Consider the following 56,960-nt stretch of genomic DNA (forward strand, 5'->3'; position numbering starts at 1 on the left):
GGCTGCGGAGCGATTGGCCCGAATTGGTTGCAATCGCGCACGCCATCCCAGCGCGGTGCCGGGCGTGGGGCGCGGAAGCGGTTGTCGCCGGCCGTAGAGGCGCCGAAGGGAATGCCGCGCCACGTCCGCACCGGCCCGGCGCTAATGGGGCGATCTACTCGCAGGTCTTCCTCGATTACTCCGCGCACCCAGCCGGAGGTCGTGCGCACCGTGAGTTCATCCGCGTAGGCATTCTGTGCCCGCTCGTGGGCCTTACGGGCGCGCTCGTGTGCGCGCATGGCCCGCAAGCGCGCGGCAGCGGTGGACTCTTCGGAATAAAAGTCCCCAGTGTCACGTTGATCTTCCTGCGGGTAAGGCATACTCCCTACCTTAGGTAGATTGCACGCCGGCCGCGATCCGAATCGCACATGGCCGCCCCCTTCTTTCAAGGCCAGGGCTATGCTAGGTAAAAAATCAATTAATACTACTGCCCCAACAAATTAAGGATTGGTGTGGGAGAAGGCATGTCCATATTTAAAAAGTCCGCCCCAGATGACGCAGCTACTGACACATATGACATCGATCCAGAGCACAGCGGCCGATTTACCAAGGCTCTGCTGAACTCTTTGGACCGCGCCGTATCCGTGCAATCTGGTGTTATTTCCAAATACGTCAAGAACCTAAAGAAGCATCACCCGGATGCAACTGACCAAGAGTTGCAGGGCTTTATTAACAAGCACTTCATCAATATCACTACCGGCACGGGCGCGGCCGCTGGTGCCTCCGCATCCGTGCCCGGCATCGGGCTATTTACGGGTGCTGCCACCATTGGTGCGGAATCCGTGGTCTTTCTTGAAGCCGCTGCGTGGTACATCCTGGCGTCCGCGTACCTGCGCGGCGACGATATCTCCTCGCCCGAGCGCCGCCGCGCCCTGGTGCTGGTGGTACTGACTGGCTCGAAGGGTTCCGCGGTGGTTGATACTTTCGTGGGGGACCTCGGCACGGTCACGGGGGCGCGTTCCGTAGCCTCCCTCTCCCGCTTTTCCGGTCCCACGCTATCTGGCATCAATGGCCGCCTGACCAAGGTATTTACCAAGCAAATCACCAAGCGCATGAAGTGGGCATGGGTGGGCAAGCTCATGCCTATGGGCATCGGCGCGGTCATTGGCACGAAGGCCAATCGCAAGCTGGCCAATCAGGTCATCGAACACGCCCGCCACCAGCTCTCCCCTCTTTCCCACACTGAGGCGGGTACCCAATGATCGTTTAGAGCGAATTCAGTACCCCTGACATAGTGAAGGTGAGGGATTGGCCCGTATCATATAGGCAGACACTTTGGCGGGTGATAAATGCGCTCGTACAAAGTCCGGACTAAAGTCGAATAAACGACCATTTTAAAGCAGAGAAATGAGGCGAAAACCTGCCGTGAGCACATCGAGCATCTTCGGCCCGAATGCGTGGCTGATAGACGAGCAGTTCCAGCAGTACTCCAAGGATCCTAGCTCCGTAGACAAGGAGTGGCGCGACTATTTCGAAGCAAACGGCGCGCCCAAGGCGCAGCCAGAAGCTGAGGCTCCATCTAAAGCATCTAAGCCACAGCCACAGAAGGCAAAGGCAGAGTCCACGTCCTCGGCCAAGAAGACCGAAGGCACTACCACCGCCCGCAAGCAAGAGGCCCGCGATACCAACGTGAAAGAGTCTGTATCTAAGGCCAAGGAAAAGTCCGCGAAGGCGAAGCATTCTGCGGGCAAGAATGCGCAGTCTCCGCTGAATGACCTAGAAGATTATAAGGGCGGCGACGAGCGCCAGCTCAAGGGCATGTTTAAGGCGATTGCTAAGAACATGGAAGAATCCCTCGAGATTCCTACCGCTACCACCGTGCGCGATATGCCGGTCAAGCTCATGTGGGAAAACCGCTCCATGATCAATGACCACCTGAAGCGCACCCGCGGTGGCAAGATCTCCTTTACCCACATTATTGGCTACGCCATGGTCAAGGCCGTGCAGCTGCACCCTGGCATGAACGTGCGCTACGAGGAAAAGGACGGCAAGCCTTTCGTCGTCCAGCCTGAGCACATCAACCTGGGCCTGGCCATCGACCTCCCGCAGAAGGATGGCTCCCGCGCCCTCGTGGTCGCCGCCATCAAGGAGTGCGAGACCAAGTCTTTCGCCGAGTTCATTGAGGCTTACGAGGACATCGTTACCCGTTCCCGTAAGAATAAGCTCACCATGGATGACTTCTCTGGGGTCACCATTAACCTGACCAACCCGGGTGGCATCGGCACCCGCCACTCCATTGCTCGCCTGACCAAGGGCGCAGGCTCCATTATCGGCGTTGGTTCCATGGATTACCCGGCAGAATTCGCCGGCGCTTCCGCTGACCGCTTGGCTGACTTGGGCGTCGGCCGCCTGGTCACCTTGACCTCCACCTATGACCACCGCGTTATCCAGGGTGCAGAGTCCGGCGAGTTCCTGCGCACCATCGGCAAGCTCATTGTTGATGACGCCTTCTGGGACGAGCTCTTCGAGTCCATGGGCGTTCCTTATGAGCCCTTCCGCTGGGCACAGGACATCCCCAACTCTGGCGTGGACAAGAACACCCGCGTCATGCAGCTCATCGAGTCCTACCGCTCCCGCGGGCACTTGCTTGCCGATGTCAACCCCCTCGGCTGGTCCCAGCCCGGCCTGCCTAGCCCGGATCACCGCGACCTCGACATCGCTACGCACGGCCTGACCATCTGGGACTTGGACCGCGTCTTCAACGTCGGCGGCTTCGGCGGCAAGGAACAGATGACCTTGCGCGAGGTGCTTTCCCGCCTGCGCGCTGCTTATACCCTGAAGGTCGGCTCCGAATACACCCACATCCTGGACCGCGACGAGCGCAGCTGGATGCAGGACCGCCTCGAGGCCGGCATGCCAAAGCCGACCAATGCCGAGCAGAAGTACATCCTGCAGAAGGTCAACGCCGCCGAGGCATTCGAGAACTTCCTGCAGACCAAGTACGTGGGCCAGAAGCGCTTCTCCCTCGAGGGCTCTGAAACCCTTATCCCGCTTTTGGATTCCATCATCGATACCGCTGCGGGCCAGGGCCTCGACGAGGTTGTCATGGGCATGCCGCACCGCGGCCGTCTGAATGTGCTGTTCAATATCGTGGGCAAGCCGCTGGCAGATATCTTCGGCGAGTTCGACGGCAACTACAAGGGCGGCCAGCTCGGCGGCTCTGGTGACGTGAAGTACCACTTGGGCTCCGAGGGCGAGCACCTGCAGATGTTCGGCGATGGTGAAATCAAGGTCACCCTTGCAGCCAACCCGTCCCACCTCGAGGCTGTGGACCCAGTCATGGAGGGCATCGCCCGCGCCAAGCAAGACATCTTGGACAAGGGCAAGGACGGCTACTCCGTCGTTCCCGTCATGCTCCACGGCGATGCATCCTTCACCGGCCTCGGCGTCGTACAGGAGACCATCAACCTGTCCCAGCTGCGCGGCTTTACCAACGGCGGTACCATCCACATCGTGGTCAACAACCAGGTGGGCTTTACCACCACCCCGGATTCCGGCCGTTCCACCCACTACGTCACCGACTTGGCCAAGGGCTTTGACTGCCCGGTCTTCCACGTCAACGGTGATGACCCAGAGGCCGTTGTCTGGGTTGGCCAGATGGCCGCAGAATACCGCCGCCAGTTTGGCAAGGACGTCTTCATTGACCTCGTGGTCTACCGTCTGCGCGGCCACAACGAGGCCGATGACCCATCCATGACCCAGCCGCAGCTGTACTCGGTCATTGAGAACCACGAGCCTGTGCGCGAGCACTACACCAACGAGCTCATCGGCCGTGGCGACCTGTCTGCCGAGGACGCCGAGGCAGCGGCACGCGACTTCCACGACCAGATGGAGTCAGTATTCACCGAGCACAAGGAAGCCGAAAAGGCCGGCCCCAAGGAACAGACCGGTATTACCTCCTCGCAGGATCTCACCCGCGGCCTGGATACCTCCATCACCGCTGAAGAGATGGTCGAGCTTGGCGATGCCTACGGCAACCCACCCGAGGACTTCGAGTACCACAAGCGCGTGGCCAAGGTGGCCAAGGACCGTGCGAAGTCTGTTCGCGAAGGCGGCATCGACTGGGGCTGGGGCGAGCTGCTCGCCTTCGGTTCCTTGGCTAACCAGGGCAAGGTCGTGCGCCTGGCCGGTGAGGATTCCCGCCGCGGTACCTTCACCCAGCGCCACGCCGTGACCTTCGATCACCGCAATAGCAACGAGTACAACCCGCTCAACTCCCTGGCTGTGTCCAAGGACAACGGCGGTAAGTTCATGGTCTACAACTCCGCGCTTACCGAGTTCGCCGGCATGGGCTTCGAATACGGCTACACCGTGGGTAACCCCGACGCCCTCGTGGCGTGGGAGGCTCAGTTCGGTGACTTCGCCAACGGTGCCCAGACCATCATCGATGAGTACCTCTCTTCCGGTGAGGCCAAGTGGGGCCAGCTGTCAAGCCTGGTTCTCCTCCTGCCGCACGGCTACGAAGGCCAGGGCCCGGACCACTCCTCCGCCCGCATCGAGCGCTATCTGCAGCTGTGTGCGGAAGGTTCCATGACCGTGGCTCAGCCGTCCACCCCGGCTAACCACTTCCACTTGCTGCGCCGCCAGGCTTTGGGTGAAATGAAGCGCCCGCTGGTCGTCTTCACCCCGAAGTCCATGCTGCGCAACAAGGCCGCTACCTCCTCCGTTGAGGAGTTCACCGAGGTCAAGAAGTTCCGCTCTGTTATCAATGACCCCCACTTCGTGGACGTCAATAACAAGAAGGTCGGCGATACGGACAAGGTTAAGACCATCATGCTGGTCTCCGGCAAGCTCTACTGGGACTTGGAGAAGAAGCGCGAGGCTGACGGCCGCGATGACATCGCCATCGTCCGCGTGGAAATGCTCCACCCGATTCCGTTCAACCGCCTGAGCGAGGCATTCGAGATGTACCCGAACGCCACCCAGGTCCGGTTCGTACAGGACGAGCCCGCCAACCAAGGCCCATGGCCGTTCTACAACGAGCACCTGCGCAACCTCATTCCGGATATGCCGGAAATGGTCCGCGTTTCCCGCCGCGCCCAGTCCTCTACGGCTACGGGTAACGCCAAGGTGCACCAGATTGAGCAGAAGAACTTGCTTGAAGAGGCCTTTGACGTTTAATCGCTTTTAATCGCCGAAGCCGCACCTAGCGCAGTACAGCGCTGAATGCCCCAGTGAGGTTATTTCCTCACTGGGGCATTTTCATGCTTAATGCTATTTCATGGACGCTGTTGCCTTCGCCTCGCTAGGTTCGCTTCCAGCCAGCCGCCTACCCGCCCTTCGCGCTCACCGGCGAGGTGGAGGGGCATCGGCAAGCACCGCCCGTGAGCGTCAAGGGGCGCGGTGCAGCTATCGCAGAAATGGTGCGACGATTAGATTTACCAGTTCGCCTACCCCACCCTTCGCGATCACGAAGAGGCCGAACGCACGCTAAAGCGCGCCTGCCGGTGAGCGCGAAGGGCGGGCGGTGGGTAGAACGGACCGCACCAAAAGCTTAAGAACTGCTCAGATCCGAGCCGCCGGAGGAGCCGGAATCGCTTTCTTCATTGACAATGTCCATTCCGGAAGCTTCCATCCATTCGTGGACGACCTTCTTCAGCTCTTCGCCATCCTCTAGCGCCTCCACCATGTCAGAGATATCTTTTTGCGTGATGAATTTGGTGACCGCGGCGACGGATTTTTCCTCTTCGCGGTCAAAGAGGCTATCGCTATAGATGACCACGAAGTTTTCTGGCAGCTCTGGTTGCGCATCCTCACAACCGTGAGCACCGGAGGGCTCGACTGTGGCAAGTTGAGTGGGCAAGGTAGACATGAGTGCAATATGGGTGCGTGCTAGGAAGTCCTCCCCACCCGGCTCACTGTCTTCTTCTGCCTTTTTATATTCCGCCGAGATATCGCGCGCCTCACTGGGATTAAAATGGCTTAAAAAGCTGCCGGTGCAGCCGACGTAAAAGTTGCCTTCTGGGTTCAGGGAACTGCCCTTGCCTCCATGTGTTTTGAAGGTTTCTTCTTTCTTCAGCTCGGCTATGCGTCCTTCCTCCAAGAGCGACTGCCGGAATACCTCGCCTAAGATGAGCTGATCTGTTTCTGCAGGGTCAACGACGATCTGCACCTGTTCCGGTTCGGATTGTGCCGCAGCGGGGCTGGTCTCGACCTTGTCGGAGCAGCCAGCAAGCAGCGCAGCGCCTACCACCGCGGTAACAGTAGCGCGGGCATATCGACGGGCGGGGCTGCGCTTCACTGAGGGTGCTCCTTCTAATTTTTCTAGTTCACCGATACAAACGGATGGATTTAAACGTCCCACAGAGTCTACCGTGCAGGCGTGTTTACCTGAGGTAGCGCCGTGACTAAGATGGCAAGAGTTATGTCTAGCTCTATTACCGAATCAGCCGTACGCGAGGCTCTTTCCCACGTACAGGATCCAGAAATCGGCCGCCCCATCACCGAACTCAATATGGTGAAATCGGTCGATATCGAAGGAAACGACGTCACCGTTGGCATTTATCTGACCATCGCGGGCTGCCCCATGAAGTCCACCATCGAGACCAATACCCGTGCCGCGGTCGAGGATATCGACGGCGTTGGCAAGGTCACCGTGACCATGGACGCGATGAGCGATGAGCAACGCCGCGAGCTGAAGCAAAAGCTACGCGGCGGCAAGGCCGAACCCGAGATTCCCTTTGCGAAGCCCGATTCGACGACCCGCGTATTTGCGGTGGCGTCGGGTAAGGGTGGCGTCGGCAAGTCCTCGATGACCGTCAACCTTGCCGCAGCGCTGGTGGATAAGGGCCTGAAGGTCGGCATTGTCGATGCCGATATTTACGGCCACTCCGTGCCCAGCCTGCTCGGCTCAACCGACGGCCCCACCGTGCTTGATGATGAAATGCTGCTGCCCCCCATCTCCCACGGCATTAAGCACATCTCGATTGGGCAGTTCGTGGAGGGTAACGCGCCCGTCGTCTGGCGCGGGCCCATGCTCCACCGCGCGCTGCAGCAGTTCTTGGCGGACGTATTCTGGGGCGACCTCGATGTCCTCCTCCTCGACCTGCCTCCGGGTACCGGCGATGTAGCGCTGTCCGTTGCGCAGCTCATCCCGAATGCGGAGCTGCTCATCGTCACCACGCCGCAGGCCGCTGCAGCAGAGGTAGCCGAGCGCGCCGGTTCCATCTCCCAACAAACGCGCCAGCGCGTGGCCGGCGTGATTGAGAACATGAGCGCCATGGTCATGCCGGATGGCTCCACCATGGATGTCTTTGGTGAAGGCGGCGGCCAGATCGTCGCAGACCGCCTCGGCGTCATCCTGGGCCACGAGGTGCCGCTGCTGGCGTCCGTACCGCTGGATCCGTCACTGCGCTCGAATAGCGACGCCGGCACACCCATCGTGCTCGAAGCACCCGACTCCCCTGCCGCAAAGGAAATCAGGGCAGTTGCTGATAAGCTCGCCATCCGCTCCGATTCCCTCGTGGGCAAGAGCCTCAACTTGGGCGTGAACTAAGAGCGCGTTGTATTAGGTAACGTCGCTCCACTCAGAGCCGCCGCCGGTGGAATCTTCCCCACCGCGCTGCGGCTTTTGTTGTTGCTGGGGCGGCTGCTGGGTGGTTTCGGTGGTATCGCCATATACCTCGGCATAGTTAAAGGTGGGCCGGGCGGGGCCATTGTTGTCCTGCGCGCGCTGTTCGGGTTCTTTCGGCGCGGTGCCGGATTTAATGTCTTCGGCCATCTTCTGGGGATTGAAGTCGTCCCAGGCGGAATCGTCGCCATCGAAAAGCGCCTTGGTAATAGCACCCTTCGGGCCTAACCGCGTCCACTGTGCAGCTTGGTTGAGCGGGCCACGGATATCGTCGAATTCCGCGGAGATGGACCCCATCTCGCCGTTGAGCTCGGCCTTCGCATTATTGATGGCCTTGCGGGCGGCGTAGATGGCCGCGCGCACGTCCTTGATGACTTCCGGCATGCGCTCCGGGCCGATGATGACGATGCCGAGGAGGACAATGACAATAATCTCGGGCCAGCCAATGGAAGAAAACACGGTTAAATCCTCGCCCTCCGTTTAGTTCTGTCCGCGCTGATTGTGTTTAATCGCGCGTACCACCGTCTCGACTTTATCCAGGAAATCCTGCTCCGGCCGGTGCGCCGGGGTCGACGCATCGGGGCCCGGGGCCACGCCTTCCGTAGCCATTCCCGCCAGCTTGGCCAATAAGGACTGCGGGGCCTTCACCGCGGAATCATCGCTGCAGTGACGCACCCACTCAGAGGCATGGCGCTGGTGGTGCACGTCGGCGCGGCATTCCGCGCAGTGGACCAGGTGGATGCGCACGCGGTGCATGGCTTTGGGCTCCATCTCCCCGTCCACGAAGGCAACGACGGCCTCTGGGCCGAGGTGGCCGATGGAATCGCTGCGCCGCGCCCGCGCCTTTGCCTTATCCCGGGCCTTCGCCTGCGCGGGGGTAAAGTCGCCCCGCACGCTGAGCCTGGAGAGGGTGCGGCGTCCGCGCAGTGAGTCCATCGACACCCCTCCTCACGTTCATGCCACAGCCGGATTACTCACACTTAATCCCCCCTGCCACGCGGCAGGGGAGCTAACGATTCGATTCTAGCGCGTGCGCAACAAGATGCGCGCTTCCGCATTGGTCTGTGCCTCTTTTTCCAGCGCCGCACGCAGTTGGGAGCGGCCGCGGTGGATGCGTGAGCGCACCGTGCCCATCTTCACGCCGAGGGTTTCGGCGATTTCGTCATAGCTCATGCCTTCGATATCACACAGAACCACGGCGACACGGAAATCCGGCGCCAGGCTATCCAGCGCGGACTGCAGCACGGGATCCAGGTTGGCCACGGTATAGGCCTGCTCCGGGGTCATATCCGTACCCGGAACGCGCTCATAATCCTCAGGTAGGGACTCCATGCGGATCTTGGAGCGGTGGCGCACCATATCCAAAAAGAGGTTCGTGGTGATGCGGTGCAGCCAGCCGCCAAAGGTACCCGGTTGGTACTTATCCAAAGAGCGGAAGACACGCATAAAGGTCTCTTGGGTGAGATCCTCGGCATCCTGCTGGTCACCGGATAAACGGTAGGCCAAGCGGTACACGCCATCGGCGTGCTCTGCCACCAATTCGGCCCACGAAGGCATCGTGGCTTCCCCAGCATCGAACGCCGCGGTACCGGTCAACTCCACGTTCGCATCGGTGGAGGCAACGGACTCGGCATCGCGCTTCGTTTCTGTCATGGGTGTCATTTTTCTATACTCAGCGCGGAAACTCCAGCTGCTGCGCTGATAATATCCTGTGAGTCCGTCACATACTTCCCACAGACCACAATTTCGCTGGCTAGGCGCGTTTTTGCCACCCTTTCGCGCAACTTTACCTATTGTCTTAATCGTGACTACTACCGCATATGACGCACTGCGCTCCTATATCGATTCCACCAGTGAGCCTTCGGCGGCTCTCCGCGGCGCCCGCGACCACGCCGAGGAATACGGCCTGCCCGTCCCGGATGAATCCACCGGTCAGCTTCTCACCACGCTGACGGCAACCTCCTCCGGTGTGGTAGACCGCCCCCAGGCCGTGGCGATTACCCCTGCCGCCTCCGTCGTCGGTCTCTACCTGTTCGCGGGCATGCCAGACAACGGCATCCTCACGTGCATCGACCCTGAGGCCGAGCACCAGCGCAGCGCCAAGGCCGCCTTCCGCGAGGCAGGCTACGCCCCCACCCGCGGCCGCTTTCTCCCCTCGCGCCCCCTCGACGTGCTCGGGCGCCTGGCCACCGAGGCCTACCAGGTCATTTACGCGGACGTCGCCGCCCTCGACCTCCCCGCCCTCATCAAGGCGGCCTGGCCCCTGCTGCACCAGCACGGCACGCTCGTGCTTGCCAATGCGCTTCTCGATGGCACCGTCGCCGACACCTCCCGCACCGACCGCGATACCGCCGCCGCGCGCGAGGCCGATGAATACCTCCGCGAACTCGAAGGCGCCACCGTGACCCGGCTCCCACTGGGTTCGGGGCTGACATTGGTAACGAAGCTTTAAAGGGGGCATCGGCAAGCGAGGGCCCTGCACGCGCTAAAAGATATCCGTATTCTGGGTGTACATGACAGCCGGACACTGCCCCATAAAGTCCTCGCCCGCGCACGGCGGCGAAACCACCGCGTGGCAGGTCAACGAGTTTCCTCCCTGGCGTGGCTGCCACCCCAACCCAAGCTTGAACCCGCACCTAATTTAAGAGAGGAATGCCGTGACGACTCACCGCCCCGAACTCCACTTCATCCCCGATGCCGGCATCCTAGATGCACCCGCCGGTGTCCTTCGCGATGGCGATACGTGGCACATGTTCTATCAATATCGCCCCACTTCCGATGCCCCCGCCCGCTGGGGACACACCTATTCGGAGGAAGCGCCGTTTAACTGGCTGGACTGCGATGATGTCCTCGCACCCGTCGGCGGTGAGCTCGCCCTCCGCGCGGGTTCCGTGGCCCAGGGTGAGGACGCTACCAACCTCTATTTCACCTCCGTGACCGCGACCGGCACCTCCATTCGCCTCGCGCGCTTTTCCTGCATCGACGATGTCTGCGAGGTGTCCGATGACTCCTCGGCCCTCGACCCCAACGTCGTTCGCTTCGGCGAGGTGGCCGGCAATACCACCGACCACACTCGGTTCCGCTCGCCCTCCGTCGTGCCCGATTGGGCCACCGATGACCGCGAAGACGGCCACAAGGGCTGGCTCATGTTGGCGCTTTCTGGCCGCACCGAAACCCCGCAGCCGGTCATTCTAGAAAGCCATGACGGCATCTCATGGTCCCTGCGCGGCAGCCTTACCTTTGAGGGCGACCCTGGCTTCCTGGACGGCGAAGTGCCTGCCAATTCCCCTATTCCCCCAGTGGTTTCCCCGCGCATCGTGCGCCTGCGCGATGAAGTCGACGAAGAGATCTACGACGTACTCTTTGTCACCCTCGAGCGCGACGGCCGCGATGTTTCCGGCTACCTCGTGGGTCAGCTGGAAGACACCACCTTCACGGTGGTTTCCGGATTCCGCCGCGTGGACTTCGGCCACGATTTCTCCCGCCCGCGCAATACGAATGCCACCGCAGGCACGATCCCTGAAGAAAACCGCTACGAGCGCGCCGTCATCCTCGGCCTTCTCAACGGCAATGGCCGCGGCGACGACGCCACCCAACACGCCTCTTGGGATGCCGAAGGCTGGTCGAATGCCCTCTCCCTGCCGCGCCAGGTCACGCTCGAGGGCGGCGTCTTGTACCAGGCACCGGCCACCGGCCTGCCCGAGGCGGTCAAGCTTTCGGATTACGCGCGCTCCTGGACCGGCGTCATGGAGGTTCCCACCGGCTCCAGCGTCACCATCACCCTTCTCGATGGCAACGGCGACCCCGCCGCCACCATCTGCCACTCCGGCGAGGAAATCAGCCTCGATCGTTCCATGAACAAGGCCTTCGACCACTTCTTCGCTGATTCCGCTCCCGCCACAGCCACGCTTGCCGATGGCGACTCCGACACCCTCACCATCATCCAAGACGGCTCCACGGTAGAGGTATTCGTCGACGGCGGCCTCATCGCCATGGCCTCCCGCGTCTATTTCGACGGCGGCTGCTCCGGCATGGATGTCGAAACCACCGGCGACGCAGTCATCGAACAAGACTGGCAACGCTCCGGCTCCAAGCTCTAATACTGCAGCCCTCCTACCCGGCCACCCGCCTCTCGGCCCCCGCCTTTCTGCCCAAGCCTGTCGCCACGCGCCTTTCGGCCCCGCCCTTCGCGCTCACCGGCGAGGCGTCGCGACATCGGCAAGCAGCTCCCCGTGAGCGCCAAGGGAGGCAACGGTGACTGGCCTATTCCACCCCCGCCCTTCGCGCTCACCGGCGAGCGACTCCGGCTATCAGAATGTGCTTGCCGTGAGCGCGAAGGGCGGGTATTCCTTCCATCTGACCCAGGACCGACCGCACGGGTCAAAAGATGCCGTCCTTAGCCGCATTCTGCATCCTCGTTTTCCGTCAGCCACCGCCCTGCCGATGCCACCAGCCCTTCGCGCTCACGGGCAAGGTGGAGGGGCATCGGCAAGCTGTTCCTCGTGAGCGCCAAGGGAGGGTACGGTGACTGGCCGATTCCACACCCGTCCTTCGCGCTCACCGGAAGCGAAAAAAGAACCGCCCCGCGCGCTGCTGGTGAGCGCGAAGGGCGGTACAGGTTGCCGCGAGGCAGGTGTGCGATTAGGAAACGGCGCGGAGGCGGTCCAGACGGGCGCGGGCGGTGACCGTCAGCGTGGGAGGAAGGGCGGCCATGCGCTCGGCGAGCTCGTCGGCGCTGATGTGGCGAGCGGACGGGCTCATTCCTACCTGTGCGGCGATGGCCGCTTTGTCCAACTGGATGGGGAAGGAAATATCAACCGGATCGGCGGCTTGCTCGAGGTGGCCTTCCGCCTGCTCATACATGCGCTCGACCTTGCCCTCTTCCACGCCAAGGATGCCGAGGGGTTCGCGCAGCTCATCGAGGTGCCCGGCGCCTGGGGTCAGGACGATGACCTGGCCGCCGGGGGCGAGGACGCGCTGGAACTCGGCTGGGTTGCGCGGTGCGAAGACGACGGAAATGGCGTCGATGGATTCATCGCGGATGGGAAGTTGCTGCCAGACATCGGCAACCACGGCGCCCACGCGCGGGTGGCACTTGGCCAGGTGCTTGGCTGCGTGCGGGGAAATATCGAGTCCGACGCCGCGCGCGCCGTCGATGGAATCAAGCGTGTGGGCTAGATAGTAGCCGGTTCCGGCGCCGACCTCGAGGAGCGAAGCGGGCGTAGATGCAGACAGCGAACTAGCGTCGAGCGCGTCTTGCACCGCGCCGGTCACAGACTCGACAAAGGGCGCGAAATGGCCGGTGGCTAGGTACGCTTCGCGGGCGTTGACCATGTCCATGTCATCGCCCTTGTGCTTGAGGCCAGCACCGGCCACTAAGGTCACATACCCTTGCTTGGCCACATCAAAGGAATGGCCGGACTCCGAAACGAGGCGGGAAAAATCATCGGCGCCGGAAAGCGCCGTGCCGTCGTTTGGATCGGCCAGAATATCGACGATATGAGAAAGCATGTATCCAGACTAGCTAGAAACCTCGGTCAACAAAGAACCGAGCTCCGCGGCCTCTTCTTTGTTCAGCTCGATAACGATGCGCCCGCCGCCGTCAGAAGGGATGCGCATGACGATCTTGCGGGATTCCACCACCGCTTCCATTTCGCCGCCAGTGGTACGTGGCTTCATTGCTGCCATAGTAGGGCTCCTTAACTATCTTCGTTTCTATCCAGCTTAGTCCCTTTTTGCCCGCTTTTCCGCGCAGCCGCTAATTCTTGCTCAAGTTGCGCGAGCAGATCATCGACCTGATCCTGGCGGTACCCGCGCGGGACGACCTCGAATTGCACGTCCTCAAAACGGCCCTGAGCTGCGGCGGCGCGGTTATTTTCCAGCACCTTCTGCGGCTCATCGGGCGGGTCCATCACGGTCCCGGGCCCAAATATCGAGCCCCACAGCCACGTTCCGATCACAATGAACGCAATGAGCACCACGATGAGCACAATCCAGGACAGCATGGCTTAAATCCTACCTAGCAGCGGCGGGCGCTGAGCAATTGGCGCTCCCACCCCGGCGCGCGAGAGCAGCGTGCGCGCCACGATATCCGCCATCGGTGCCAGCTCATGAAGCGGCCGGTTGCGGTGGACTCGTGTGCCTAGGTCGACTTCTGTCAGCCCGCCGCGCTTGCCGATGTCCACCAGCAGCCCCGCTTCCACCCCATAACCTTCCACAAAAGGCACCTCTAGCGCGGCTGTGCGGCGGATCGCGTACTCGCCGCCCAAGGGCTGATCGATGTGGGCTAGCTCTGGGAAGAACTGCCGGATGAGTGGCTTTGCGGTGAGTTCGGTCACGCGCCCGCCGCCGGTGGGTTGGCCGTTGAGGCTGCGGCGATAGCGGGCCTTGACCATGTTTACGCGGGGATCCTCAAAGGGCGCCGCGAGTGCTGTGACCATGCCGGGCGCAGCGGATTCTAGGTCGGCGTCGATAAAGACGATGATGTCCCCGCGCGCGGCGGCGACCCCGCGCCAGAGGGATTCGCCCTTGCCGGGGCGCGGCGGTTCGGGCAGGATATCGCGCCAGTTGCGCACATCGGCGCCGGCTGCGCGCGCGACTGCGGCGGTGTCGTCGGTGGAGTCGGCGTCGATGACGAGCACTTCGAGGGGGTCACCGGCAAGGCAGGCGCGGATAACGCCGGCCACGGTGGATTCCTCGTTGAGCGCAGGGATGATGACGGAAACGCTCATGCGAGCCCGCGGGTGGTGTCAAGGGGCGCGGCCGTGCCCTGGATGGCGGCAGTCATGCGGATGGCGTCGACAGTCTCAGCAACCTCGTGGACGCGGAAGGCGGCCACCCCGTGCGCTGCGGCCCAGGCTGTGGCGGCGAGCGTTCCGGCAACGCGGTCTCCTACCCCGCGCGCGAGGGTCTCACCCACGAAGTCCTTATTGGATAGCGCCATAAGCACGGGCCAGCCGGTGTCGACGATCTCGTCGATGCGCCGCAAGAGTTCAAGGCCGTGATAGGTGTTTTTGCCAAAGTCGTGCGTGGGATCGATGAAGGTGAGCTCTTCCGGGCAGCCAAGCCCCGCGGCTTTTTCCGCCAAGGCGGTGGTCTCAGCAATGACGTCAGCGACGACATCATCAAAGTGCACGCGGTGCGGGCGGGTGCGCGGGGTAATCCCGCCGGTATGCGAGCACACGTAGCCCACACGGTAGTGGCCGGCGACCTCGATAAGCTGCGGATCCCACCCGGCCCAGGTGTCATTGACCAGCCCCGCCCCGGCGGCGATGGCGGCCTCGGCGACCTCGCTGCGCCAAGTGTCGACGGAAATAAGTACCTCCGGGTGGCGCTCGTGCACGCGGGCGATGGTGGGCACGACGCGGTCGATTTCTTCCGCGCTATCCACTTCCTCGCCCGGTCCGGCCTTGACTCCGCCGATATCGATGATGGAGGCTCCCGCCACAATGGCCTCATCGCAGCGCTTGAGGGCGGGGTCCATGTCAAAGGTGGCCCCCTTGTCATAAAAGGAATCCGGGGTGCGATTGACTATCGCCATCACGCGCGCGAGGCTCAACGCGGCTCCCTAATGCGTTTATCGCTCATCACCTTGTGACGCTCGATGATATGGGCGACGGCCTCATCGGGGTCATCGGTAAGCAGGAAAAGGCCTTGGTCGTCTTCGTTGATATACCCACCGGCGGCGAGGGTATTTTTAATCCATTCCAGCAGGCCAGACCAGTACTCTGTACCCATGAGCACGATGGGATAGTTAGTGACCTTACCGGTTTGAACCATGCAGAGAACCTCGAAGAACTCATCCATGGTGCCCATGCCGCCGGGCAGGCAGACGAAGGCCTGGGAGTACTTCAAGAACATGGTCTTGCGGGCGAAGAAGTAGCGGAAGTTCAGGCCCAAGTCCACGTACTTATTGAGGCCCTGCTCGTGCGGCAATTCGATGCCGAGTCCCACCGAGAGGCCATCGCCCTCGTGCGCACCCTTATTCGCCGCCTCCATGATGCCGGGGCCGCCGCCGGTGATGACGGCGTAGGCGCATTCAGCGAGCTTGCGGCCGAGTTCTTCGGCCATCTGATAGCTCGCATCCTCAGGCTTGGTGCGCGCGGAGCCAAAAACCGTCACTGCCTTGGGCAGCTTAGCCAGCGCATCAAAGCCGGCGACGAATTCGCCTTGGATGCGCAGCACGCGCCACGGATCGGCGTGCTGCCACTCGTGGTCCGCGCCGGATTCCAGCAGGCGCTGGTCAAAGGTGGAGCCTTGTTCTCCCTCGCTGCGCAGCAAGAGCGGGCCGCGCAGGGTACGCATGTGGTCAGGGGTCATTTTTATCCCTTTAAGTAATTAAGCAGTGCGGTAGAAACTTCAGTGATTTGCGCCGTGGGCACCTGCTCGTCCTTCTTATGCGCAAAGCCAGGATCGCCGGCACCGAAATTTACGGCGGGAATGCCTATCTCAGCAAAGCGCGAGACATCGGTCCAGCCGAACTTGGCGCGGACGTTGCCGCCGACGGCATCGACAAGCGCGCGTGCCGCAGGCTGCCCCAGGCCAGGCAGGGCGGCACCGGCGATGTCATCGATCTCTATGGTGACGTCCTCATGCTTGCCGATGACCCCCTTCATGTACTCCAACGCCTCCTCCGTACTGCGGTCCGGGGCGAAGCGGAAGTTGACGAACATCCATGCCTCGTCCGGCAAGGTATTGGTGGCCACGCCGGCCTCCAGGTGGACGATGTTCAGGCCCTCGCGGTAGGTGCAGCCATCGATGGTGACCTCGCGCGGCTCGTAGTCCGCAATGCGGGTCATGACGGGGGCGAGCTTGTGCGCGGCGTTGGAGCCGAGCCACGCGCGGGCCGAGTGCGCGCGGGTGCCATGCGCCGTCACGCGCAGACGAATCGTGCCTTGGCAACCGGCCTCGACCATGGCGCCGGAGGGCTCACCGAGGAGCGCAAAATCGCCCTGCAACCACTCGGGGTGATCCTTTTGCAAGTGGCCCAGCCCATTAAATTCAGTGGATACCTCTTCGCCCTCATAAGCAATGACGGTCAAATCATGCTGGAGTTCTTCCGATTCATGCAGGTGAGCAAAGGCGTTGAGGTATACTGCCATGCCGGATTTCATGTCCACGGTGCCGCAGCCGAACATGATCTCGCCACCATCTTCGGCGGTGTCCATGCGATGCGGTACGTTATCTGCCAATGGAACGGTATCGATGTGGCCTGCAAGAATCACGCGGGAATCCATCCCGCGGTTCGTGCGCGCACACACGGTATTGCCAAAGCGGGCGACCTCCACGTCTAGACCACGCAGGGCTTCTTCCACCGCATCCGCGATGGCCTCCTCGTGGTGGGAGGGGCTTGGGATATCGACGAGCGCCTTGGTCACTTCAATGGGGTCGGCATATAGATCTAAAGTCACAAGCCGCCATGGTAGCGCCCCGCTGGGTCCGTTGCATTGTGTAATGTTCACTTCACTGTAAAAAATAACCTCTCACAAGGTGGTAATTATGGCCGAAGCCACACAATTGAAATCGCGACACCTCACCATGATGGGCCTTGGCTCCGCGGTGGGTGCCGGTCTCTTCTTGGGCGTCGGATTGGGAATCCAAATCTCCGGCACCTCGGTGCTCATTTCTTATGCCGTCGCCGGCGTCCTCATCGCGCTCATCATGTGGATGCTCGGGGAAATCGCTGCGGCCCGCCCTTCCCTGGGTTCTTTTTCCACCTACGCCGGCCAGGCCTTCGGCCACTGGGCGCGCTTTACGATGGGCTGGATCTACTGGTTCATGCTCATCATGGTCATGGGCGCCGAAATCACCGGCGCCGCCGCGATCATCGGCAGCTGGTTCGATATCGCCCCGTGGATTCCCGCGCTCATCGCGGTGGCCTTCTTCGCCGTGGTGAACTTCGCCGCAGTGCGCGGTTTCGGTGAATTCGAGTTCTGGTTTGCCATCATCAAGGTCGCCGTCATCATCGCCTTCCTCGTTGTCGGCATCCTCATGGCACTCGGCATCCTGCCCGGCATGGATCTCTCCCGCGCTGGAACCAACTTCACCGATAACTTCCTGCCCAATGGCATGCCCGGCTTCGCAGCGGGCCTGCTGGCCGTGGCCTTCGCCTTCGGTGGAATCGAGCTGGTGACCATCGCCGCCGCCGAGTCCGAGGATCCAGCCCGCAACGTGGCAACCGCGGTGCGCGCCATCATCGTGCGCATCATGATCTTCTACATCGGCTCCATCGTGGTCATCACCATGGCCTTGCCGTTTAGCCAGATCCAAGATGCCGACGCCGCCGCCAATTCACCGTTCACCTTGGTGCTCGAGGCCGCCAAGATTCCTTTCGCCGCCGGCTTCATGGAGGCCATCATCGCGCTGGCCCTCCTGTCCGCCTTCAACGCGCAGATCTACGCCACCTCTCGCCTGGTCTTCGACATGGCCAAGGACCACTGCGCGCCAAAGTTCTTCCTCAAGACCAACCACTCCGGCTCCCCCATCAACGCCGTCATCTTGTCCATGATCTTCGCCTTCGCCTCGGTGGGCCTCCAGTTCTGGAACCCGCCGGGACTGCTGGCCTTCCTCTTCAACGCCGTCGGCGGCTGCCTCTTGGTGGTGTGGACCTTCATCGTCGCCTCCTTCCTCAAGCTGCACCCGCAGTTGAAGGCGAACGGCGAGCTCACGGACATCCGCGTGCCCGGCTACCCCTGGCTACCGTGGGCGACCGCCACCGCGCTGGCCGCGCTGACCATCTTCATGCTCTTTGACCCCTCCGCCCGCAACCAAGTCATCGCCGTCATCATCCTCTTTGCCGCGCTCGTCGCCTTGTCCTTCGTGGTTCCCGCGGACAAGCGCGAACAAGTTCGGCAGTAATTGCTAAGCTAGCCACCATGACTTCTGCATCCGCACGTGGCCTGGCAACCATTACCCACGACGGCACCGTCTTGGACGTTTGGTTCCCAGCAGTTCATACCGATAAGCAAGTAGAGACCACCGGCACGACGCGTCTGGAGGAGACTCCGCAGCAGTTCTCCGCCCTCGTCGGCCCCGATGAAGAGCGCGGCGTGGCTCGCGTGGCGGTGGAAACCACCATCGCTGACCTCGACGAGGCACCTACCGATACCTACAACGCCTACCTGCGCCTCCATCTGCTCTCCCACCGTGAGGTAAAACCGCACGGCCTCAACATGGACGGCATCTTCCGCCACCTCAACAACGTGGTCTGGACCAACTACGGCCCCTGCGCCGTCTCCGATTTCCAGATGGTGCGCGGCCGCCTCGCCTCCCGCGGCCCCGTCGTGGTCTACTCCGTGGATAAGTTCCCCCGCATGGTGGACTACGTTGTCCCCTCCGGTGTGCGCATCGGTGATGCCGATCGCGTCCGCTTGGGCGCCCACCTGGCAGAGGGCACCACGGTCATGCACGAGGGCTTCGTCAATTTCAACGCCGGCACCCTGGGCGCTTCCATGGTGGAAGGCCGCATTTCCGCGGGCGTCGTCGTGGGCGATGGCTCCGATATTGGCGGCGGCGCCTCCATCATGGGCACCCTGTCCGGCGGCGGCAAGGAAGTTATTTCCATCGGCGAGCGCTGCCTGCTCGGCGCTAACTCGGGCATCGGCATTTCGCTTGGCGATGACGCCGTTGTCGAAGCCGGCCTCTACGTCACCGCCGGTACCAAGGTCGCCGTCTTTGGCAAGGTGGCCGAGGCCCTGGGCGTCAGCAATGGCGAGGCAGTTAAGGGCTCCCAGCTCTCCGGCGCCTCCGGCCTGCTGCTGCGCCGCAATTCCGTCTCCGGTGCTGTCGAAGCCGTGGAGTGGAATGCCGAGGCCGTCGCACTGAACGAGGACCTCCACAAGAACTAACGCCACCCCAATTCCGGCGCCCCGCGGCCGAGAAATACCATGGAGAAGTGTCTGATAACTCTTCTACCCTTGGTTCTGGCCTGAAGGTCCGCCACCTGACCATGATGGGGCTTGGCTCTACCATTGGCGCCGGTCTCTTCCTCGGCACGGGCGTAGGCATTTCCGCCGCCGGCCCAGCGGTAATCATCGCCTACGCGATCGCCGGATTCCTCGCCATCCTCGTGATGCAAATGCTTGGGGAGATGGGAACGGTCATCCCCGCCTCCGGCTCCTTTTCCGAATACGCCGAACACGGCATCGGCCGCTGGGCAGGTTTTACCCAAGGGTGGATTTACTGGTGCGCCACTGTCGCCGTCCTCGGCGCCGAAATCACCGGCGCCGCAGGTTTCATCGGCTCGTGGTTCGACGTGCCGCCCTGGATACCCGCCGCCATCTGCGTCGCCGTCTTCGGCCTCGTCAACCTGCTGCGCGTGCGCACCTTCGGCGAATTTGAGTACTGGTTCGCTCTCATCAAGGTCGTCGTCATCATCGCCTTCCTCATCATCGGCGCCCTCCTCATCTTCGGCCTCCTGCCGGGCCACACTTTCGTGGGCACATCCGTCTTCCTTGCCGATGGCTTCATGCCCAACGGCCTCGGCGGCGTCGCCGCCGGCCTGCTCGCCGTAGCCTTCGCTTTCGGCGGCATCGAGGTCGTCGCCATCGCGTCCGCCGAATCCGAAGATCCCGAAAAATCCCTGGTCAACGCCGTGCGCTCCACCATCTTGCGGATCTCCGTGTTCTACCTGGGCTCCGTCCTGGTCATCACGTTCCTGCTTCCCTATTCCAGCCTGGACGCCGCCTCCACCGCCGCCGAATCGCCGTTCACCATGGTCCTCGACCGCGCCGGCATTCCCGGTGCCGCCGGCATCATGGAGGTCATCATCGTCCTCGCGCTGCTATCCGCTTTCAACGCGCAAATCTTCGCCTCCTCCCGCATGATGCACTCGCTCGCCTCCCGCGGCGAGGCCCCGCGCATCTTCGCCGCCACCAATACCGAGGGTGTGCCCACCACCGCCATCGCCCTATCCGTCACACTTTCCGTGCTCATGGTCGTCCTCAACTACGCCGATACCGGCTGGTTGCTCACCTTCATGCTCAACGCCGCCGGCGCCTCCCTGCTCATCGTGTGGGTCTTCATCGCCGTCAGCCAGCTGCGCCTACGCCGCCAACTCGAGGCCCTGCATCCACTCCCCATCCGCATGTGGGCCTTCCCCTATCTCACTTGGTTCGCCCTTGCCCTCTTCGCGGCCATCGCGGTGCTCATGCTTACCGATGCCACCGCCCGCACCCAACTCCTCTCCGCCGCCGCCATGTTCGCGGTGCTCGCCATCGCGGGTGTGCTCAATTCCAAGGCTCGCGGCATCGACCCGACCTCCACGCTCCCTCTGACCTAGCGGCCACTCCCTGCCTCCGGCCCTCACGCCCTACACCTCACATCCAGCCCACCGTGCCTGCCGCCCCATTACCCCGCCCTTCGCGCTCACCAGCACTGGGCGGGGTACGGCGTTTTCACCTCCCGGTGAGCGCGACGGGTGTGGGGCCGACCTCCGCGCTCACGGGGAGGCGAAATGGGCATCGGAAAGCGGAAGCGGTGAGCGTGAAGGGGGCTGGCCGGCACACTCACTCCTCGCGCTCACCAGGGGCCGCTTAAGGGCACAGACCTGGCCGCCGGTGAGCGCTAAGGGAGGGTGGAAGGAGGTTATCCACAGAGCGGCGAGGAAAAGAGAGCGCGAGACCTCAAAATAGGCGGGTTATCCACAGGCTGTCGGACCCCGTCTGGACGAGGAGGCGGCCGCTTTTTAAATTGAAGCCATGGGGGCATGGACGACTGCGCAGTTGCGCGAGCAGGGGCTGGGCAAGGACGCGATTCGGCGGCGAGTGCGCGCGGGCAAGCTGTACCGCGTGCACCGGGGGATTTATACCGACGAGTGGTCGCCGTTGGCGGTGGCGAAGGCGCTGGTGCATGGGCTGAGCCGTATCCATTTTACGGGGAAGACCGCGCAGGAGATTCACCTTGACCGGCCGCTGACCTTTCCACTGGAAGCGGAGGGGCCGCGGACGCTGCGTGGCAAGAATTTCCGCGTCTCGCATTCCCGGCTCAAGGCAACGAGCCTGGTCAAGGGGCTGCCGGTGGTGCAGGTTCTGTGGGCTGCTCGCAAGATTGCTAGGGCCTGTGGCCCGCTGCTGGAAGAGTTTTACCGCGGTGAAAAGGGGCCCGGCCGGCTGGAGCGGGACCGCAAACGAATGGGCCGGACACCGCGCGCGTTGAAGGAGACGATGCGGCTCTCGGCCATCGGCGCGGATAGCCCACCGGAGCGCAAGGTGAGCCGTGCCCTGCGCACCGAAGGCATTTTCCCTGTTCATAACGCCCACGTGTGCGGATACCGCTTCGATCTTTTAATGGGCAAGCTCATCGTGGAGATCGACGGCTGGACCTACCACAGCCACAGCCTCGCGTTTCAGGCAGACCGCTCCAAACAGAACGCCGCGACCGCGCATGGGTACACGGTTTTGCGCTTTACTGCCGATGACGTCAGGCACCACCTTGACCAAGTCATCCTGCTTATCAAAGCCACCCGTGACCTGCTCAAAGGCCGCAAGCCACAGCTTCCCATGTCCGCCACCCAGCCATATTGGCGCTGGCATCTATGCGTCTAACCCTTGCCATAATGTCAAGTTTACTTTATATTAAGTCATGTAAACACGACAAGAGAGGTGATGATGTGGCCGGACAACCCAACATGGTCCGCAAGTGGCGGCGCTGGCGCGAATGGTCGCAAGGCGAACTAGCAGAGCGCGTCGGCGTCTCCCGGCAAACTATCGCAAATATCGAACGCGGCAACTACTCCCCGTCCGTGCACCTCGCATTGGACATCTGCCACGAACTAGATAAAACAGTCGAAGAAATCTTTGGAGCTGAACAACATGTTTAACGCCATCGCCAACATATCCCTCAACCACATCGAGCGCGCCTCCACCGACGAGTTCGAACGCGACATCCTCACCAAGGCCTCCGCCATCACCCTTACCCAAGCACCTTCCTCGAGCTCATCGTCGCCGCCATCCTCGCCTGGTCCCTCCCCGGCCACCTCAGCCTCCTCGCACTCCTCGCCATTGTCCCCTCCATCGCCGGCACGTCCCTCAGCGCCGCCTGGATGCGCAGGCACATCGCCACCCCAACGGTCCGCTCCAATTGGACCTTAACCGCCCTCTACCTCATCCCGATGTTCCTCTGCTTCTCCGGCATCGCCTACCACACCTACGCGCTTTCCGATGCCCCCGCTGCTCCCTACCTCATCGGCGCCACCGTAGGTACCTTCACGGTCATCCTCATCTCCCCTGCGCTCCGACGGAAGCAAAACCGCCGCGACCAGTCCCGCCTCGACGCCACCCTCGAGGACTAGTACCTCACCTCCACCACCCGCCTTCAGGCACACCCCACCACCCGCCCTTCGCGCTCACCGCGGACGGCGGGTGGCGTTCGTTTACTACTCCCCGTGAGCGCGAAGGGGTCCCAGCGACAACGGCGCCCCGCCTCCCCGCCCTTGCCGCTCACCGGGAGGAAGTTTCGCCGCCGGCAACCATTGCCGGTGAGCGCGAAAGGCGCAGCCTCCTTTGCCGCTCACCGAGCAGGCATGGCGTCGATGAAAACTATCCCAGCGTGAGCGCGAAGGGATGGGTGTCGCACATACACTTGCTTGGCGACGTCCCTCCCCGCCCTTGCCGCTCACCGGCGGCATAAAAAGACCCCAGCAGCCCACGCTGGTGAGCGCGAAGGGCGGGGCCGGGGTGGCGAAACGAGCCGGGCTAGGCCGAGCTAGGAGCGGGTAGTTAAACCGGCGCTACCTCGTCGACGACGACGGGTTTATTCGGCTTGGAGCGGAACGTCCAGAGCTTGTTGATAATGAAGTTGATGGGCATCGCAACGACAATGGAAATGGCCTGCGCCCAATAGGACTTGGTGCGCAATCCGGTGGAGTTATCGAAGACATCGGTTGGTAGGCCCACGGGCGAGTTCGGATTCATGAGCAGCGTCAGGATGACCTGGCTAACGATAAACGCCCCGATTCCAGCCAAAAGGAACGGGAAGAAACCGCGAATCCAGGACACCTTGGACACGGTCCGGAAGGTCCACATGCGGTTGAGCTGGTAGTTCCAGGTATTGGCTACGAGGAAGGAGATGGTGGCAAAGACGTGGTACCAGCGGATATGGAATGCAGAACCGAAGAGGTTCATGAAGGGGTCCTCGGCAAAAATATCCGCCGCGCCAAAGAGCTTCTGCGCGAGAAAATAAACGAAGAGGTTGACCGCGGTTCCCGAGCCGCCGACAAGACCGAACTTAAGGAATTGCCCAAAATTGGACGCAAAGCGCGCAACGCTGAGGTCTGCCATGGGCCGCCTTTCTTGCCGGAGATTAGTAATTACCTGATTGTAGTTCCTAAGCCACGCGAACTGAAAAACTGACGCTCCGAATGTGATGAAGGATCTATAAAAGATATAGTTTCGTGCAGCAAGTAAAGCGGGCGGGAGAAGTCATAGAGGTCGAGCGGGCGCGGCGCGGGATATGTGTCATCGCCGATGAGCGGATGCCCAAGATAATTCAGCAACACCCGCAGCTGGTGCGTATGCCCGGTCCGCGGCCACATGGTTACCTCCCGCCCCGCAGCGCGCACATACGTCGAGGTAGGCGTGCCATTATCGGCCACGAGCACCTGCCTGCTGCCCCGCGGCTTGTGCATAGGCAGCCTGATTTCCTCATCACAGAAAAGCGGCTGCTTGACGATGCCCCTATACCTCTTCACCGCCCTCCCTCCCAGGAAAATGCGCTGGTAGGCGGCCCGCGTGGCGGGATTGCGCGAGCAGATGACAAGGCCGGCGGTCAGGCGGTCGAGGCGGTGAAGCGGCACGATATCGTCTTCGCCGAAGTCTACGCGCAGGCGGGTTTGCAGGGTTTCGCGCTGCAAGCGGCCATTCGTAGTGGTGGGAAGAAAGTGTGGTTTATCGGCAACAATGATGTCTTCATCCGCGTGGACTACGCAGTAGTCAAAGGGAATCGGCTCCTCCGGCGGGACGGAGGGGTGGTACCACGCGGGAACGGGCCTGGGAAGAGCCGCACCGGCGGGAAGAAGCGTTCCCTCTGGAAAGGGCGAATCGCCCGCGCGGGCGGCCCAGTACTCGCCCTCGCGCGGAACGCGTTCGTGCAAGACCACCTTGCGGGGAGAAATCCCCTCCCGGGCAGGCGGGCGAAACGCGCGAGGCGAGTTAGGCACTGGCGAGGCGTTGGACGGCGGCGCGCACCCGCTCGTCGGTACCGTTTAAGCCGATGCGCACGTGTTGTGCACCCGAGGGGCCGTAAAAATCGCCAGGTGCGGCCAGGATACCCAGGGAAGCCAACCAGTCGATGGTCTCGCGGCAGTCTTCGCCGCGGGTGGCCCAGAGGTACAGGCCGGCATCGGAGTGGTCGATGGTAAAGCCCGCCTTGATAAGCGCCTGCATCAATTCGGCGCGGCGCGCGGCGTAGCGCTGGCGCTGGAGGGCTTCGGTGCGGTCATCGTCAAGCGCGGCCACCATCGCCGCCTGAATCGGGCCTGGCACGATGAGCCCGGCGTGCTTGCGCAGCTCCAGGAGCTCCGCGATGAGATCGTTATCGCCGGCGAAGAATCCGGCGCGGTAGGAGGCCATATTCGCGGACTTGGACAGCGAATGCATGGCGATAAGGTCGGTATTATCGCCGTCGGTCACGCGCGGATCCAGGATGGATACCGGCGGGTTGTCGTCGTTCCAGCCCAAGCCCATGTAGCACTCGTCGGAGGCGATGATGGCACCCGTCGAGCGGGCCCAGGCCACGATGCGGCGCAGCTCCTCTACCCCAGCTACGCGGCCGGTGGGGTTGGACGGGGAATTGATGAATACCAGGGAGGCATCCTGAAAGTCGTCGTCAGCGCGCAGCGGAGTGGCCCCGGCGAGAAGGGCGCCGACCTCGTAGGTGGGATAGGCCACCGAGGGGAAGGCGACGGTCTCGCCGCGCATTCCCAACAGGGTGGGCAGCCACGCGATGGCCTCCTTCGTGCCCACTACGGGCAGGACGCGGTCCACGTCCATGCGGTACCGGCGGCGCAGGGCGGAGGCGATGGCTTCGCGCAGCTCAGGCGTGCCCTGTGTTTGCGGGTAGCCGGGGGCCTCGGCGGCAGAAGACAGCGCCAGCTGCACGCCGGGGGCGACCGGATCTACGGGGTTGCCCACCGAAAGGTCAACGATTCCATCTGGATGCGCCTGGGCCTTCTTTTTGGCGCCAGCCAGCGAGTTCCAGGGAAAATCCGGAAGCGATTGTCCTAGCGGTGTGCGGGCCATGATTTACTCCTGATTCTGTGGGGGCAGCGCGGCTACCATTGACGCATCGAAATCTTGCGGGCCGAGGGCTGCCGCTCCACCGGGAGAGCCCAAGTCATCGAAGAATGCTGCGTTGGCTTCGTTGTAATCGATCCACTCATCGGGAACGTCATCCTCGTAGAAGATGGCTTCTACCGGGCATGCGGGCTCGCAGGCGCCGCAGTCCACGCACTCATCTGGGTGGATGTAGAGCATGCGCTTGCCTTCGTAAATGCAATCGACGGGGCATTCCTCAACACAGCCGCGGTCCATTACATCAACGCAAGGTTGAGCGATTGTATAAGTCATGGAGAATCCTTGAATCTTCCTGATTTCATGGGTTTGGGGATGAAATATAGTATGTCACTTCTGCTTTAGGAAAGGCCAAACGCCGCCGCCGATTCCGGCCAAAAGCAGGAGCAAGCTGAGAATATTATTGCCCACGATGACATCACCGGTAATCGGAACCAGCAGCATAAGCGCGAAAAATCCCAGGCCCCAGACGATGGTGGGGATGGCCGCGATGTAAGTACGATCACTCCACAGCCGCGCGGTGCGGGTTAGCACCACATTGAAGGCAGCGGCGATGAGGATGGTGATGGGAAACGCGATGCTCGCGCCATTAGCCAGCGGAATCCGGGCGGTGAGGTAAATGACCTCCAGAAATAGCGATAGCAGGGAGCCGAGAGAAAGCCAGATAAGGCCGGTCACCTGCTCACCACGGCTAAAATCAGTGCGCATTACAGACCGCCTAAGAGCTCGCTTGCGGCCTCGCCCCGGCCGAGTTGGAAGTATTCGGCGCGCAGCAAGGGCATGAGCAATCTATTGGACAGGCAGTAGGCCCCGGGCACCGCGGCTGGGTCGTGGACAGCGGCGACGGCGGCCTCGGGGTTGGTGGCGGTGGTGCTGCCATCGGCCAGCCAGATTTGCGTGGCGTGGGCGCGCATGGCGGCGCGTTTGGCGTGGAGGGCGGCATCGTCAAGCGCGAAGGTCAGATCCGCACCGGCGGTGGTGAAATTATCCAGGTACGCGGCATCGGGTTTGCGCCAGCCCGCGGGCGCGTCGAGGGTCTCCAGGCCGGCGTAATTGGCGGCGCGGTCAAAAATCGCCCACCAAATGCGCGTGCTTGCCGATGCCGCCTTTTCCACCACCCTATGCACCGCAACGTGGTCCGGGTGGTTATAGCCGCCGTCTGGTCCATAGGTCAAGATGGCGTGTGGCTTGAGTACATCTAATTCCGCGCGGAGCAGATCTACCGCCTCATCCAAGCGATTGACCAGCGCTCGGGGGTTATCGTGAGACGGCGATCCCACCATGCCGGAATCGTGGAAGTGGCCGAATCCGCCCAGTTGGATGCCCTCCACTCCTAAAGCGGAGAGGGCGCAGGCCAATTCGCGGGCGCGGAAGCCACCGAGCTGATGGTACTCGGCCAGGCCTTGGTAAGGCGCACCGATGACCTCGCCGTCCTCGCCGAGGGTAAGGGTGATGACCGTGACCTGCGCACCGCGCGCGGCCAGGGTGGCGAGGGTGCCGCCGGTAAATAGCGTCTCATCATCAGGGTGCGCGTGCACTGCAACAACGCGGTAGCCCGCCAAGTCCTTAGTCCTCATCTATCCTCCATACTGGCGCTGTGACCAGCCCTTTATCCCAATCATCAATACTTTGGCCGGGGCCTACAATACCCTCCCCTAGCGCGTGCACACGCGTTTCATCTAAGAGCGGGACGTATAACACGTCCTGGGCATTGATCTCGCGGATTCGTCCCAGCGCGGTGGAAGGACTTATCTTTCCGGAGAGAATGTCCATGCGTGTTTCGGCGGCGTGGTCGGGGCAGAACCCGGAGAGGTCCCCGGCGAGCGGTTGGTCTTCGGCGCAAGTGAAGACATTCGCGGCCGACAGCGAGGTTAGGGTGATATCCTCCCAAGTCACCACCGCATCAACCTTGCCTTCAGGAAGCAGCTTAGTGGTAATGGTGGTGAGCCGGTCGGTGGTGACCTCAGCAGGGATGCCGTGGGCCTCGAGGACATCGTAAAGCGTATTTGCCGCAGCCAAAGCCGTGGGGCTGGTCGGATCGACGGCGAAGCGGATAGGCTTCTTGCTGGCGCGTTCGCGCAGGGCCGTCAGGTTTGCCTCCCCTGAGACCGGATTATGCCCGGCCTTCAGGTTGGACGCGCGGCCGGTGGCGAGCCGGGCGACCTGTTCGGTATCGATAAGCGAGGCCACCCCGCGCCGCGCGGCGGCGTCCTCCAAGGCGCCGTGCTCAGTGGACATGTGCAAGCGCAGCTGGCGCGGGCGGGTAACCGTCTTATCGCTCACATGTCCCAGCAGGCCGAGCGCTTCCTGCGAGGTCTGACCTGGGGTAAAGTCCGCGAACCCAATCTGGCCAGAGCGCAGCATATTGAGCGCCTGGGTACTATCGCGCACCTCGCGCAGCTGGACGACGTCGATATGAGCGGGATCGGCGCCCCAAAAGCGGTCATTGCGGTTGAGCGTGATGACCCCGCGGCTGCGGTCCACGCTATCGACCGAGAAGCGGCCGGCGGAGGCGGGGATGTCATTGGCCAGGACCGAATCAAAATCGGAATTTTGCAGCAGGTGCGAGGGAAGGAGCTGATTGAATAGCTGCTTCCAATCCTTAACCCGCTCTGCAAAATCTACCGTGACCACGCGCCCGCCATCGGATGTGGTCACCGCGGAAATGGCGCGGTAGCCCGCAGGGTCTTTAACGCCTGCGGTCGTGGTCATTTTCTTCCACAAGTAGCTGAAATCCGCGCCGGAAATCGGGGTGCCATCGGACCACTGCGCGGGAGAGGCAATAACGTAGCGCACTCGCTGGGCCACGCCCTCCGGCGCGGTGACCTCCGCGGCAGATTCCAGGACGTCCGTATCCATGCGTCCCCAGTGGAACGTTGAGGGCAAGACTAGCTCCGCAATCTGATCCACGAGCTCGGAGTTATTGGCCACCAGGTGCGGGTTGAGGCCGGCGCGCAGCGGATCGACACCGATGGAAATGGTGGGCCGCGACTTATCTTCCTCCGCGCGCGGCGGCTCATCGTCCGTCGCGGTCGTCGTTGATGCCGTTTCCTGGGCGGTAGATTCCTGGTCGTCCGAGTCTTCTACCACCGGCGGAGGGCCAGGATTGGCCGAACACCCGCTGACAAACGCGAGGCCGATGGCGGCAGTGGCAGCAAGTGCACGGGCCTTGAGACTATTTTTCATCGCAGACTACTTTAGTACCTTCTTCCCGCCACACGAAGATTCTGCGCGCTAAACTCGTACGAAATCACCATTGAAGGGATGTCCCCACCATGCTTATCTGCCAAGAAATGTTCCTCCTGCTTACCAAGGACAACGGTAAAAAGGAGGTGCTATCCAATAACGAGACCGCCCTGCGCGCCGGCCTTTTTAGCGATTTGCTCCTGTGCGAAGCAGTTGCCATAACTGCAAAGAATAAGGTGCACGCCACGGACAAAAAGCCAGAGCACCCGGTGCTTTCTTGGGCATGGGATAGCCTGCACGAGCACCGGACCAGCTCGGTCAAGACACTGCTGCAGGCGGGGTGGTTCTCCCCGCGCGAGAAGATTGCCCAGGATTTTCAGGACCGCGGCCAATTGGAGATTGAGGATGCCGCGTGGTGGCAGCTGGGCGGCGAGCGTTACATCATGACGGACACGGCGCTAGAAAATGAAGTGCGCGAGAGGCTCGCGGCGGTGCTTGACGGCACCCAAGCCCCTAGCGCCAAAGACGTGCTTATCTTGGATATTCTCCGCGAGATTAAAGGGGCCTATCCCCTGCTCAAGGAGGATGCGCCCGAAATGAAACGCCGGGAGATGCGCAAACGCATCAAAGAATTAAAGCAACAGGTGGAATACGACGATGCCGCCGCCTCTGCGGTAAAAACCATACTGCAGGAGACGACGGCGATTATCGCGGCGGCTGCGGCATCAACCGCAGCCACCACTTAGATCGAGGCGGATTACTTCTTCATCTGCTTAGCGCGGGAAGCGGCGCGCTTGCGGTCGGTGGCGGAAAGCTCCAGCTTGCGCACGCGCAGCACATCTGGGGCTACCTCGACGCACTCGTCGTTGCCACAGAATTCCAGTGCCTCTTCCAGCGAGAGCGTGTGGGCCTTGGCCAGGGTGACCGTGGCGTCTGCGGTGGCAGAGCGCATATTGGTCAGCTTCTTTTCCTTGGTGATGTTGATGTCAATATCCTCATCGCGGTTATTGGCACCCACGACCATGCCTTCGTAGGCCTCGGCGCCTGGCTCGACGAAGAAGTTGCCGCGGTCAGCCAGCTGCATCAGTGCGTACTGGGTGATCTGGCCAGTGCGGTCAGCTACCAAGGAGCCGGTGGCGCGGGACTTAATCTCGCCGGCCCAGACATCGATGCCATCGGAGATGGAGTTGGCGATGCCGGCACCGCGGGTCTCGGTCATGAACTGGGTACGGAAACCGATGAGGCCACGGGCGGGAACGCGGAAGATCATGCGCACCCAGTCGCCCTCGCGCACGTCCATGGACTGCATCTGGCCCTTGCGGGAAGCCAGCAGCTGGGTGATGGCACCCTGGTGCTCCGACGGGGAGTCGATGGTGAGGATCTCATAGGGCTCATAGGTCTTGCCATCGATCTGCTGGGTAACTACCTGCGGCTTACCGATGGTCAGCTCGAAGCCCTCGCGGCGCATGGACTCGATAAGCACGGACAGAGCCATCTCGCCGCGGCCCTGGACCTCCCAGGTATCTGGGCGCTCCGTGGGCAGCACGCGCAGGGAGACGTTACCGATAAGCTCCTGCTCCAAGCGGGCCTTGACCATGCGGGCGGTCAGCTTGGTGCCGCCGCCGCGGCCTGCCATCGGCGAGGTGTTCACACCGATGGTCATGGAGATGGCCGGCTCATCAACGGTGATGCGCGGCAGGGCCTCTGGGTTTTCCGGATCGGCGATGGTGTCACCAATCATGACATCGGAAATACCAGAGATGGCGACGATATCGCCGGCGATGGCCTCTTCGGCCGGCTGACGCTCGAAGCCGACCGTGCGCAGCAGCTCGGCAACCTTGACGGTCTTGGTGTGTTGGTTGCCCTCATCGTCGTAGTGAATCCAGGCCACCTGCTGGCCCTTCTTGATGCGGCCGGCGTAGATGCGCAGCAGCGCAATACGGCCGAGGAAGTCAGAGGCGTCAAGGTTGGTGACGTGCGCCTGCAGTGGGGCATCGACGGTAGCGGAGGGCTCGGGCAGGACGTTGTAGATGACATCGAAAAGCGCCTGCAGGTCCTCGCTATCGGGAACGTTGCCATCGCCCGGGTTCTCGGTGGAGGCAACGCCGGCGCGGCCGGAGGCGTACAGAACCGGGAGATCGAGCAACTCTTCAGCTGCTGCTGCGGCTTCCTCATCCTCGAGGCCAGCGGCGATTTCTAGCAGCAGGTCTTGGGACTCGGTGACAACCTCGTCGATGCGGGCATCGGGGCGGTCGGTCTTGTTCACACAGACGATGACCGGCAGCTTGGCCTCTAGCGCCTTGGTCAGGACGAAGCGGGTCTGTGGGAGGGGGCCCTCAGAGGCATCGACAAGCAGCACGACGCCGTCCACCATGGAAATGCCGCGCTCCACCTCGCCGCCGAAGTCGGCGTGGCCCGGGGTGTCGATGACGTTAATGATGAGGTCTGCGCCGTCTTTGCCCAGACCCTGGCGGCGGATGGCCGTGTTCTTGGCCAAAATGGTAATGCCGCGCTCGCGCTCCTGATCGTTGGAGTCCATGACGCGGTCCGTGTGCTCACCGTGTTCGCCAAAAGCACCGGACTGCTCCAGCATGCCGTTGACCAACGTGGTCTTGCCATGGTCAACGTGCGCGACAATGGCAACATTACGGAACTCGGTATTACTCACTAGTTGGGTTCTCCTTCGGAGGATCTACAAGCGCTGGTGCGCGAGAAATGTTCTTGAACGACGTCCTACGATACCCCCTAACAGGGCATAGTGCAGCATTGGGGAGCCAAGACGCGACCTATGCCACCCCGTAACGTCTCGCGTGCCTGAAACGACCTAGTACTTGACACTTCCCAGCGGATAACTATCGTTACTAGAGTTATTACTGTTACTGCTGCGACCAATGGGGCTATACTACTTTCCCCGCGAGACAATAAGGACCTGATACCGTGAGCCACGCCCAAACTTCTTGGCGCCTAAGCGGCCGCACCGGCTACATCGCCGCTGCCACCGCTGCGCTTATTGGCCTCGCCTCTCCCCTGGTAGCGCCCGCACAGGCCTTCGCCCCAGATCTTTCCTCACTGGCACAGCAGCACATGCCCGCCAGCCCCTTGGATGAGCTCGGCCGCCCTACCCCTGAAACCCAGGACCGCGTGCGCGCCTTTGCTGCGCAGCCGTGGATCCCCGAAGACGCCCGCAATACGATCTTGTCCGCCTTGGACTTCTTCGCCGGCACCGGCGACGGTGGTGGCGGTGTCCCCATGCCGCAGGGCGATAACCCGTACTTCCGGCAGTTTTATTGGCCCACCGTCTCCGCGAACTGCATCGGCGGCACCAACGCCGCCACCGGCTCTGGCATCGCGGTACCTGGCCCTACAGAAATTCCCGCCCCCGGCGCCGGCGAGGGCGAAACCGTCTTCCTCTTTACCGCCTTGGGCACCCCACCGGCAGCACCGGACCAAGGAGGCATGAACGTGCAGTGGTTTAATATCAATACCCTACAAAGCGGCATTACCCCGCTGCACAATAACGGCATCAACCAGGATGGGCCCACAACGCTGTCTGGCACGGCCCACACAGGCAAGGGCCTGGTCGTTGCCCTGGTCTCCGGTTCCGTTAATACCACCGAGGCGCGGTGCGATTTCGTCCCCACCGCCGCCTTCCTAGAGGTGAAGTAATGGCCGTTGATCTCCACCCAGTCAAGCAGGAGACCTTTAATACTGCGGCCTTCACCAATACCGATCCCAAGGGCTACCTGCGCCAAGTCGATACCTACACCGAAACCGAGTTTGGCCTGTATATGGCACGCGGTGCCGATCACCCGCGTTTTGGCTACCTCGAATCGTGGCTGCTGCCAAGCCTTAACCTGCGCGCGAATATCTTCCACTTCCGCCCCGGCGTCGAGGTTAAGCAGGACTTTTATATCGACGTCGCCGAAATCCAGCGCCAAGGCAATGAGTGGACCACCCGCGATCTCTACGTCGACTTGGTCACCACCACCGGCGAACCCATTACTGTCCTCGACATCGACGAGCTCTCCGCAGCGACGTCCGCTGGCCTCATTTCCGCCGAGGACGCCGAACTCGCCATCGACACCACTCTAAACGCGGTCGAGGGAATTACCCGCCACGGCGACGATGCAATGGCCTGGCTTGCCCACCACGGCATAGACTTGTCTTGGTCAGAAAACGTAACTTTAGCCCCCGAAGGATAAGCCATGGCCGGTGGCCTTTTTGCCCTGCTTGACGATGTCGCCTTAATAGCCCGCGCCGCCGCCTCCAGCGTCGACGATGTGGCCGCCTTAGGCGGCAAGACATCTATGAAGTCTCTCGGCGTCGTCGTCGATGATGCCGCAGTGACTCCACAATACGTCGAGGGCATAAAACCGCAGCGCGAGCTGCCGATGATCTGGCGTATCACCAAGGGTTCGCTCATCAACAAGCTCGTCATCATCTTGCCGATTGCGATGATCCTGTCTTGGATTGCGCCGTGGGCGCTCACGCCCATCTTGATGTGCGGCGGTACCTATTTATGCTTCGAAGGCGCGGAAAAAATCCTCTCCTTCTTCCACTCCTCCCCTAGCGAGGCCACCGATGCCGTCCAGAACAAGGGCCCAGAGGCCGAAGATAGCCTGGTGAAATCCGCCATCACCACCGACCTCATCCTGTCTGCTGAGATCATGGTGATTTCCTTAAATGAGGTCATCGATCAACCCTTCTGGCTGCGCCTCGGCGCGCTCATCGCCGTCGGTATCATCTTGACCCTAGGCGTCTACGGCGCCGTGGGATTGCTGGTCAAGATGGATGACATTGGCCTGGCCTTAACCCGGCGCCGCGATGGCAATTCCCTGCTAGGCAATACCTTGGTCAAGGGCATGCCCATCGTGTTGGACATCATCGGCATCATCGGTACAGCCGCCATGTTGTGGGTAGGCGGACATATCGTCACCTCGGGCCTCCACGAATTCGGAGTAGACCAGCCGCACGGGTTTATCGAGGCTGCCACTGAACATATCCACAATGGCGCGCTGAGCTGGCTGGCCGAAACCGGCCTGTCCATGGTGTGCGGGCTCATCCTCGGACTTGTCATCGCCAGCATCGTCATGGCCGTCAAAGCCTCGACCGGCTCACCGTCTGCCACCTCGGCAGCGCAGCACTAATTTACATAAACAGCATGAGCGATACCGCCATAATGGCCATACCGGCGATAAGGCCGTAGATGGCGTAGTGGTGTTCACCAGTTTCTTCCGCGGTGGGAAGCAGCTCATCGAGAGAGATAAACACCATGATGCCGGCCACGGCAGCAAAGCTAATGCCCATGGTGGCCGGCCCCAATACCGGTAAGAGCAGACCAAAGCCGATGAGTGCGCCCAGCGGTTCAGCCAGCCCGGAAAGCGTAGCCCACCAAAAGGCCTTCTTGCGCGAGCCGGTCGCCTCCCGCAGCGGCACCGCGACGGCGATGCCTTCCGGGATATTATGGATGGCAATCGCCACTGCCACCGGAACAGCAATCTCCTTAGACTCCAGGCCGGCTAAGAAGGTGGCAAAGCCCTCCGGGAAATTGTGCAAGCCCAGCGCTACCGCGGTAAATACGCCCGTCTTCATCAACCTGCCGCGCCGGGCATCTTCTTCCGTCGTGCCCGGTTCGTGCGGGTTGATCTCTTCTGGCACTATCCGGTCAATAATCGCGATGACCGCAACGCCAGCGAAGAAGGCTCCTACCGCGGCCCAGGTGCCGGGTTTTTCGCCGCCGAGGGCATCGCTAAGTTGCGCTATGCCCTCCGGCAGGATTTCCATGAAGGAGACATAGAGCATCACACCCGCCGAAAGCCCCAGGGCCGCGGCCATAAACGCGGGCCCTGGCTGGCGCTTTCCCACCGCCAATGCCCCGCCGATGGAGGTGGACAGGCCCGAGAGCAGGACCAGTCCAAAGGCGAAGGCGAACGTGGACAAGGTCATAGTCTGTGACTGTACCTGACAATAATTATCAAGCCTTAATGGGAAGGCGGGGTCTGTGCATCGTCTTCGCCGGAGCCGGATACGAACTCGCCATCGGCCACCGAAGGATCATCTTCCACGTAGCGGCCAGCTTCGTAGTCATAACCAATGGCATATCCTTCCTCATCAGTGCGCGCGTACCACTCCGTGACCTCTGCGGCGGTGGAATCAAACTCGCCGCCGGTGGCGTAATCGGAATCTCCCGTTGTGGGCTCGATAGACAGGGCAAAATTATCGCCGTAATCACGCACGCCGTGGATGACAGCATTGGAGACGGCCTGGTGCTCGTAATAGTGGCGGATCGAGGCCGGATCATGGCGCAGTTCTCTAATGAGGGCAATGCACATCAGCACGATGATGACGGCAAAAGGAAGCGCCGTAATGGTGATGAGGTTTTGCAGGCCTTGCAGCGCGTTTTTGCCGCCGGACATGAGAATGACCACGGCGATGCCCGCCATACAGAGCACCCAAAAGACAGTGACAGTGGGTTTCGGCTGCGGGTTGCCGCGCTGGGTGAGCTGGGAATTGACCAGCGAGGCCGAGTCCGCGGTGGTGATGAAAAATACCACTAGCATGACGATGACCAGCGGGGCCATCCAATTGGATCCGGGGAAATGGTCCAAGACGTTGAAGAAGATGTCTTCGGCCGCCGGCATGGAATCGATGGTGCCATCGGGGGCGATATCGCCATCGCGGCGCTGCAGCCAAATGGTGGTGCCGCCCAAGATGGTGAATGCGGCGATGATGATGGCAGAAGGAATAAACAGCACGCCAAGGACGAATTGGCGGATGGTGCGACCTCGGGAAATCTTGGCCACGAATACGCCAACGAACGGCGACCAGGATACCCACCACGCCCAGTAGAACGTGGTCCACGAGGATAGGAAGGAGACCATATCTTCGCCCTCGCCCATGTTGGCGGACAACATTTCGGGAGTGTTGTCGAGGTACTCAATAATGACCGCGGGCATCATATTGGCCAGGAGAGCAGTCGGTCCGATGACGAAGAAGAAGATCGCGATACCCAGCGCCAATGCCAGGTTGATATTGGATAGCCACCGCACGCCCTTAGCCACACCAGACACGGCGGAAAAGATGGTGCCGATGGACAGCACGACAATGATGACCAAGGCTGCGGTATTGCCAGTGGTAGACCAACCGCTGACGATTTCCACTCCGCGGCCGATCTGTAGCGCGCCAATTCCCAAAGTCGCCGCAGTGCCAAAGAGCGTGGCGATGATCGCCAGGCCATCGATAATGCGCGCCGGTGCGGAATCGGTGGAGCGGTTGCCAAAAAGCGGCATCAAGATGGAGCTCATGAGGGGTACGCGACCGCGGCGGAAGGACACATAGGCCACGCACAGCCCGACGATGGCGTAGATGGCCCACGCGTTAAGGCCCCAGTGCATGGCCGATTGGGCGAGCGCGCCGAGCACCGCTTCATCGCTGGCGGCTTCATAGGCGCCTGGGCGCGGTGAGAGATAATGAGTGAGCGGTTCGTAGGGTCCGAAGAAGATAAGCCCGATGCCGATGCCCGCACCAAAGAGCATGGCGGCCCAGCTAATCGTGGAAAACTCCGGCTTTTCACCATCCACGCCGAGTGGGATTTTCCCGTATTTGGAAAAGGCGAGGATCAACAGCAGGAACATCAGGAAGGTGGCCAGTGCAGTAAAGATCCAGCCTAGGTTGCGCATGACCCAATCCAGGGCGGTGGAGGAGGTATTAAAAACCTGTTCGGGAGCGAGCACGCCCCATATTACGAAGGCGATAACGAGTCCACCGACGACGCCCAGGATGGTCTTATCCACGCTGTATTTAACCTTCTGGTCCTCAATGGACACGCCAGGAACCAAGGCAGGGTGAATATTGTGCGGGTAGATGATGTCGTGCAGTATGCGTTGTGCGCCGCGCACGCGCTTTTGACTTTCTTCCGTATTATTAACGTTCTCCAGCCCACTGGTGGTTCCGTTATCGGGCCGAGGCGATGAATTAGATGACAAAGCCCTACTCCTATTTCATTATTCACTATTCAACTTGTGGGAATTATTAACACGTTAACGAACAATGCCGAAAACCACCGGCTAAGCAATGTTTTACCCCCACATGCGTAAAATGAAACCCGTACGTTACGCCCCGCTTTGAAGCTTTGGAGTTACTGTCTTCCTATGGTGCCTTACCCGCTTGCTACCAGCTACTTCGGCGTCGAACACGTCGCTATATTGGAACATGTTATCTCCGGCACGGTGCTCAGCATCCCCGGTATGGGTAGTCAGCCCGCGCTTATCGATGTCTCTCTAGAGCCCGATACCTACTCCAACGGCTGGCGGGTGCGTTCGGAGTTTGGCTTCATCGGGTTTCTCGATGAGGTAGAGGCAGCCGAATACCCGGACCTGCACCGGTTGAAGGCATCGCAAGCCACCCCGCAGACAGTAGCCACGGTCGGCATTGTTGACGGCGAACTCGAGGTTGCCGTCTCCCTCGGGCTGTGGCCGTGGATGGTGCCGGTCAATGACCAGCCGGCCGAATCGGCGTTGCTCGCCGGCGGCCACGGTGCAGTCGTTGATACTGCGGCGGGCGACCTGACCGAGTCGCAGCTATCTCACTTTGAAACGCAGCAGTTCTTTGTCACACTCAAAGTCATCGATGATGCCGTCGTGGCCGCCTGCGGCGATACTGTGCTCGGCCCGTGCGGCGCGTTGAGCCAGTTGCCTGGCCTGCGCACCGCGTATGCGGCGGCGCAAGAAGCCGGTACCACGATGGCCGCCCGTGCGTATAGCGCCGGTGGGATGATCGCGGTCGATATCCCCGCAGCGGATTCCCCAGATAGCGAATTATTCTCCCCGGCGGTGCCACCCCTGCGGGTGCCGTCTGGCCGCACCGCGCTTCCTGGTGCCACTACGTCCCACCGGGCCACCCCAGCTCCGCCCGAGGAGTGGGAGTTCGCGCTGGAGTCCGCTGACATCGCCGGCGATCTTCCCACAGGCACGCGGCGCCCGGTCAGTCCCAATACCGACGCGGCCACGGCAACCACAGGTTCTGCAGAAGCCCCGCCCGCGACGCCCAGCGCTACCTCGGAGAACGGCGCTGCCGCAGAGGACAGTGCTGCCCCAGAGGACGGCGCCACGGTAGGCATAGACAAAGAAGAAAAGGCATCTCCCACCCCGCCGGCGCCTCGTGCTCGCGACAACGATGAGGCCGCAGCACCACCCGCTAGCAGTGGCTTGGCCGACTTGGTCTCATCCATGCCGGGCTCACAAAACCTGAGCTGGCGCGCACTTCCCGTCGCGGAGGAACCGGGCCGCTTTTCTTCCGAATCCGCCCGCGTGCGTGCCCGGCGCGTGGCGCGCGAGCAGTCCCGCCCGCGCGGCGGAAATCACCGCAAATAGATCGGACACGTTTGCTTAGCGCAGTGTGCGCTTGCCGCCTTCGCCGCGGCGGGTAATGCCGTGGGCATCGAGGTATTCCAGCAGCGGGATGGCCACCCGGCGGGTGGTCCCTAGCGCTTGGCGGGCGGCGGACAGGGTGAAGGGCTGCTCGAGTTGTGAGAGGTGCTCCCGTGCCTTGCCCGGCGCGTCCGGTAAGAGGATGATCCCGTCTTTCAGGCGTAATAGGCGCCCGGCCCGCTCGGCGGCGGCCAGTTCTTTCTCGCTCAGTCCCAGCTCTTTAAGATCGTATGCCTCCGGTGCGGCAAAGGGTTCAGTTTCTAACCTGCGCTCCAATTTAGCCACGCCAGGCTCGGCGGCGCCAAGATCCACGGTGTGGCCCGGCAGGCGGATAAGGCCTTCGGATTCTTCCGCGTGGGCAGCGGCCACCGCTAGGCGCAGCAGCCCCTCTTCCTTAAGTCCCAAGGCATCGAGTGCCGCCTTGCGCGGCATGCCCGGTGCGAGCGGATTGGCCGCGGCGTGCTCCTGCAGCGCGGTAGTCAGCGCTTCTTTCCAGCGCGTTACCTGGCGGGCGGCAATCCACCACTGTTGAAAGTTAATGATGCCCGACGGCGTGGCATCGGTGTCATAACCATCGAGTTCCAGGTCCGCGCGCCGGGCATAGCCCACACGCTGCAGGTAGGAGGAAGGATTGCGGAAAGAGGTGTGCTCCGCCAATGCCTCGGCACGCTTGCGGGCGGCACCGCGGCGATATAGCTCCGGCGGGCGCACGTCGATGACCTCCACGCCGGCGCTGACATGGCGGCCACCGGGGCTGCGGACGACAAGGCGATCCAGGATGACCAGCGGCATAGCGCGCGATAGGCGCAGGCGGGCAAAATCCGCTGATAGCGGCCGCAGGTGCGCTTCTACTCCGGCGGTACCGCAGTGGACCACGAGGTTATCGGGCAGTTCATCAAGTGCGGTGCCAAAGGTGCGGTGGACGTCTACGGTATCGATAGCGCGCCACGCACCTGGGCTAAGCAGCAGGTCACCGCGGTGGATATCGGCGGCATCAACCCCGCGCAGGTTAACTGCGGCACGTGTTACGGGGCCCAAGGATTCCTGCGCGGTATTTTCGCTGTGCAAGCCGCGGATCTCCACGCGGTTGTCCCCTGCCGCGGTGGAAAGCACCAAGGTATCGCCGGTGCGCAGCGTGCCAGCACTCAGCGTCCCGGTCACCACGGTTCCCGCGCCCTTGACGCTAAAGGCGCGGTCGATCCACAGGCGCACCGGGGCGTCTGTGTCGGGTGCGGGCACTTGGGCCACCAGTTCATCCAGCGCCGCGCCCAGTTCCGCCAGGCCTTCGCCGGTGTGGGAGGAGACGGGGATAATGGGGGCATCGGCAAGCGGCGTGGCAGAAAACTGCGTGCGCACTTGAGCGGCGACCTCCGCGCGGCGCTTTTCATCGGCGCGGTCGCTGCGGGTCAGGGCGATAATCCCGTGCTCGATACCCAGCGCGTGCAGCGCATCGCGGTGGTCGGTGGATTGGGCCTGCCAGCCCTCGTCCGCGGCAACCACGAAGAGCACCACGGAGGCCGGGCCTACACCGGCGAGCATATTGCCAAAGAACTTTTCGTGGCCGGGGACATCGACAAACGCCACGTCCGCACCAGAGGGCAGCGCCGTCCACACAAAGCCCAGGTCAATAGTGAGCCCGCGGCGCTTTTCTTCGGCCCACCTATCCGGATCCATATCCGTTAAGGCGCGCACCAGGCTGGATTTGCCGTGATCCACGTGGCCGGCGGTCGCGATAACGTACATCTACATCACCGCCCGGATGGCCGCGATGAGAACCTCATCCTGGGTCTCGGGCACGCAGCGCACGTCGATGAGGCAGCGGCCCTGGTGCTGGCGCGCCACCACCGGCGGGGTGTGCTGGCGCAGCTTTGGTGCCAGTTCCTCCGGCAGGGATACCGCAACGCCGGGCAGCGGGTACTCGGGGGCTCCTCCCCCGCCCACGCGGCCTGCGTGGTCGACAACCTCGCCGCCCACCGCCGCGGCGATGGCCTCGGTGCGCGCGCGGTGGCACGCCGGGTCAAGGTGGAGCGCCTGCTGCACCGCATTGGCAGGCGTTGTGATCGCTGCTTCCAAGGCATTGAGCCGCAGCTTATCGATGCGCACCGCCCGCGCCAACGGGTGCTTCTTCACCGCCGCAATCGCGCCCTTAGTGCCCAACAGGATCCCGGCCTGCGGCCCGCCCAACAGCTTATCGCCCGAGGCGATGACAATATCCGCCCCGGCCTTGAGCTGCGCGTGAATATCGGGCTCGTCTGGCAGGACCGGATCATGGGTGAGCAAGCCTGAGCCGAGATCCACGATAAGGTTCGTGTCTTGTTTCTTCGCCAGCTGCGCCAACTCGCCCACGCCCACAGAGGAGCTAAAACCTTCAATCCGAAAATTGGACGGGTGCACCTTCAAAATCGCGCCGGTCTCCTCCCCCAGCGCGCGTTCATAATCGTTAAGGTGCGTCCGGTTGGTCGCGCCTACCTCCCGCAGGCGCGTCGCGGTGGATTCAATCAGCTCCGGTAGGCGGAACCCCGCGCCGATTTCAATGAGCTCGCCGCGCGAGATGATGATCTCCTTGCCCGGGGCCAACGCGGCCGTGGCCAGCAATAGGGCCGCCGCACCGTTATTGACCACCAGTGCATCCTCCGCGCCGGGGCAGGCCGCCAATAGGGCCTGGGTGGCACCGGCGCCGCGCCGGGACGAGCGCCGCCCGGTGTCTAAGTCCATTTCCACGTCGGTATATCCGGCCGCGTCCTGCAGCGCGGCTATCGCAGCCTCTGGCAGCGGGGCGCGGCCCAAGTTTGTATGGATGATGACGCCGGTGGCGTTGATGACCGGCTGCAAGGAATGGGTGCTGTGGTCAGCCAGCCTTCGCGCTATTTCTTCTTCTACGCCGGTAACGGGCACCTCCCCGCGCCGGGCGGCGGACAGCACTCCTTTAATCGTTGCGCGGACGGCGTGTTCTGCGATTATCTCCCGCGCGCTTTCTACTGCGGGGAGCCGCAAAAGCTCATCCATGCGGGGTAAATTCCGGCGGGGATCACGGGCATTATTCGCGGGGCGACCAGCGTGATGGCTCGGCACTCGTTTTCCTCCTTGCGCGCGTATGGCGGAGACGGACAGGAATCGAACCTGCCAGACCGAGATGCTCGGCCTCACCGGTTTTGAAGACCGGGGCGCCCACCAGGACACGTACGCCTCCGCCTGGCTACTTTACAGATCCCCCGCGCAGCCCACCGCCGCCGCCCCACCACTTTCCGGCGGGTAAAATGACCAGCATGACCGAGCAGATTAATTTAACCTCTTTCGCCGCCGGTGGCGGCTGCGCCTGCAAGATTCCCGCCGGGGAATTGGAATCGGCGGTAGAAGGGCTCATCGGTAAGGCCGATCCCAATGTCCTGGTCGGCCTCGACGATGGCGATGATGCTGCAGCAGTCAAGATCGACAACGGCCTCGCCGTGATTTCCACCGCGGACTTTTTCACCCCCATGGTCAATGATCCCTATACCTGGGGCCAGATCGCCGCAGCCAATGCGCTATCCGATGTCTACGCTATGGGTGGCACCCCCATTACCGCCATCAACCTCGTGGGCTGGCCCAATGAAAAGCTTGGGTTGGACGTCCTGCGCGAGGTGCTGCGCGGCGGCATGGATAAAGCCACCGAGGCGGGCATTTCCATTACCGGCGGCCACTCTATTACCGCCCCAGAGCCGCTGTACGGCATGGCGGCGACGGGCATCGGCGATCCCGAAAAACTCATGCGCAACGATGCCGCGGAGGCCGGCCTGCCCATTACGCTGACCAAGCCCATCGGCGTGGGCATTTTGAATAATAAGCACAAGGCCACCGGCGAGGTATCCCAAGCAGCCATCGATTCCATGACCGCGCTCAACCGCCAGGCCGCCCAGGATGCGGTTGCCGCCGGTGCGCGCGCGGCCACCGATGTCACTGGCTTCGGGTTACTGGGCCACCTGTACAAGATGTGCCGCGCCTCCGGGGTGTCGGCCGAGCTGGACCTTTCCGCCGTGCCCACCGTGGACGGCGCCACCGATGCCCTCGCGGAAGGCTTTATCCCGGGCGGCTCCCGCCGCAACCTGGATTGGGTGCGCCCACACCTGCAGCCCTCCTCCCTTACGGAAGAAGAGCTAGTGCTGCTTGCCGATGCCCAAACTTCCGGCGGCCTCCTCATCATCGGCGAGGTCCCAGGCTACCCGGTCATCGGTCGCACTAACCCGCTTTCTAACGATGCCAACATCACCATTTCCTAAGATGAATCACCGCATTTTTAGCCTTCCCCTTGCCACCCTCGCCCTCGGCGCGGGCCTTGTCGCCTGCGCCGACGAGAGTACCAACCGCAGCTGCTCGCCCATCGAATTATCGGAACTGCGCACTTCCCTGCCAGACACCCTCATCGGCGCTAACCAGGATCCCGATTCCACCAGCGATGAGAATGACTCCTTCTCCGTGCTCTACGGCGGCGACTCGCCGGAGAAGGTTAGCGTACTGGGCACGAAATACGAGTCCGATAACGAGGCCGTATGCCCCGATGACCCAGATGCGGCGGCAGAGCGCTACTTGGAACTGGTCAATGAGGACATCGATAAGCAAAATGCCGCCCAAGGCCGCGCGGGAAATGAGTACAAACCATTCGATTTCACCGCAGCGGACCGGCATTTTTATTGCTCGGCCTGGGCGGTCGAGGATGCCATCTCGACCACCTGCGTGACCACGGTCCATGACGCGGCGGTCAACTACTATCTCCACCGCGATTCCGAGTCCTTAGAGGCGGAGCAATCGCGCATGCAGGAGATCGGCGAAGAGCTCGCCGATTCCTTTGCCAACCTCGACTAAGCCTGGCCAGCCCTCGCTAGCCTGCGCTGAGCACGTCGGTGGCAAGACCCTGCTCGCGCCGGCGCCGCTCCGCGCGGCGCTTTTGCGGGCCCATCGTGGTGGCCGGGTTCTTGACCGCTTCAAGGCCCGCGTTGAGCACGCCAAAGCGCGTGCACGCGGATCCGGCAAGCAATGATAGGCCCACGGCCACAGACACGGCGCGGGACTTCGCCGCCGCCACCGCACTGCCCACCCCGCCAGCGGCAATCAAGTATTCCGAGGCGCGCATGAGCTTTCCCGGCGTTCCGTGATGCAATTCCTCGCGCGGCTCCGGCTCCATATTGCTTTCAAGCACCTTCGTCGCCGCGATATCGCTGGCCGCAGCTGCCATTCCTAAGGCACGGGCGGGACCGGCGTGCTTTACCGGAGTGGTCACCATGGCCAGGCCAGAGGCTGCTGCCGAAGCCGAGGACACAAAGACATAGGGCAAGTGCCGCTTCATGTCATTCCACACTGGGTTGGACGTATTAGACAGCAATACCGCCGTATATCCGGCCAGTGGGCCACCGAGCACACCGGTTATCACTCCGGCCGGAGTCGCGGCCTTGCTCAGGCTCGCGCGCAGCCACTTCGGCAGCGGAAATCTCCGCTTGGTCGCGTTATCCACCTCTACCACGGCCGGAATGGCCGCCGCGGTGGAAAAGCCCGCGAGCAGCCACGATCCGAGCGACATCGGCGAGGTCACCTTGAAGACGCGGAACATATTCAACGCGCGCTCCGGCCGGCCCAGGTCCAAAATCAAAAAGACCGATCCTGCGGCCGCCGCGCCAAAGGCCGCTACCCGCGTGGTCCGGCGCAAAGGTGCGTTGCCTGCGGCCTGTGCACCGGTAGCCAAAAGGCCCGATCCGCCGGCTATACCGCCCAATAAGAAATATCCACCGATGGGCCACTCCCACGGCGGGGCCTTAACCACGGGCCTGCCGTAGTAGGAAGAAAACTCAAAGTCTTCTGCCATCCGCTCCTCTTTGGAGCCATCCTGCGCACCCGCGCCCGGGCGCTTGCGCTTCTTCTTGCGCTTTGGCCCGTCGAAATTACGGTAGCGATTCGGCCGCTCCGGTTGCGGTGGCCGGTACTCATCAAAACCGCTCATTTGCGCCCTCCAATCAAAAAGGAACCCGCCACGGCGAGTGCCATCCCACCGATGGCCTTGGCCGCGGTTTTATACATGTTCGGCAAATCCGCAGTGGGCACGCGCGGGTCCGGCGGCAGGCCATAGACCTCTGGCGAATCCAGCAATAAGAAGATAGAGCCGGTTCCGCCCACGCCATCATTGTCATTGGCGCCATAGAGCCGCGCCTCCGTTATGCCCTGTTCGTGCAGGACGCGCACGCGATCCTTCGCTGCGGCCAGCATGTCCTCATAGGTACCGAACTGGATGGAATCCGTCGGACACGTCTTGGAACAGGCCGGCTGCTCGCCCTGTTTCAGGCGGTCATAGCACATGGTGCACTTCTGGGCGACGCCCACATTCTTAATCGGCATTGCCTCGCCAGGCGTATGGTCTGTGCCTTGGGGCTTGCGCTGCTTGAGCTTTTTGAGCACGTTGATGCCGGCGTGCGAATTATCCTGATAATCCACCGTCGCGGTCTTATCGTATTTCAACGACACCCCGCCGTCATCGCGGCGTTCGATGACGCCGAAGGGGCATCCCGCCACGCAGGTTCCGCAGCCATTACACACATCATCTTGGACGACCACGGTGCCAAACTCGGTGCGGAAGAGAGCACCCGTTGGGCACACATCCAAACACCCAGCATGCGTGCAGTGCTTGCAGACGTCCGAGGACATCAACCACCGGAACGTATCCGTATCCGGCGGGGTGGTATCGACCTCGTCAGGCTTTCCACCGATGGTGGGCATGCCTAGGGAAATAAGCTGTTTTCCCTCTTCACGAGCCTTCTCGATACGGTCATTGTTTTGTTCCACAAAGGCTACGTGCCGCCACGTATTGGCGCCCAGGGCGCCGGTATTGTCATAGGAATTACCGGTGACGTCATATCCCTCTACCGGGTTGCGGTTCCATTCCTTACACGCCACCTCGCAGGCCTTGCAGCCGATGCACACAGACGTATCGGTGAAAAAGGCCATGCGGCGGTAGGAATCATAGCCGTGCTGGCCCGCGTCCTCGGTCAGTAGATTAGTCATTTACTTACCTTTTTCGCCTTCGCTTGCCGTCTCATCATCACTACTATCCGCGCCAAACTGACCATGCTTTTCGGGCTCGGGGTTATAGGTAAACGAGTCAGGAACCGACAACAAATCATTGCCGGAATCAACGCTCAACTGCGCCCGCTCCTGATACTGCTTGAGCAGCTTCAAGCGGCCTTCTCCCCTAGGCCTGCGGCCCGGCTGGATATCGCAGGCGCCGATCTTTGAGTTCTGAATGAACACATTCGGCTCGAGCGTAAGACCCAAGAGATCGTTGGCACCGTCACCGGCCACAGCGGTGGTCTCGGACTCGCCGTAGTGGAAGGGCAGGCCAATCTGGTGGAATTCTTCCCCATTGATCTTCAGCATCTGCATGCGATCGGTGACCAAGACCTGCGCCTCAATCACGCCGCGCGGCGAGATAATCGTCGCCCACTCGCCATTTTCCAAGCCGCGCTTTGCGGCCAAGTCCTTATCCACCTCGCAGAATAGGCCCGGCTGCAGCTCCGCCAGATAAGGCAGACGGCGCGACATCGCACCCGAGGTGTACATCTCCGTGAGGCGATAGGTAGAAAATACGAACGGAAAAACCTCCGCACCGGGCATGCCCGGTTCTGGACGCTGCAAGTTATCCGGGCGCTTGATGGTCAAGCGCGTCGGCGATTGCTGCTGCTTATACAGCACGTTGGTCACCGGAGACTCCTGCGGCTCGTAGTGGGTGGGCAAAGGGCCATCGGAAAGCCCGGAAGGCGCAAAGAGCCACCCGCGACCGTCCGCCTGCATGATGAAGGCGTCCGTGCCATCAAGGGCGTCCGGACCGACGGCATCGGCGGGAGCCTTGTACTCGGGCGACTTCGTCACTGGGAAGTCAGGGACGTCATCACCTACCCACCTGCCCTGGGCCTCGTCCCACCACACGTACTTCTTGCGCTCGGACCACGGGGTGCCATCCGGCTTGGCCGATGCCCGGTTGTACAAAATGCGGCGGTTAGCAGGCCATACCCAGCCCCACTCGGGCGCGACCTCGTTCTGCTCCGAACCCGGGACCTTGCGCGCGGACTGGTTAACGCCGTCCTTGTACACGCCGGTGTAGATCCAGCAGCCGCCGGAGGTCGTGCCGTCATTCTTCATCTCCACGAAGGTGGGCAAAAGCTCGCCCTTCTTTGGACCATCCAGGTAGTAGCCGTTGATCTCTTTGAGGACGTCCTCAGAGTTCGGCTCACCTTCCTCATCTTCCGCATAATCCCACGTCACCTTCTGAAGCGGGAGATCGCGCGGATCAGTGGAATCGCGCAGGCGTTCCTTCAGCTTCTTGCCCAGCTGGTAGAAGAACCACAGCTCGCTCTTGGCATCGCCTGGCGGCGGCGCCGCTTGGAAGCGCCACTGCAGCATGCGTTGGGTCTGGGTAAAGGTACCGGCCTTTTCCACGTGGGTGGCTGCGGGCATTAGGAAGACCTCGGTTTCGATGTCTTCGGTCTTCAACTCGCCGTTTTTAATCTCCGGTGCATCCTTCCAGAACGATGCGGTTTCGATTTCCTGGAAATCGCGCACCACTAGCCACTTCAGCGATGCCAAACCGCGACGTTGCATGCCACCATTGGACTGCGCCACCGCCGGATTCTGGCCAAAGACGAAGTAGCCATCTACCTGCCCATTAAGCATGGCCTGCAGGGTTTCGTAGGTGGAATGCGCGCCGGAAATGCGCGGCATGAGGTCATAGCCCCAGTTATTTTCCTTGGTCGCCGCGTCTCCCCAGTAGGACTTCATCAAGGACACGGCGTAATTTTCGCCGATCTGCCAGAAGCCCTTTTGGGACTCATCCCGGATCTCATCCACGAATTCCGGCCACGTCTGCTTTTCCACGCTCGGCATGGGCAGGTAGCCGGGCAGGGAGTGGAAGAGCGTCGGGATGTCCGTGGATCCCTGAATGGAGGCATGCCCGCGCAGGGCCATGATTCCGGAGCCCGGACGGCCCACATTGCCCATCAAGAGCTGCAAAATGGCAGCGGTACGGATGAACTGCGCGCCCAAGGTGTGCTGGGTGAAGCCCAAGGCATAAGCGAAACACGTGGTGTGTTCCGGATCCGAATTCTGCGCAATGGAATCCGCCAGGTAGTAGAAGTCTTCCTGCGCGATGCCGCAGGTTTCTTCTACCAGCTCAGGGGTATAGCGCGCATAGTGGCGCTTGAGAATCTGGAAGACCGAATTCGGGTGCTCCAGGGTGTCATCTCGCTCCACATTCCAGGAAGAACCTTCCGGCTTTTGCACGTACTGCCACGAATCGGTCACGTACGTGCCGGTTTCCGGGTCATAGCCAGAAAACAGTCCGTCCAATTCCTCGGTGTCCTGGTAGTCCTCCGAGATGATCATCGGCGCATTGGTATATGCCACGACATAATCGCGGAAGTACAGTTCATTCTGGAGCATGTAATTAATGACCGCACCCAACAGCACCACGTCGGTACCGCCGCGAATACCAATGTGACGGTTGGAGAACGCAGAGGTACGCGTATACCGCGGATCCACGTGAATAATGCGGGCACCACGCTTTTTAGCTTCTACGACCCACTGGAATCCCACCGGGTGGCACTCGGCCATATTCGAACCCTCAATGACGATGCAATCAGCATTCGCCATATCCTGCAGCGGTTGGGTTGCGCCGCCGCGGCCAAACGAAGTTCCTAAACTAGGAACTGTGGCGGAGTGTCATATGCGCGCCTGGTTTTCGAGCTGCACCGCACCGGCAGCGGTAAAAAGCTTCTTGATGAGGTAGTTTTCCTCGTTATCCAAGGTCGCGCCACCAAGGCCAGCGACACCCATCGTGCGGTTCAACGTCCGCCCCGAGTCGTCGGTGTCTTGCCAGCCCTTCCGGCGCGCTTCCAAGAAACGATCCGCGATCATGTCCATCGCGGTGTCTTCATCCAGCTCCTGCCACTCGGTGGAGTGCGGTGCGCGATATTTAATCTTGGTCAAACGCGTTGCGGAGTTGACCAACTGCTCCGACGCCGAGCCCTTGGGGCACAAACGCCCGCGCGAAATCGGCGAATCTGGATCGCCCTCAATCTGGATGACCCGGTCATCTTTGACGTATACGCGCTGGGCACAACCGACGGCGCAGTATGGGCACACGGATTGCACCACGCGGTCAGCTTCCACCGTGCGCCCGTGCTTTTCCTTACTCTTAGAAGACTGCGTATTGATATCCCTGCCAAAGGGATCGCCGCTACGCAGCTGGCGCACCACCGGCCAGTTGAGAGGACTTAAGCGAGACATGACTTTAAATCTATATTTGGGCGGAAAATTTCTCTAGCAAGGTGACCCTAAGCGTTTTTCGCAACTGCGCTGATCGCGCATTCCACGCCCCGCACGACGTCCGCGAGCTCCAGCATCGGGCTGTTTTCTTTATTCTGCTCCTTAATAAACGGCACGTGGATAAAGCCTGCTTTTACCTGCGTATCTTTGAAATGGTGCAGCAGGCCATAAAGCAGGTGGTTGCACACAAACGTTCCCGCGGTGGTCGAGACCCGTGCCGGAATATCCGCCTCCTGAATCGCTGCGACCATCGCCTTCACCGGCAGAGTGGAAAAGTATGCGACTGGGCCACCTTCAACCACTGGTTCATCGATTGGCTGGTTGCCCGCATTATCCGGAATAGAAGCATCCGCCAAGTTGATGCCTACCCGCTCCGGAGTGATATGCCCGCGCCCGCCGGCCTGCCCCAGGCAGACCACCGCGTCCACATCTTCTTCCTCGGCCGCAGCAATTGCCTGTTTCAGTGCTTCACCGAATACCGTTGGCACAGGGTGCTTAATAATCTGCGCGCCGCGGATTTCATCCGGCAGCCTATCCAGCGCACGTTCTGTAGGGTTAATCTCTTCGCCGCCAAAGGCATCAAAAGCAGTTACCAGAATCTTCATCATTCCAGTATGGCAGCTAACGGTACCCCGCTGCTTTGATTAAGCGCTGTTCTCTTAGTTTGCGCGTAGTACCCAACCGCCCTTCGCGCTCACCGGCAGCGGCTTTCACCGGGGCGCTGCGCTATCGGTGAGCGCGAAGGTGAGGAAGACGAATTCGAGCGGACGGGCAGTGTATTAAATCGAGGGCGACCATTCATCTCCCCTACCCCTCCCTTCGCGCTCACGGGAGATAGGCGAGCCAACCGAGCTGATGCTCGCGGTGAGCGCGAAGGGCGGCGTTGCAGGAGGAGGGATGAAGCGCGGGGTTGCAGGAGGAGGAGATAAAGGGCGGGATGGAGGTCGCAGCTGAAGGTGAAAGCATGAGTGGATACTGAACCGCTTTATCTACAAAGCGGTCAAAGCAATTCACCTGCTGCAAACGAGACCCTTTTTCTTTGCGGTTTGACGTGTGGAATAAAGTGAAACTAGTTGAAGTTGAACAGAACCGTACTCAACAAATAGTCAGACCTGTTCATTTTATTTCTAAAGGACGTTCTATGACACAAAAAGTTTCCTCTCGCTCCAAACTTCCTAGCTGGGCAACGGGGTTTGGCGCGCAAGTCATTGCGGGCCTTATTATCGGCCTCATCCTAGGACTGATCGCATCTGGGATGAATACCGATCCTGACAATCCAGGGTGGTTAACCAACCTGCTCAGCGGTGTCGGTGGCGCCTATGTCCAGCTATTGAAGGTCATGGTTCCGCCGCTTATCTTCGCCGCGGTGGTCACCTCTGTAGCTAACCTGCGCAAGGTTGCCAATGCCGCATCCTTGGCCATTTCTACGTTGGTGTGGTTCGCCATTACGGCGTTCTTCTCCGTCATCGTGGGCATCGTCGTGGCATTAGTCATGAAGCCCGGTGCTGGCACGAGCGTCGATGCATCCGCTGCAGAGGATCCGTCAAGCGTTGGTTCGTGGACTGCCTTCTTTGAGCAGCTCCTGCCACAAAACTTCTTTGGCCTTACCGCCTCTGCCAGCGATGGCGAAATATCGCTGAACTTCGGTGCGCTTCAGCTGCTGGTTATCTCCTTGGCCATTGGCATTGCCGCCGTACAGACCGGTAAGGCAGCCGATCCCTTCCTGCACTTTACGGAGTCCTTCCTCAAGGTCATCCAGAAGGTCCTGTGGTGGATTATCCGCCTGGCACCGATTGGTACCGCAGCGCTCATTGGTAAGGCAGTTGCTACCTACGGCTGGGACGCACTTGGCTCCCTGGGCAAATTCGTCTTGGCAATGTATGTGGGCCTGGCAATCGTCTTCGCCGTGGTCTACCCAGCGGTACTGAAGTTCAACAATATCTCGGTCACGGGCTTCTACAAGCGCATTTGGCCGGTAACGTCCTTGGGCTTTGTCACCCGCTCCTCTATGGGTGTTATGCCCGCAACGCAACGCTTCAGCGAACGCGCCTTAGGCGTTCCCACCGAGTACGCGTCCTTCGCAGTGCCACTCGGCGCTACTACGAAGATGGATGGCTGCGCCTCTGTCTACCCTGCTGTTGCTGCGATTTTCGTCGCGCAATTCTATGGCGTGGACCTAGACTTCACGCAATACCTGCTCATCATTTTCGTCTCCGTTATTGGTTCCGCGGCTACCGCGGGTACCACTGGCGCGACAGTCATGCTCACGCTGACTCTGTCCACGCTGGGCCTCCCTTTGGCCGGCGTTGGTTTGCTGCTGGCCATTGAGCCCATCATTGACATGGGACGTACGGCACTCAACGTCACGGGTCAGGCATTGTGCGCGACGGTCGTCGCCAAGCGCGCGGGCATCCAGAACCAAGAGGTCTGGGATGAAGCCGAAAATGGCGTCAAGCACATCATGGAGGAAGACTCCGACGAGGAAGTAAGCGTCAAGGCTTAATAAACAAAAATAAAGGCCCAGGGCACAGCGCCTTGGGCCTTGGGCCTTTATTTATTGCCGGAATGGAAGTGGGCGGCGATGCGCAACACCAGCCGGCTCCACGTGGATAAATACGCTGCATCCGGCGAAAAGCTCGTCGAGGGCGACTTCGACGTCATCGGCAATCTCGTGTGAGTAGAGCACGCTCCAGTCCGCTGGCACCTCCATGGTCAGGTAGACCATTCTTTGCCTGCCGGAGGCTACCGTACGCCGATCCGTGAAAGTCACGGACTTTTCTTTTTCCAGTTCAGCTAAGAGATCCCAAATTTGATCTTGTTCTTCTTGCGGAAGGGCCTCAGAAAGCAGGCTGCTGACGGAATCGCGCAAAATCTTAAATCCCGTCCACAAGATATTGATGCCAATGGCCAAGGCCACAAGCGCATCAAGCCACAACCAGCCCGTAAGATACACCGCAGCCATGCCGACGAGAACGCCGGCGGAGGTCCACACATCCGTAATCAGGTGGTGCCCATCCGCATTTAGCGTCGCAGACCGGTAGCGCTTGCCCGCCTTAATCAGGGCCAAACCGACGCCCAAATTAAGTATCGAGGACAATAGCGACAGCGCTAAGCCCCAACCGCCTTCTTCAACGGGCTGGGGAGTAAAAAGGCGTTGGACTGCGGTGTAGATGATGGCTCCTGCCGCAATGAAAATCATCGCCCCTTCTACCAACGCGGAAATATACTCCGCCTTACCGTGGCCAAAGTGGTGATTATCATCGGCAGGCTTAGCGGCAATACGCAAGGCGCAATAACCCGCGATGGCGGCCACGAGGTTCACGAGGGATTCGAGGGCATCAGAGAAGAAACCAACCGAGCCCGTCAGCCACGCCGCCAAGGATTTCAGGACAATTGTCGCCACCGCCGCGGCGATGGACAACATCATAAAGCGCTCTAAAATACGCTGCTCAGAACTTAAAGAAGACAAGGTCTACTACTCTCCCTTCGGCAACCAGAATCAGTCCGAAGGTCTCGTTCGCATCGATGCCTCGATGCTGAGTGGCCGGGCCTTTAAGCCAGTGTGTCGACCAGTCATCGCGGCGCAGTAAGCGCCGTAGGAACTACTCCCCTTCTAGGTTCACAGGTTAGCAGACGGCGAGAATCCTTAAACATTCAACCAAATCCTTGATCCACCCTAGCGAACGCGAGGAGCCCATATAGACGAAAAATCTCCCTACGAACCAGAAGGTTTCTCACCATCTGGCTCGTAGGGAGTAATTGAGGCTTTTGCCTAGTTTAGTGCTGACCCTCTGCAAACTCTTCGACCAACTTAGCGTTGAATGCAGGCAGGTCGTCCGGGGTACGGGAGGAGACCAAGCCCTGATCGCAGTGGACCTCTTCGTCAACCCAGGTAGCACCTGCATTGCGGAGATCGGTCTGCAGGGACGGGAAGGACGTCAAGGTACGGCCCTTGAGAGCCTCTGCATCGGCTAGAATCCAGCCGCCGTGGCAGATAGCGCCCAAGGGGCGGTCCTCGCCCATGTGCTTGCGCACGATGCTAACGGCTGCCTCATCCAGGCGGATGAGGTCGGCGTTATTGGTGCCGCCAGGCAAGATGATGCCGTCGAAGGTCTCACCCTCGGAGTCCTTGGTCGTAGCATCAACGCTAATCTCGGTACCGTTCTTGCCCGTAATGGTGCCGGCCTTAGGCGCCAGAACCTTTACGGTAGCGCCGGCCTTCTGCACGGCCTCTAGCGGAGAGGTCAGCTCGGAGTCTTCAAAGTCATTCGTAGCAATGATTGCGATCGTCTTGTTTTCTAGCTCAGCCATTATTATGGCCTCCTTATTGTTGTCGGGTACGCAGATAGGATAACTCTACATTCGCGCGCTCGCCACGTTCACTACCGCGACCTGCAACAAGCTAGGTTTTAGCCGCCGATTTTGAAGTCACACACGTCGCCATCGTGCATGATGTAGTCCTTGCCTTCTTGGCGGACCTTGCCGTTGGCTCGCGCTTCGGCCATTGAGCCAGCAGCAACAAGATCGTCGAAGGAGACGATTTCTGCCTTGATGAACTTCTTTTCAAAATCGGTGTGGATTACGCCAGCGGCCTGGGGTGCGGCAGCGCCTTGCTTAATGGTCCACGCGCGGGCTTCCTTTTCACCAGCGGTGAGGTAGGTTTGCAGGCCCAAGGTGGAGAAACCAGCCTTGGCCAAGGTAGCCAAGCCGGGCTCTTCTTGGCCTACTGCCTCGAGCAGCTCGCTTGCCTCGTCCTCATCCAGCTCCAAGAGCTCGGACTCGGTTTGTACATCGAGGAAGACGCAATCTGCTGGGGCGACGAGCTGGCGCAGTTCGTCCTTCTTGGTGGCATCGGTAAGCACAGCCTCGTCCGAGTTAAAGACATAGAGGAAGGGCTTAGCCGTCATCAGGTGCAGCTCGCGTACGAGGGAAAGAGCAATCTCGCCGGTCTTGGCGGCGGCGAAGAGGGTGCGGTCATCCTCTAGGATTTCCTGCGCCTTCTTGGTGGCCTCCACAACAGGCGCCAAGTCCTTATTCTTCCGGGCATCCTTTTCTAGGCGCGGCAGGGCCTTCTCGATGGTCTGCAGATCCGCCAGAATCAGCTCTGTATTAATAACGGAAATGTCATTGCCGGGATCTACCTGGCCATCGACGTGGATGACATTGTCATCAGAAAAGGCGCGGACCACCTGGCAGATAGCGTCGGCCTCGCGGATATTGGCTAGGAAGGCGTTTCCCATACCCTCGCCCTGCGAGGCACCTGCGACGATGCCGGCAATATCCACGAAGGACACGGTCGCCGGCAAGATACGCTCGGAGTTGAACATCTTGGCGAGGGCGTCCAAACGGGGATCCGGCAGCTCCACCAAGCCCACGTTGGGCTCGATGGTGGCGAATGGGTAATTAGCCGCCAAGATTTCGGAACGGGTCAGGGCATTAAACAAAGTGGACTTGCCCACATTGGGCAAGCCGACGATTCCTAGTGTAAGACTCACGGGGCTAATCCTAACGCACCTACCGCGTTATGAGGCAAGATGGTGGGGTGAGTTCTGATAAGCAACCAACACCCGAAAAGCCACAGGCGAGCCCGGGCGATAAGATGGACGGTGACTTCGACACCAACCAATTGGACGACGTATCGCCGCATCCCCCGGGCAATCAGGTCGATCGCTCCGTCATCGCGGGCGAGATGGTGAAATCGACCTCCCTGTGGGCCGTGCGCCTGCTGATAATCGGCGTTTTCCTTTTTGCTGTCTATCAGGTCCTGGGTAGCTTCTGGCAGGGCATCCTTCCAGTGCTCTTGGCTCTTATTATCTGTACCGTGCTTAACCCCATGGCGCGTTGGATGCGAACAAAGGGACTACCCGCGGGCCTGGCAGCGATTGTGACAATCCTGCTCTCTTCAGCCGCCGTCGGTGGGCTCATCGCCTCGGTGGCACCGGACTTCATGCGGCAATCCCAGTCGCTCTACTTACAAACGGTCTCGGGCATCCAGCAGCTCCAGGTTTGGGCCCAGGGCCCACCCTTGAACCTCGATAGCGACGATATGAGCACCTATATCGACGAGGCCGCAGGCTGGTTGCAGGAGCGTGCGGGCGTTATCGCCGGGTCTGTATTTACGGGCATCGGCAATGCCACCTCATTTTTCGTCACGGTGTTCATTGTCTTGGTGCTCACCTTCTTCTTCCTCAAGGACGGCACCAAATTCCTGCCGTGGCTGCGCGATGCCACCGGGCGACGTGCCGGCTGGCACCTCACGGAATTGCTCACGCGCGCCTGGAATACCCTGGGCGGATTCATTCGGGCACAGGCGGTGGTCTCGCTTATCGATGCCATCTTTATCGGCCTCGGCCTCGTGCTTATTGGCGTGCCCTTGGCGATGGCCCTGGCAATCATCACCTTCATCGCCGGCTTCATCCCGTTCGTCGGCGCCATTGTCTCCGGCGCGCTCGCGGTGGTTATCGCCTTAGTGTCTTTGGGCTTTACCCAAGCACTGTTGGTCTTGGGTCTCGTTCTTTTGGTCCAGCAGCTTGAAGGCAATGTCCTCTCGCCGTGGCTGCAGGCTAAGGCCATGAACCTGCACCCAGTCATTGTTTTGGTCTCAGTCATCGTCGGCTCCGCGCTCTTTGGACTCATTGGTGGATTCTTGGCCGTGCCGACCGCCGCCATGATCGCGGTGGCTTATCGCTACGTGCAGGACATGATGAAGCTGCAGTCCGGGGAAAAGCACTCCTCCGAGCTCAACTACTCCACCGTCGCGGGCTATCTCATCGGCCGCTATACCGAAGAGCAAGCGCAGTAAAAGCGCGAGCAATGGCGCAAGGTCCCAGAACACGCCAACCCCGATATCGCCGGCGCCGACGCGGCTTCCGATGGCGATTCCACCACGCTCGATGCCTCCGTCGACGTCGATTCCACCCCGGAGGACTATGACGAACCGAGCATGCGCTCCAACCTGCGCCGGGCGCGGGATGCCTTTGAAAATCTTTGGAACGGAGATTCGAAAAAATAGTGTGCTGTGTCGGCAGCACGTGTCATAGTGGATTCCATGACATCCACTTTGCCCGTGCTGCTGCTGTTTATCGGTCTCCTATTGGGCGCCGTTCTGGGATGGTTGGCCCACTCTCATTCCGCTTCCCGCTCCGCGCCGAGCGAGGAGCACCGGGCGCTGCAAGAATCCCAGCGCCGCCAGGCCGAGCTGCAACCGCTGGAAAAGGCCATGGATAGGCTTGGATTCCAGCTCCAAGAATTGGAAGAAGATCGCACCGCCCACTTGGCCTCCCTGTCCAGCCAAGTGCAGGCGGTGACCCGCACCTCGTCCCGGCTAACAGAGCGCACAGATCAGCTCGTTACGGCCCTCCGCTCACCCAATGTGCGCGGGCGGTGGGGCGAGATTCAGCTAGAGCGCGTCGTCGAACTCGGCGGCATGAGACGGCACGTAGACTTCGATTCTCAAGTCTCTGCCCCCTTAAACGGCCGCATCGTGCGCCCAGACATGCTCATCAACTTGGCCGGTGGCAGGCATATCATCGTCGATGCCAAGGTCCCATTTTCTTCTTACCTCGATGCGCTAGAAACCGAGGATCCAGAAGAACACGCCGGCTACCTGCGCCGCCACGCGCATCAGCTGCGCAGCCACATCCAGGCGTTGTCCCACAAGGACTATATTGAGGCCTTCCAACCCACCCCGGAATTCGTGGTGCTCTTCGTGCCAGCGGATCCCTTCCTCGATGCTGCGTTATCGGTCGATCCTGAGCTCATCGAGTTCGGTTTTGAGCGCAACGTCGTCATCGCCACCCCGAGCTCACTCTTCGCGCTTTTGCGCACGGTAGCTATGGGTTGGCACCAAGAAGATATTTCCGCCAAGGCAAAAGAAGTCCAACGCTTGGGACGCGAGCTCTATTCGCGGCTCAATACCCTTTCGGAGCACTACGGCAAGGTGGGTCAAAACCTCGAAAAGGCAGTAGAAGCCTATAATTCCACGCTCTCCTCGCTGGATTCGCGCGTGGGCGTGACTGCCCGCAAGCTGCACGAAATGGAGATCCCCGGCCGCACGAACAGGGCACCGCGCGAGCCCTCCCCCATTGATACGTGGCCGCGCGGGACAAATTC

52 protein-coding genes, 1 tRNA gene and 1 pseudogene (2 of these 54 running past the window's edge) are annotated in these 56,960 nt (G+C 61.2%); 21 read left to right on the plus strand and 33 right to left on the minus strand.

Annotation, left to right across the window (positions count from 1 at the left end; translation table 11 throughout):
- Positions 1 to 359, minus strand: partial view of a carboxylesterase/lipase family protein gene (locus ABRP64_RS00525; protein ID WP_349865048.1) — the beginning only. It extends 1,345 nt beyond the left edge of the window; 359 of the gene's 1,704 nt are visible here — the first part of the coding sequence; the start codon lies at positions 357 to 359; the stop codon falls past the left edge of the window.
- A 144-nt stretch (positions 360 to 503) separates the two neighbouring features.
- On the opposite strand from ABRP64_RS00525, the gene ABRP64_RS00530 reads away from it, so the two are divergent.
- Together ABRP64_RS00530 and ABRP64_RS00535 are read left to right on the plus strand one after the other, a co-directional pair.
- Complete coding sequence (locus tag ABRP64_RS00530) at positions 504 to 1,241, plus strand: hypothetical protein (RefSeq protein WP_284782515.1); 738 nt, start codon at positions 504 to 506, stop codon at positions 1,239 to 1,241.
- Positions 1,242 to 1,404: 163 nt separating this feature from the next.
- Positions 1,405 to 5,160 carry a multifunctional oxoglutarate decarboxylase/oxoglutarate dehydrogenase thiamine pyrophosphate-binding subunit/dihydrolipoyllysine-residue succinyltransferase subunit gene (locus ABRP64_RS00535; RefSeq protein ID WP_410757528.1) on the plus strand — a complete coding sequence of 1,252 codons (3,756 nt, stop codon included), beginning with the start codon at positions 1,405 to 1,407 and terminating at the stop codon, positions 5,158 to 5,160.
- 373 nt (positions 5,161 to 5,533) lie between these two features.
- On the opposite strand, the gene ABRP64_RS00540 is transcribed toward ABRP64_RS00535, so the two are convergent.
- Positions 5,534 to 6,280: a hypothetical protein gene (locus ABRP64_RS00540; protein WP_349865050.1), complete on the minus strand. Its 747-nt coding sequence runs from the start codon at positions 6,278 to 6,280 to the stop codon at positions 5,534 to 5,536.
- 123 nt (positions 6,281 to 6,403) lie between these two features.
- On the opposite strand from ABRP64_RS00540, the gene ABRP64_RS00545 reads away from it, so the two are divergent.
- The gene (locus ABRP64_RS00545; protein ID WP_284782512.1) at positions 6,404 to 7,534 is read left to right on the plus strand and encodes an Mrp/NBP35 family ATP-binding protein; all 1,131 of its coding nucleotides are present in this window, start codon (positions 6,404 to 6,406) and stop codon (positions 7,532 to 7,534) included.
- 12 nt (positions 7,535 to 7,546) lie between these two features.
- On the opposite strand, the gene ABRP64_RS00550 is transcribed toward ABRP64_RS00545, so the two are convergent.
- The 3 genes from ABRP64_RS00550 to sigE form a co-directional block, all read right to left on the minus strand.
- The gene (locus tag ABRP64_RS00550) at positions 7,547 to 8,068 is read right to left on the minus strand and encodes a twin-arginine translocase TatA/TatE family subunit (RefSeq protein ID WP_284769894.1); all 522 of its coding nucleotides are present in this window, start codon (positions 8,066 to 8,068) and stop codon (positions 7,547 to 7,549) included.
- A 21-nt stretch (positions 8,069 to 8,089) separates the two neighbouring features.
- Entirely contained in the window at positions 8,090 to 8,545 is a 456-nt protein-coding gene (locus ABRP64_RS00555) for an anti-sigma factor family protein (protein ID WP_284769895.1), read from the minus strand.
- A gap of 87 nt (positions 8,546 to 8,632) precedes the next feature.
- On the minus strand, positions 8,633 to 9,262 hold the full coding sequence (gene sigE, locus ABRP64_RS00560; RefSeq protein ID WP_239267874.1) for an RNA polymerase sigma factor SigE: 630 nt from the start codon (positions 9,260 to 9,262) through the stop codon (positions 8,633 to 8,635).
- Between the two features lie 151 nt (positions 9,263 to 9,413).
- Here sigE and ABRP64_RS00565 point away from each other — a divergent pair, with 151 nt between their 5' ends.
- Together ABRP64_RS00565 and ABRP64_RS00570 are read left to right on the plus strand one after the other, a co-directional pair.
- Positions 9,414 to 10,061 (plus strand): O-methyltransferase, encoded by a 648-nt coding sequence (locus ABRP64_RS00565; RefSeq protein WP_023028631.1) that lies wholly within the window; start codon positions 9,414 to 9,416, stop codon positions 10,059 to 10,061.
- 205 nt (positions 10,062 to 10,266) lie between these two features.
- Positions 10,267 to 11,709 (plus strand): GH32 C-terminal domain-containing protein, encoded by a 1,443-nt coding sequence (locus ABRP64_RS00570; protein WP_349865052.1) that lies wholly within the window; start codon positions 10,267 to 10,269, stop codon positions 11,707 to 11,709.
- Positions 11,710 to 12,250: 541 nt separating this feature from the next.
- Here ABRP64_RS00570 and ABRP64_RS00575 read toward each other — a convergent pair.
- Genes ABRP64_RS00575 through dapE form a run of 7 tightly spaced genes read right to left on the minus strand, consistent with a single transcriptional unit; the run spans position 12,251 to position 17,019 of the window.
- Positions 12,251 to 13,120: a methyltransferase domain-containing protein gene (locus ABRP64_RS00575; RefSeq protein ID WP_349865054.1), complete on the minus strand. Its 870-nt coding sequence runs from the start codon at positions 13,118 to 13,120 to the stop codon at positions 12,251 to 12,253.
- Positions 13,121 to 13,129: 9 nt separating this feature from the next.
- A complete protein-coding gene (locus tag ABRP64_RS00580) occupies positions 13,130 to 13,297 on the minus strand; it encodes a DUF3117 domain-containing protein (RefSeq protein WP_005280113.1) in 168 nt (55 codons plus the stop codon).
- 11 nt (positions 13,298 to 13,308) lie between these two features.
- A complete protein-coding gene (locus tag ABRP64_RS00585) occupies positions 13,309 to 13,614 on the minus strand; it encodes a DivIVA domain-containing protein (RefSeq protein ID WP_284782508.1) in 306 nt (101 codons plus the stop codon).
- A gap of 3 nt (positions 13,615 to 13,617) precedes the next feature.
- Positions 13,618 to 14,340 carry a glucosyl-3-phosphoglycerate synthase gene (locus ABRP64_RS00590; protein ID WP_349865056.1) on the minus strand — a complete coding sequence of 241 codons (723 nt, stop codon included), beginning with the start codon at positions 14,338 to 14,340 and terminating at the stop codon, positions 13,618 to 13,620.
- Complete coding sequence (gene folP, locus ABRP64_RS00595; protein WP_349865091.1) at positions 14,337 to 15,149, minus strand: dihydropteroate synthase; 813 nt, start codon at positions 15,147 to 15,149, stop codon at positions 14,337 to 14,339. Before folP ends, ABRP64_RS00590 begins: the two co-directional genes overlap by 4 nt.
- A 14-nt stretch (positions 15,150 to 15,163) precedes the next feature.
- Positions 15,164 to 15,928 (minus strand): LOG family protein, encoded by a 765-nt coding sequence (locus ABRP64_RS00600; protein WP_284769902.1) that lies wholly within the window; start codon positions 15,926 to 15,928, stop codon positions 15,164 to 15,166.
- A gap of 2 nt (positions 15,929 to 15,930) precedes the next feature.
- Complete coding sequence (gene dapE / locus ABRP64_RS00605; protein WP_284769903.1) at positions 15,931 to 17,019, minus strand: succinyl-diaminopimelate desuccinylase; 1,089 nt, start codon at positions 17,017 to 17,019, stop codon at positions 15,931 to 15,933.
- Positions 17,020 to 17,107: 88 nt separating this feature from the next.
- Between dapE and ABRP64_RS00610 the strand changes: the two genes are divergently transcribed.
- From ABRP64_RS00610 to ABRP64_RS00630, 5 genes are all read left to right on the plus strand, one after another.
- On the plus strand, positions 17,108 to 18,466 hold the full coding sequence (locus tag ABRP64_RS00610) for an amino acid permease (RefSeq protein WP_284769904.1): 1,359 nt from the start codon (positions 17,108 to 17,110) through the stop codon (positions 18,464 to 18,466).
- A gap of 17 nt (positions 18,467 to 18,483) precedes the next feature.
- Positions 18,484 to 19,455, plus strand: a complete 972-nt coding sequence (dapD, locus tag ABRP64_RS00615) for a 2,3,4,5-tetrahydropyridine-2,6-dicarboxylate N-succinyltransferase (RefSeq protein ID WP_284769905.1) — start codon at positions 18,484 to 18,486, stop codon at positions 19,453 to 19,455.
- 101 nt (positions 19,456 to 19,556) lie between these two features.
- Positions 19,557 to 20,888, plus strand: coding sequence for an amino acid permease (locus ABRP64_RS00620; RefSeq protein WP_349838315.1), 1,332 nt, complete (start codon positions 19,557 to 19,559; stop codon positions 20,886 to 20,888).
- Between the two features lie 418 nt (positions 20,889 to 21,306).
- Positions 21,307 to 22,152: a type IV toxin-antitoxin system AbiEi family antitoxin domain-containing protein gene (locus tag ABRP64_RS00625; protein WP_284769907.1), complete on the plus strand. Its 846-nt coding sequence runs from the start codon at positions 21,307 to 21,309 to the stop codon at positions 22,150 to 22,152.
- An 83-nt stretch (positions 22,153 to 22,235) separates the two neighbouring features.
- Positions 22,236 to 22,427, plus strand: coding sequence for a helix-turn-helix transcriptional regulator (locus tag ABRP64_RS00630; protein ID WP_284782607.1), 192 nt, complete (start codon positions 22,236 to 22,238; stop codon positions 22,425 to 22,427).
- Here ABRP64_RS00630 and ABRP64_RS00635 read toward each other — a convergent pair.
- Positions 22,380 to 22,661, minus strand: a complete 282-nt coding sequence (locus ABRP64_RS00635) for a hypothetical protein (RefSeq protein ID WP_284782501.1) — start codon at positions 22,659 to 22,661, stop codon at positions 22,380 to 22,382. The genes ABRP64_RS00630 and ABRP64_RS00635 overlap by 48 nt on opposite strands.
- On the opposite strand from ABRP64_RS00635, the gene ABRP64_RS00640 reads away from it, so the two are divergent.
- Positions 22,650 to 22,898, plus strand: coding sequence for a hypothetical protein (locus ABRP64_RS00640; protein WP_296090904.1), 249 nt, complete (start codon positions 22,650 to 22,652; stop codon positions 22,896 to 22,898). The genes ABRP64_RS00635 and ABRP64_RS00640 overlap by 12 nt on opposite strands.
- A 427-nt stretch (positions 22,899 to 23,325) precedes the next feature.
- On the opposite strand, the gene ABRP64_RS00645 is transcribed toward ABRP64_RS00640, so the two are convergent.
- Genes ABRP64_RS00645 through ABRP64_RS00675 form a run of 7 tightly spaced genes read right to left on the minus strand, consistent with a single transcriptional unit; the run spans position 23,326 to position 29,082 of the window.
- Positions 23,326 to 23,886 (minus strand): GtrA family protein, encoded by a 561-nt coding sequence (locus ABRP64_RS00645; RefSeq protein WP_005280100.1) that lies wholly within the window; start codon positions 23,884 to 23,886, stop codon positions 23,326 to 23,328.
- A gap of 29 nt (positions 23,887 to 23,915) precedes the next feature.
- Complete coding sequence (locus ABRP64_RS00650; RefSeq protein WP_349865093.1) at positions 23,916 to 24,704, minus strand: pseudouridine synthase; 789 nt, start codon at positions 24,702 to 24,704, stop codon at positions 23,916 to 23,918.
- Between the two features lie 52 nt (positions 24,705 to 24,756).
- Complete coding sequence (dapC, locus tag ABRP64_RS00655; RefSeq protein WP_349865058.1) at positions 24,757 to 25,845, minus strand: succinyldiaminopimelate transaminase; 1,089 nt, start codon at positions 25,843 to 25,845, stop codon at positions 24,757 to 24,759.
- Between the two features lie 3 nt (positions 25,846 to 25,848).
- Entirely contained in the window at positions 25,849 to 26,172 is a 324-nt protein-coding gene (gene fdxA, locus ABRP64_RS00660; protein WP_284769911.1) for a ferredoxin, read from the minus strand.
- A gap of 54 nt (positions 26,173 to 26,226) precedes the next feature.
- The gene (locus ABRP64_RS00665; RefSeq protein WP_349865060.1) at positions 26,227 to 26,604 is read right to left on the minus strand and encodes a hypothetical protein; all 378 of its coding nucleotides are present in this window, start codon (positions 26,602 to 26,604) and stop codon (positions 26,227 to 26,229) included.
- The gene (locus ABRP64_RS00670) at positions 26,604 to 27,473 is read right to left on the minus strand and encodes a PIG-L family deacetylase (protein WP_349865062.1); all 870 of its coding nucleotides are present in this window, start codon (positions 27,471 to 27,473) and stop codon (positions 26,604 to 26,606) included. Before ABRP64_RS00670 ends, ABRP64_RS00665 begins: the two co-directional genes overlap by 1 nt.
- Positions 27,463 to 29,082, minus strand: coding sequence for an ABC transporter family substrate-binding protein (locus ABRP64_RS00675; protein ID WP_349865064.1), 1,620 nt, complete (start codon positions 29,080 to 29,082; stop codon positions 27,463 to 27,465). Before ABRP64_RS00675 ends, ABRP64_RS00670 begins: the two co-directional genes overlap by 11 nt.
- Positions 29,083 to 29,171: 89 nt before the next feature.
- On the opposite strand from ABRP64_RS00675, the gene ABRP64_RS00680 reads away from it, so the two are divergent.
- On the plus strand, positions 29,172 to 29,828 hold the full coding sequence (locus ABRP64_RS00680; protein WP_349865066.1) for a GOLPH3/VPS74 family protein: 657 nt from the start codon (positions 29,172 to 29,174) through the stop codon (positions 29,826 to 29,828).
- Between the two features lie 11 nt (positions 29,829 to 29,839).
- On the opposite strand, the gene typA is transcribed toward ABRP64_RS00680, so the two are convergent.
- Entirely contained in the window at positions 29,840 to 31,750 is a 1,911-nt protein-coding gene (typA, locus tag ABRP64_RS00685) for a translational GTPase TypA (RefSeq protein WP_284769917.1), read from the minus strand.
- A 269-nt stretch (positions 31,751 to 32,019) separates the two neighbouring features.
- On the opposite strand from typA, the gene ABRP64_RS00690 reads away from it, so the two are divergent.
- Genes ABRP64_RS00690 through ABRP64_RS00700 form a run of 3 tightly spaced genes read left to right on the plus strand, consistent with a single transcriptional unit; the run spans position 32,020 to position 34,229 of the window.
- Complete coding sequence (locus tag ABRP64_RS00690) at positions 32,020 to 32,748, plus strand: Rv1157c family protein (RefSeq protein WP_349865068.1); 729 nt, start codon at positions 32,020 to 32,022, stop codon at positions 32,746 to 32,748.
- Entirely contained in the window at positions 32,748 to 33,284 is a 537-nt protein-coding gene (locus ABRP64_RS00695) for a ribonuclease FAU-1 family protein (protein WP_296090247.1), read from the plus strand. The genes ABRP64_RS00690 and ABRP64_RS00695 overlap by 1 nt, the downstream gene beginning before the upstream one ends.
- A 3-nt stretch (positions 33,285 to 33,287) precedes the next feature.
- On the plus strand, positions 33,288 to 34,229 hold the full coding sequence (locus ABRP64_RS00700) for a DUF808 domain-containing protein (protein WP_349865070.1): 942 nt from the start codon (positions 33,288 to 33,290) through the stop codon (positions 34,227 to 34,229).
- Position 34,230: 1 nt separating this feature from the next.
- Here ABRP64_RS00700 and zupT read toward each other — a convergent pair whose 3' ends face one another.
- Together zupT and ABRP64_RS00710 are read right to left on the minus strand one after the other, a co-directional pair.
- On the minus strand, positions 34,231 to 35,028 hold the full coding sequence (zupT, locus tag ABRP64_RS00705) for a zinc transporter ZupT (RefSeq protein ID WP_284850352.1): 798 nt from the start codon (positions 35,026 to 35,028) through the stop codon (positions 34,231 to 34,233).
- A gap of 35 nt (positions 35,029 to 35,063) precedes the next feature.
- Positions 35,064 to 36,980 carry a BCCT family transporter gene (locus ABRP64_RS00710; RefSeq protein WP_502880496.1) on the minus strand — a complete coding sequence of 639 codons (1,917 nt, stop codon included), beginning with the start codon at positions 36,978 to 36,980 and terminating at the stop codon, positions 35,064 to 35,066.
- A 252-nt stretch (positions 36,981 to 37,232) separates the two neighbouring features.
- On the opposite strand from ABRP64_RS00710, the gene ABRP64_RS00715 reads away from it, so the two are divergent.
- Positions 37,233 to 38,453: a hypothetical protein gene (locus ABRP64_RS00715; protein ID WP_349865071.1), complete on the plus strand. Its 1,221-nt coding sequence runs from the start codon at positions 37,233 to 37,235 to the stop codon at positions 38,451 to 38,453.
- Between the two features lie 15 nt (positions 38,454 to 38,468).
- Here ABRP64_RS00715 and selB read toward each other — a convergent pair whose 3' ends face one another.
- From selB to ABRP64_RS00730, 3 genes are all read right to left on the minus strand, one after another.
- Complete coding sequence (selB, locus tag ABRP64_RS00720) at positions 38,469 to 40,253, minus strand: selenocysteine-specific translation elongation factor (protein ID WP_349865073.1); 1,785 nt, start codon at positions 40,251 to 40,253, stop codon at positions 38,469 to 38,471.
- Positions 40,254 to 41,582 (minus strand): L-seryl-tRNA(Sec) selenium transferase, encoded by a 1,329-nt coding sequence (selA, locus tag ABRP64_RS00725; RefSeq protein WP_349838823.1) that lies wholly within the window; start codon positions 41,580 to 41,582, stop codon positions 40,254 to 40,256. It lies immediately after the preceding gene.
- Positions 41,583 to 41,605: 23 nt separating this feature from the next.
- A tRNA-Sec gene (locus ABRP64_RS00730) sits at positions 41,606 to 41,700 on the minus strand.
- 76 nt (positions 41,701 to 41,776) lie between these two features.
- Here ABRP64_RS00730 and selD point away from each other — a divergent pair.
- Together selD and ABRP64_RS00740 are read left to right on the plus strand one after the other, a co-directional pair.
- Complete coding sequence (gene selD / locus ABRP64_RS00735) at positions 41,777 to 42,766, plus strand: selenide, water dikinase SelD (protein WP_349865075.1); 990 nt, start codon at positions 41,777 to 41,779, stop codon at positions 42,764 to 42,766.
- 1 nt (position 42,767) lies between these two features.
- Positions 42,768 to 43,349, plus strand: a complete 582-nt coding sequence (locus ABRP64_RS00740; RefSeq protein ID WP_349865077.1) for a hypothetical protein — start codon at positions 42,768 to 42,770, stop codon at positions 43,347 to 43,349.
- A 16-nt stretch (positions 43,350 to 43,365) separates the two neighbouring features.
- Here ABRP64_RS00740 and nrfD read toward each other — a convergent pair whose 3' ends face one another.
- Genes nrfD through pcp form a run of 4 tightly spaced genes read right to left on the minus strand, consistent with a single transcriptional unit; the run spans position 43,366 to position 49,453 of the window.
- Positions 43,366 to 44,478 carry an NrfD/PsrC family molybdoenzyme membrane anchor subunit gene (nrfD, locus tag ABRP64_RS00745; RefSeq protein WP_349865079.1) on the minus strand — a complete coding sequence of 371 codons (1,113 nt, stop codon included), beginning with the start codon at positions 44,476 to 44,478 and terminating at the stop codon, positions 43,366 to 43,368.
- Entirely contained in the window at positions 44,475 to 45,533 is a 1,059-nt protein-coding gene (locus ABRP64_RS00750; protein WP_284796300.1) for a 4Fe-4S dicluster domain-containing protein, read from the minus strand. Before ABRP64_RS00750 ends, nrfD begins: the two co-directional genes overlap by 4 nt.
- A complete protein-coding gene (gene fdnG, locus ABRP64_RS00755; RefSeq protein WP_349865081.1) occupies positions 45,534 to 48,809 on the minus strand; it encodes a formate dehydrogenase-N subunit alpha in 3,276 nt (1,091 codons plus the stop codon).
- Between the two features lie 47 nt (positions 48,810 to 48,856).
- On the minus strand, positions 48,857 to 49,453 hold the full coding sequence (pcp, locus tag ABRP64_RS00760) for a pyroglutamyl-peptidase I (protein WP_349865083.1): 597 nt from the start codon (positions 49,451 to 49,453) through the stop codon (positions 48,857 to 48,859).
- A gap of 536 nt (positions 49,454 to 49,989) precedes the next feature.
- Between pcp and ABRP64_RS00765 the strand changes: the two genes are divergently transcribed.
- Positions 49,990 to 51,351, plus strand: coding sequence for a dicarboxylate/amino acid:cation symporter (locus ABRP64_RS00765; protein WP_284850345.1), 1,362 nt, complete (start codon positions 49,990 to 49,992; stop codon positions 51,349 to 51,351).
- A gap of 51 nt (positions 51,352 to 51,402) precedes the next feature.
- Here the strand turns inward: ABRP64_RS00765 and ABRP64_RS00770 are convergent, their stop codons facing one another.
- The 3 genes from ABRP64_RS00770 to ychF all read right to left on the minus strand — a co-directional run bounded on the left by ABRP64_RS00770 (position 51,403) and on the right by ychF (position 54,343).
- The gene (locus tag ABRP64_RS00770) at positions 51,403 to 52,317 is read right to left on the minus strand and encodes a cation diffusion facilitator family transporter (protein WP_458778592.1); all 915 of its coding nucleotides are present in this window, start codon (positions 52,315 to 52,317) and stop codon (positions 51,403 to 51,405) included.
- A 308-nt stretch (positions 52,318 to 52,625) separates the two neighbouring features.
- Positions 52,626 to 53,159: a type 1 glutamine amidotransferase domain-containing protein gene (locus ABRP64_RS00775; RefSeq protein WP_284769932.1), complete on the minus strand. Its 534-nt coding sequence runs from the start codon at positions 53,157 to 53,159 to the stop codon at positions 52,626 to 52,628.
- Positions 53,160 to 53,257: 98 nt separating this feature from the next.
- Positions 53,258 to 54,343 (minus strand): redox-regulated ATPase YchF, encoded by a 1,086-nt coding sequence (gene ychF / locus ABRP64_RS00780; RefSeq protein ID WP_349865085.1) that lies wholly within the window; start codon positions 54,341 to 54,343, stop codon positions 53,258 to 53,260.
- A gap of 29 nt (positions 54,344 to 54,372) precedes the next feature.
- Between ychF and ABRP64_RS00785 the strand changes: the two are divergent.
- Together ABRP64_RS00785 and ABRP64_RS00790 are read left to right on the plus strand one after the other, a co-directional pair.
- Positions 54,373 to 55,860 (plus strand): annotated as a pseudogene (locus tag ABRP64_RS00785) (AI-2E family transporter).
- 36 nt (positions 55,861 to 55,896) lie between these two features.
- Positions 55,897 to 56,960, plus strand: the 5' portion of a protein-coding gene (locus ABRP64_RS00790) for a DNA recombination protein RmuC (protein ID WP_284782467.1). Its footprint extends 7 nt past the window's final position; the window shows 1,064 of its 1,071 coding nt (coding positions 1-1,064); it begins with the start codon at positions 55,897 to 55,899; its stop codon lies beyond the right edge, outside the window.

The sequence above is a fragment of the Corynebacterium sp. KPL4015 genome (assembly GCF_040225725.1).
Lineage (GTDB): Bacteria > Actinomycetota > Actinomycetes > Mycobacteriales > Mycobacteriaceae > Corynebacterium > Corynebacterium rhinophilum.

Excerpts from the sequence above, each read along its gene's own strand:
- ABRP64_RS00530 (WP_284782515.1), top strand. The coding sequence starts at position 504 with ATGTCCATATTTAAAAAGTCCGCCCCAGATGACGCAGCTACTGACACA.
- ABRP64_RS00545 (WP_284782512.1), top strand. The coding sequence starts at position 6,404 with ATGTCTAGCTCTATTACCGAATCAGCCGTACGCGAGGCTCTTTCCCAC.
- ABRP64_RS00555 (WP_284769895.1), bottom strand. The coding sequence starts at position 8,545 with ATGGACTCACTGCGCGGACGCCGCACCCTCTCCAGGCTCAGCGTGCGG.
- sigE (WP_239267874.1), bottom strand. The coding sequence starts at position 9,262 with ATGACAGAAACGAAGCGCGATGCCGAGTCCGTTGCCTCCACCGATGCG.
- ABRP64_RS00575 (WP_349865054.1), bottom strand. The coding sequence starts at position 13,120 with ATGCTTTCTCATATCGTCGATATTCTGGCCGATCCAAACGACGGCACG.
- ABRP64_RS00580 (WP_005280113.1), bottom strand. The coding sequence starts at position 13,297 with ATGGCAGCAATGAAGCCACGTACCACTGGCGGCGAAATGGAAGCGGTG.
- ABRP64_RS00585 (WP_284782508.1), bottom strand. The coding sequence starts at position 13,614 with ATGCTGTCCTGGATTGTGCTCATCGTGGTGCTCATTGCGTTCATTGTG.
- ABRP64_RS00590 (WP_349865056.1), bottom strand. The coding sequence starts at position 14,340 with ATGAGCGTTTCCGTCATCATCCCTGCGCTCAACGAGGAATCCACCGTG.
- folP (WP_349865091.1), bottom strand. The coding sequence starts at position 15,149 with ATGGCGATAGTCAATCGCACCCCGGATTCCTTTTATGACAAGGGGGCC.
- ABRP64_RS00600 (WP_284769902.1), bottom strand. The coding sequence starts at position 15,928 with ATGACCCCTGACCACATGCGTACCCTGCGCGGCCCGCTCTTGCTGCGC.
- ABRP64_RS00610 (WP_284769904.1), top strand. The coding sequence starts at position 17,108 with ATGGCCGAAGCCACACAATTGAAATCGCGACACCTCACCATGATGGGC.
- dapD (WP_284769905.1), top strand. The coding sequence starts at position 18,484 with ATGACTTCTGCATCCGCACGTGGCCTGGCAACCATTACCCACGACGGC.
- ABRP64_RS00620 (WP_349838315.1), top strand. The coding sequence starts at position 19,557 with ATGATGGGGCTTGGCTCTACCATTGGCGCCGGTCTCTTCCTCGGCACG.
- ABRP64_RS00625 (WP_284769907.1), top strand. The coding sequence starts at position 21,307 with ATGGGGGCATGGACGACTGCGCAGTTGCGCGAGCAGGGGCTGGGCAAG.
- ABRP64_RS00630 (WP_284782607.1), top strand. The coding sequence starts at position 22,236 with ATGGTCCGCAAGTGGCGGCGCTGGCGCGAATGGTCGCAAGGCGAACTA.
- ABRP64_RS00640 (WP_296090904.1), top strand. The coding sequence starts at position 22,650 with ATGCGCAGGCACATCGCCACCCCAACGGTCCGCTCCAATTGGACCTTA.
- ABRP64_RS00645 (WP_005280100.1), bottom strand. The coding sequence starts at position 23,886 with ATGGCAGACCTCAGCGTTGCGCGCTTTGCGTCCAATTTTGGGCAATTC.
- dapC (WP_349865058.1), bottom strand. The coding sequence starts at position 25,845 with ATGGCCCGCACACCGCTAGGACAATCGCTTCCGGATTTTCCCTGGAAC.
- fdxA (WP_284769911.1), bottom strand. The coding sequence starts at position 26,172 with ATGACTTATACAATCGCTCAACCTTGCGTTGATGTAATGGACCGCGGC.
- ABRP64_RS00665 (WP_349865060.1), bottom strand. The coding sequence starts at position 26,604 with ATGCGCACTGATTTTAGCCGTGGTGAGCAGGTGACCGGCCTTATCTGG.
- ABRP64_RS00670 (WP_349865062.1), bottom strand. The coding sequence starts at position 27,473 with ATGAGGACTAAGGACTTGGCGGGCTACCGCGTTGTTGCAGTGCACGCG.
- ABRP64_RS00675 (WP_349865064.1), bottom strand. The coding sequence starts at position 29,082 with ATGAAAAATAGTCTCAAGGCCCGTGCACTTGCTGCCACTGCCGCCATC.
- ABRP64_RS00680 (WP_349865066.1), top strand. The coding sequence starts at position 29,172 with ATGCTTATCTGCCAAGAAATGTTCCTCCTGCTTACCAAGGACAACGGT.
- ABRP64_RS00695 (WP_296090247.1), top strand. The coding sequence starts at position 32,748 with ATGGCCGTTGATCTCCACCCAGTCAAGCAGGAGACCTTTAATACTGCG.
- ABRP64_RS00700 (WP_349865070.1), top strand. The coding sequence starts at position 33,288 with ATGGCCGGTGGCCTTTTTGCCCTGCTTGACGATGTCGCCTTAATAGCC.
- zupT (WP_284850352.1), bottom strand. The coding sequence starts at position 35,028 with ATGACCTTGTCCACGTTCGCCTTCGCCTTTGGACTGGTCCTGCTCTCG.
- ABRP64_RS00715 (WP_349865071.1), top strand. The coding sequence starts at position 37,233 with ATGGTGCCTTACCCGCTTGCTACCAGCTACTTCGGCGTCGAACACGTC.
- selB (WP_349865073.1), bottom strand. The coding sequence starts at position 40,253 with ATGTACGTTATCGCGACCGCCGGCCACGTGGATCACGGCAAATCCAGC.
- selD (WP_349865075.1), top strand. The coding sequence starts at position 41,777 with ATGACCGAGCAGATTAATTTAACCTCTTTCGCCGCCGGTGGCGGCTGC.
- ABRP64_RS00740 (WP_349865077.1), top strand. The coding sequence starts at position 42,768 with ATGAATCACCGCATTTTTAGCCTTCCCCTTGCCACCCTCGCCCTCGGC.
- nrfD (WP_349865079.1), bottom strand. The coding sequence starts at position 44,478 with ATGAGCGGTTTTGATGAGTACCGGCCACCGCAACCGGAGCGGCCGAAT.
- ABRP64_RS00750 (WP_284796300.1), bottom strand. The coding sequence starts at position 45,533 with ATGACTAATCTACTGACCGAGGACGCGGGCCAGCACGGCTATGATTCC.
- pcp (WP_349865083.1), bottom strand. The coding sequence starts at position 49,453 with ATGAAGATTCTGGTAACTGCTTTTGATGCCTTTGGCGGCGAAGAGATT.
- ABRP64_RS00765 (WP_284850345.1), top strand. The coding sequence starts at position 49,990 with ATGACACAAAAAGTTTCCTCTCGCTCCAAACTTCCTAGCTGGGCAACG.
- ABRP64_RS00775 (WP_284769932.1), bottom strand. The coding sequence starts at position 53,159 with ATGGCTGAGCTAGAAAACAAGACGATCGCAATCATTGCTACGAATGAC.